General features: G+C 62.5%; 41 protein-coding genes and 1 pseudogene (1 of these 42 running past the window's edge). 12 read left to right on the top strand and 30 right to left on the bottom strand.

Going from position 1 to position 57,671, the window contains the following annotated elements; genetic code table 11:
- On the top strand, positions 1-541 hold the final stretch of the coding sequence (locus tag PH551_RS22360; protein ID WP_285195037.1) for an RHE_PE00001 family protein. It extends 593 nt beyond the left edge of the window; only the last 541 of its 1,134 coding nucleotides appear in the window; its start codon lies off the left edge, out of view; the stop codon is at positions 539-541.
- 123 nt (positions 542-664) lie between these two features.
- Here the strand turns inward: PH551_RS22360 and PH551_RS22355 are convergent, their stop codons facing one another.
- From PH551_RS22355 to PH551_RS22345, 3 genes are read right to left on the bottom strand one after another with little or no spacing between them, the layout of a single operon-like run.
- Positions 665-1,375 carry a Bax inhibitor-1/YccA family protein gene (locus tag PH551_RS22355; RefSeq protein ID WP_097598777.1) on the bottom strand — a complete coding sequence of 237 codons (711 nt, stop codon included), beginning with the start codon at positions 1,373-1,375 and terminating at the stop codon, positions 665-667.
- A gap of 20 nt (positions 1,376-1,395) precedes the next feature.
- Positions 1,396-2,163, bottom strand: a complete 768-nt coding sequence (locus tag PH551_RS22350) for an anti-sigma factor family protein (protein ID WP_285195036.1) — start codon at positions 2,161-2,163, stop codon at positions 1,396-1,398.
- Positions 2,150-2,689, bottom strand: a complete 540-nt coding sequence (locus tag PH551_RS22345) for a sigma-70 family RNA polymerase sigma factor (RefSeq protein WP_085780616.1) — start codon at positions 2,687-2,689, stop codon at positions 2,150-2,152. Before PH551_RS22345 ends, PH551_RS22350 begins: the two co-directional genes overlap by 14 nt.
- Positions 2,690-2,845: 156 nt before the next feature.
- Between PH551_RS22345 and PH551_RS22340 the strand changes: the two genes are divergently transcribed.
- Positions 2,846-3,127, top strand: coding sequence for a hypothetical protein (locus PH551_RS22340; protein WP_285195035.1), 282 nt, complete (start codon positions 2,846-2,848; stop codon positions 3,125-3,127).
- Positions 3,128-3,145: 18 nt separating this feature from the next.
- Here the strand turns inward: PH551_RS22340 and cueR are convergent, their stop codons facing one another.
- The 5 genes from cueR to PH551_RS22315 all read right to left on the bottom strand — a co-directional run bounded on the left by cueR (position 3,146) and on the right by PH551_RS22315 (position 16,443).
- On the bottom strand, positions 3,146-3,535 hold the full coding sequence (cueR, locus tag PH551_RS22335) for a Cu(I)-responsive transcriptional regulator (RefSeq protein WP_064808024.1): 390 nt from the start codon (positions 3,533-3,535) through the stop codon (positions 3,146-3,148).
- 9 nt (positions 3,536-3,544) lie between these two features.
- Positions 3,545-6,064, bottom strand: a complete 2,520-nt coding sequence (locus PH551_RS22330) for a heavy metal translocating P-type ATPase (protein ID WP_285195034.1) — start codon at positions 6,062-6,064, stop codon at positions 3,545-3,547.
- Between the two features lie 159 nt (positions 6,065-6,223).
- On the bottom strand, positions 6,224-8,833 hold the full coding sequence (gene treY, locus PH551_RS22325) for a malto-oligosyltrehalose synthase (RefSeq protein ID WP_285195031.1): 2,610 nt from the start codon (positions 8,831-8,833) through the stop codon (positions 6,224-6,226).
- Between the two features lie 60 nt (positions 8,834-8,893).
- Entirely contained in the window at positions 8,894-10,975 is a 2,082-nt protein-coding gene (pbpC, locus tag PH551_RS22320; RefSeq protein ID WP_285195029.1) for a penicillin-binding protein 1C, read from the bottom strand.
- Entirely contained in the window at positions 10,972-16,443 is a 5,472-nt protein-coding gene (locus PH551_RS22315; protein ID WP_285195028.1) for an alpha-2-macroglobulin family protein, read from the bottom strand. The genes pbpC and PH551_RS22315 overlap by 4 nt, the downstream gene beginning before the upstream one ends.
- A 198-nt stretch (positions 16,444-16,641) precedes the next feature.
- Here PH551_RS22315 and msrA point away from each other — a divergent pair, with 198 nt between their 5' ends.
- Positions 16,642-17,337 carry a peptide-methionine (S)-S-oxide reductase MsrA gene (gene msrA / locus PH551_RS22310; protein ID WP_097598785.1) on the top strand — a complete coding sequence of 232 codons (696 nt, stop codon included), beginning with the start codon at positions 16,642-16,644 and terminating at the stop codon, positions 17,335-17,337.
- A gap of 52 nt (positions 17,338-17,389) precedes the next feature.
- Here the strand turns inward: msrA and PH551_RS22305 are convergent.
- Positions 17,390-17,918, bottom strand: a pseudogene (locus tag PH551_RS22305) (L,D-transpeptidase family protein).
- 283 nt (positions 17,919-18,201) lie between these two features.
- Between PH551_RS22305 and PH551_RS22300 the strand changes: the two are divergent.
- Positions 18,202-18,642, top strand: a complete 441-nt coding sequence (locus PH551_RS22300; protein ID WP_183702176.1) for a response regulator — start codon at positions 18,202-18,204, stop codon at positions 18,640-18,642.
- Positions 18,643-18,655: 13 nt separating this feature from the next.
- Here the strand turns inward: PH551_RS22300 and PH551_RS22295 are convergent, their stop codons facing one another.
- Positions 18,656-19,360, bottom strand: coding sequence for a TetR/AcrR family transcriptional regulator (locus PH551_RS22295; RefSeq protein ID WP_285195025.1), 705 nt, complete (start codon positions 19,358-19,360; stop codon positions 18,656-18,658).
- Positions 19,361-19,610: 250 nt separating this feature from the next.
- Here PH551_RS22295 and PH551_RS22290 point away from each other — a divergent pair, with 250 nt between their 5' ends.
- Together PH551_RS22290 and PH551_RS22285 are read left to right on the top strand one after the other, a co-directional pair.
- Positions 19,611-20,810 (top strand): multidrug effflux MFS transporter, encoded by a 1,200-nt coding sequence (locus PH551_RS22290; RefSeq protein ID WP_285195024.1) that lies wholly within the window; start codon positions 19,611-19,613, stop codon positions 20,808-20,810.
- 130 nt (positions 20,811-20,940) lie between these two features.
- The gene (locus PH551_RS22285) at positions 20,941-22,230 is read left to right on the top strand and encodes an MFS transporter (protein WP_285195023.1); all 1,290 of its coding nucleotides are present in this window, start codon (positions 20,941-20,943) and stop codon (positions 22,228-22,230) included.
- A gap of 14 nt (positions 22,231-22,244) precedes the next feature.
- Here the strand turns inward: PH551_RS22285 and PH551_RS22280 are convergent, their stop codons facing one another.
- From PH551_RS22280 to PH551_RS22265, 4 genes are all read right to left on the bottom strand, one after another.
- A complete protein-coding gene (locus tag PH551_RS22280) occupies positions 22,245-23,282 on the bottom strand; it encodes a LacI family DNA-binding transcriptional regulator (RefSeq protein WP_097598791.1) in 1,038 nt (345 codons plus the stop codon).
- A gap of 298 nt (positions 23,283-23,580) precedes the next feature.
- The gene (locus tag PH551_RS22275; protein ID WP_285195021.1) at positions 23,581-23,895 is read right to left on the bottom strand and encodes a hypothetical protein; all 315 of its coding nucleotides are present in this window, start codon (positions 23,893-23,895) and stop codon (positions 23,581-23,583) included.
- Positions 23,896-23,999: 104 nt separating this feature from the next.
- The gene (locus PH551_RS22270) at positions 24,000-25,898 is read right to left on the bottom strand and encodes an ABC transporter ATP-binding protein (RefSeq protein WP_285195020.1); all 1,899 of its coding nucleotides are present in this window, start codon (positions 25,896-25,898) and stop codon (positions 24,000-24,002) included.
- A 214-nt stretch (positions 25,899-26,112) separates the two neighbouring features.
- Entirely contained in the window at positions 26,113-27,921 is a 1,809-nt protein-coding gene (locus PH551_RS22265; RefSeq protein WP_285195160.1) for an ABC transporter ATP-binding protein, read from the bottom strand.
- A gap of 276 nt (positions 27,922-28,197) precedes the next feature.
- Between PH551_RS22265 and PH551_RS22260 the strand changes: the two genes are divergently transcribed.
- The 3 genes from PH551_RS22260 to PH551_RS22250 all read left to right on the top strand — a co-directional run bounded on the left by PH551_RS22260 (position 28,198) and on the right by PH551_RS22250 (position 32,487).
- Positions 28,198-28,815: a flavodoxin family protein gene (locus PH551_RS22260; protein WP_285195019.1), complete on the top strand. Its 618-nt coding sequence runs from the start codon at positions 28,198-28,200 to the stop codon at positions 28,813-28,815.
- A gap of 268 nt (positions 28,816-29,083) precedes the next feature.
- Positions 29,084-30,490 carry an FAD/NAD(P)-binding protein gene (locus tag PH551_RS22255; RefSeq protein ID WP_285195018.1) on the top strand — a complete coding sequence of 469 codons (1,407 nt, stop codon included), beginning with the start codon at positions 29,084-29,086 and terminating at the stop codon, positions 30,488-30,490.
- Positions 30,491-30,558: 68 nt separating this feature from the next.
- Positions 30,559-32,487, top strand: a complete 1,929-nt coding sequence (locus tag PH551_RS22250; protein ID WP_285195016.1) for a hybrid sensor histidine kinase/response regulator — start codon at positions 30,559-30,561, stop codon at positions 32,485-32,487.
- Between the two features lie 18 nt (positions 32,488-32,505).
- Here PH551_RS22250 and PH551_RS22245 read toward each other — a convergent pair whose 3' ends face one another.
- The 6 genes from PH551_RS22245 to cyoA form a co-directional block, all read right to left on the bottom strand.
- The gene (locus PH551_RS22245; protein WP_285195015.1) at positions 32,506-33,699 is read right to left on the bottom strand and encodes an acyltransferase family protein; all 1,194 of its coding nucleotides are present in this window, start codon (positions 33,697-33,699) and stop codon (positions 32,506-32,508) included.
- A gap of 135 nt (positions 33,700-33,834) precedes the next feature.
- On the bottom strand, positions 33,835-34,593 hold the full coding sequence (locus PH551_RS22240; RefSeq protein WP_285195014.1) for an SURF1 family protein: 759 nt from the start codon (positions 34,591-34,593) through the stop codon (positions 33,835-33,837).
- A 39-nt stretch (positions 34,594-34,632) separates the two neighbouring features.
- Entirely contained in the window at positions 34,633-35,034 is a 402-nt protein-coding gene (gene cyoD, locus PH551_RS22235; RefSeq protein ID WP_085780640.1) for a cytochrome o ubiquinol oxidase subunit IV, read from the bottom strand.
- The gene (gene cyoC, locus PH551_RS22230) at positions 35,031-35,651 is read right to left on the bottom strand and encodes a cytochrome o ubiquinol oxidase subunit III (protein WP_285195013.1); all 621 of its coding nucleotides are present in this window, start codon (positions 35,649-35,651) and stop codon (positions 35,031-35,033) included. The genes cyoD and cyoC overlap by 4 nt, the downstream gene beginning before the upstream one ends.
- A 5-nt stretch (positions 35,652-35,656) precedes the next feature.
- The gene (gene cyoB, locus PH551_RS22225) at positions 35,657-37,660 is read right to left on the bottom strand and encodes a cytochrome o ubiquinol oxidase subunit I (protein WP_097598797.1); all 2,004 of its coding nucleotides are present in this window, start codon (positions 37,658-37,660) and stop codon (positions 35,657-35,659) included.
- Between the two features lie 42 nt (positions 37,661-37,702).
- Positions 37,703-38,884: a ubiquinol oxidase subunit II gene (cyoA, locus tag PH551_RS22220; protein ID WP_285195012.1), complete on the bottom strand. Its 1,182-nt coding sequence runs from the start codon at positions 38,882-38,884 to the stop codon at positions 37,703-37,705.
- 378 nt (positions 38,885-39,262) lie between these two features.
- Between cyoA and PH551_RS22215 the strand changes: the two genes are divergently transcribed.
- Together PH551_RS22215 and PH551_RS22210 are read left to right on the top strand one after the other, a co-directional pair.
- Positions 39,263-40,594: an MFS transporter gene (locus PH551_RS22215; protein WP_085780643.1), complete on the top strand. Its 1,332-nt coding sequence runs from the start codon at positions 39,263-39,265 to the stop codon at positions 40,592-40,594.
- Between the two features lie 71 nt (positions 40,595-40,665).
- Positions 40,666-41,196, top strand: a complete 531-nt coding sequence (locus PH551_RS22210) for a dienelactone hydrolase family protein (protein ID WP_285195010.1) — start codon at positions 40,666-40,668, stop codon at positions 41,194-41,196.
- Between the two features lie 435 nt (positions 41,197-41,631).
- Here PH551_RS22210 and PH551_RS22205 read toward each other — a convergent pair whose 3' ends face one another.
- The 10 genes from PH551_RS22205 to PH551_RS22160 all read right to left on the bottom strand — a co-directional run bounded on the left by PH551_RS22205 (position 41,632) and on the right by PH551_RS22160 (position 56,269).
- Positions 41,632-42,099, bottom strand: coding sequence for a cyclic nucleotide-binding domain-containing protein (locus PH551_RS22205; RefSeq protein WP_004679746.1), 468 nt, complete (start codon positions 42,097-42,099; stop codon positions 41,632-41,634).
- Between the two features lie 97 nt (positions 42,100-42,196).
- Entirely contained in the window at positions 42,197-44,911 is a 2,715-nt protein-coding gene (locus PH551_RS22200) for an ABC transporter ATP-binding protein (protein WP_285195007.1), read from the bottom strand.
- 182 nt (positions 44,912-45,093) lie between these two features.
- Positions 45,094-46,254, bottom strand: a complete 1,161-nt coding sequence (locus PH551_RS22195) for a glycosyltransferase family protein (RefSeq protein ID WP_285195006.1) — start codon at positions 46,252-46,254, stop codon at positions 45,094-45,096.
- A complete protein-coding gene (locus tag PH551_RS22190) occupies positions 46,236-47,483 on the bottom strand; it encodes a glycosyltransferase (protein ID WP_285195005.1) in 1,248 nt (415 codons plus the stop codon). The genes PH551_RS22195 and PH551_RS22190 overlap by 19 nt, the downstream gene beginning before the upstream one ends.
- A 9-nt stretch (positions 47,484-47,492) precedes the next feature.
- Positions 47,493-48,701, bottom strand: coding sequence for a glycosyltransferase family protein (locus PH551_RS22185; RefSeq protein WP_085780648.1), 1,209 nt, complete (start codon positions 48,699-48,701; stop codon positions 47,493-47,495).
- A 97-nt stretch (positions 48,702-48,798) separates the two neighbouring features.
- Positions 48,799-49,971, bottom strand: a complete 1,173-nt coding sequence (locus PH551_RS22180) for an ABC transporter permease (protein ID WP_285195004.1) — start codon at positions 49,969-49,971, stop codon at positions 48,799-48,801.
- The gene (locus PH551_RS22175; protein WP_085780650.1) at positions 49,971-50,969 is read right to left on the bottom strand and encodes an ABC transporter permease; all 999 of its coding nucleotides are present in this window, start codon (positions 50,967-50,969) and stop codon (positions 49,971-49,973) included. Before PH551_RS22175 ends, PH551_RS22180 begins: the two co-directional genes overlap by 1 nt.
- A 3-nt stretch (positions 50,970-50,972) precedes the next feature.
- Positions 50,973-52,880 (bottom strand): ABC transporter substrate-binding protein, encoded by a 1,908-nt coding sequence (locus tag PH551_RS22170; RefSeq protein WP_285195003.1) that lies wholly within the window; start codon positions 52,878-52,880, stop codon positions 50,973-50,975.
- Positions 52,880-54,769: an ABC transporter ATP-binding protein gene (locus PH551_RS22165; protein ID WP_285195002.1), complete on the bottom strand. Its 1,890-nt coding sequence runs from the start codon at positions 54,767-54,769 to the stop codon at positions 52,880-52,882. The genes PH551_RS22170 and PH551_RS22165 overlap by 1 nt, the downstream gene beginning before the upstream one ends.
- A gap of 156 nt (positions 54,770-54,925) precedes the next feature.
- Complete coding sequence (locus tag PH551_RS22160) at positions 54,926-56,269, bottom strand: adenylate/guanylate cyclase domain-containing protein (protein ID WP_285195001.1); 1,344 nt, start codon at positions 56,267-56,269, stop codon at positions 54,926-54,928.
- 967 nt (positions 56,270-57,236) lie between these two features.
- Between PH551_RS22160 and PH551_RS22155 the strand changes: the two genes are divergently transcribed.
- The gene (locus PH551_RS22155) at positions 57,237-57,560 is read left to right on the top strand and encodes a DUF736 domain-containing protein (RefSeq protein WP_085780892.1); all 324 of its coding nucleotides are present in this window, start codon (positions 57,237-57,239) and stop codon (positions 57,558-57,560) included.
- Positions 57,561-57,671 lie beyond the last annotated feature (111 nt).

The following is a 57,671-nucleotide window of genomic DNA, read 5'->3' as shown; positions in this document are numbered from 1 at the left end:
GGAGCAGCGGCTTTCGGAGTGGCGGTGCGTGCTGCCCCTGGCCGACAACCTGCCGCCGGTTCTAGGCGCCGTGATCCTGTTCGAAGCCTGGGACAGGATCGAGCCGTTGCGGCGTCAGCATTGGCTCGGCGGGCTTCTGGTCGAAAGCTACCTGCGCGCCCGCGGCAAGGTCGCTTCGCATCTCTTTTCCTTTTACGGCGGGTTGAAATTGGTGCGCCACGAGCGGCGTCGGGCCCGAGACCGGGTGACGCGGCTGCAAGCTTTTCTCGAAGCGATGCAGCTGGCTGCGGCGGCCGGCCTCAAGGAAATCGACCGGTTATCGCTGGCCCGCACGCAAATGGAGCTGCGCTTTCGCGGCCGTCGCTCGAACAGTAGCCTGCCGGAGCTTGCCGATTTCATCCTGTCGCGGCCGATGGTGTCGGCAGCGATGATCGCCCGTCAGCTGCGCATCACGCCGCGCGGCGCACTCAACCTCGTCAACGAGATCGGCATTCGTGAAATCACCGGCCGCGGCCGCTATCGCGCCTGGGGCATCATCTGAAATAAAAACACGGCCGGGTGGACCTCCGGTCCGTACCTTTGAGAGTGAGCGCCCGGTCTGCCATCCTGTCACAGATTGCAGACCGGACGCTCTTGCGCTTCCATTGCCCCCAGAAGCGCGGTCCTATTCCCGCTCGCCGGTGAAGTTGAGCAGAAGCTGGAAGATGTTGACGAAGTTCAGGTAGAGCGAGAGCGCACCGAAAACGGCAAGCTTCTGGTTCGATTCCTGATCGTAATTTTCCGAATATTGTTCCTTGATGTTCTGCGTGTCATAGGCGGTCAGGCCGACGAAGACGACGATGCCGATCACCGAGATGGCAAACTGCAGCGCGCTCGAACCCAGGAAGATGTTGACGATGGCGGCGATGATGATGCCGAACAGACCCATCATCAGGAACGAGCCCATCTTCGAGAGGTCACGCTTGGTGGTGTAGCCGTAAAGGCTGGTGGAGCCGAACATGGCCGCGGTGATGAAGAAGGTCTGGGCGATGCTCGTCTTGGTGAAGACCAGGAAGACGGAGGCAAGCGACAGGCCCATCACGGCGCAGAAGGCCCAGAAGGTGATCTGAGCGGTGCTCGCCGACATGGTCTGGATGCGGAAGGAGAAGAAGAAGACGAAGGCGAGGGGCGCGAGCATCACTACCCACTTCAGCGGTGAGCCGAAGATCGGGACATAAAGCGCCGGCGTCGAGCCGACGATGAAGGCAACGATGCCGGTGATGACGAGGCCAAGGCCCATATAGTTGTAGACGCGCAGCATATGCTGACGCAGACCCTCGTCGAAAAGGGCCTGTGAGCCGGCGACGGCTCCATAGCGGGGATTGATCGGGTTCATGCTGATCTCCTCGGTTTGAACTAGTAGAGCGAGCGGGCGAGCCGTTCGGCCGCCTGATCGAGATTGAGGCCGCTATCGTCGGCGATCAGCGCATAGGCGACGTCGCCGATCTGCCAATAGGCGGCTTCTGCTTTTTCGAGTGCGAGATGGCTGACCGGCCGGACTTCGAAGGCTCCCGGCCGGACGGCGAAAAGCGACAGCCGTTTTCCATCGGCCACCATGATCGCCATCTCGACGCTCGGTCCGAATTCGGACGGGAATATCTGCACGTCGGCGATCTTCCAGTCTTTCGGCAACTCAGGCATGACGATCGCGGTGGCGGCGCGGATGTCCTCGGCACTGTAGCTGGTCGGGGTCTGCGAAGGCATCGAGGCGCGAAGGGCCGCGGTCTGATAGGCGCGGACAGCATCCTCGACATAAGCAGGCGCCGGAACGGAAGCCGCCACCTCGGTCGCCGAAAAAGCGCCGAAGGAATTATGCGCCACCCAGCCGGCGGTGAGCAGAATGCCGACGGCGGCGATGCGCTGCATGGAATGAAGGATACGGCCATAGGAAAGGCCGCGCTCCAGCCGGCGGGCGGCATCGCGGGTCTCAGGACGGCCGAGGGCATTTTCGCCGGCAAGCGCCAAGCGCAGCTCACCTTTCATGCTGAGATCGGCCATGACCTTGGCGGCAATCGCCGGATTCTCCGAGAGATAGGACTCGACCTGAATACGGCGTGCGACATCGAGCTCGCCATCGACATAGGCATCGAGATCGGCATCGATGATCGGATCAACTGCTTTCATTGCCGCTCCCTCCGATTAATTTGAGATGCGAAACGCGCGGCGTCTTCTCCTCGAATTCGCGCAGTTGCGCCCGGGCACGGGAGATGCGCGACATCAGGGTGCCGATCGGAATACCGAGCGCATTGGCGGCTTCCTGATAGGAAAGGTCTTCGATGGCAACGAGATGCAGCGCCTCGCGCTGTTCCTCCGGCAGGTCGAAGAAGGCGTCGCGCACCTGCTGCAGGCGCACCGCATGTTCCTGGCCGGCCGGCAGCGACTGCTCGCCTTCGACAGCCGCTTCGTCGTGGCGACGCGTCAGCGACCGGTTCCGGCGAAGACGATCGATATGGGCATTGTGCAGGATGGAAAGCAGCCAGGTGCGCAGATTGCCACCGCTTCGGAAGCTTTTTCTCTTCTCTAAGGCGCGCACCAGAGCATCATGCACCAGGTCCTCCGCCTCGTCCGAGTTGCGCACCAGGGCGCGCGCATAGCGCCGCAGCGCTGCAAGCTGTCCGATGACATCGAAGGGGCGGTCTTTGCGTTCCATGCTTGAGTATACGCAACCGCTGCGGATTTTATTCCCGGCGGCATAAAAAATGATGCGGGGAAATACCACCCGTCAGCGCATGCCCTTAAATCGGCGATTGTTTATGACAATTACATGACAGATCGTCACCCCGCTGATTTGCAGGGACGATATAGGATGAAGGAAAAGAAGCGGGTCTACGAAGCTCTCGTGGACGGCGCCATGGAAGGGCTGACGGGTGAGGCACTCTATGATTTCGTCAAGGCGCGATGCCCGAAAGCCACCAGCAAGAAGATCGTCAGAGCTTCGCTTCTCGCTCTGACCGATCCTCATCTCAAAGACCGCAATATTCTCGACGTGATTTACGCGCTTGCGATCAAGCACCGCCTCGATGAGGGCGTGTTTGACGACGGCGACGATGAGCCCGCCGAACCGGCGCCGTTCCAGACGGTCAGCTAGAGCCTTCCGGCTTACCGGTCAGCGACCGTCCGAGAGCTCTTCGAGAATCGGGCAATCCGGTCGGTCGTTGCCATGGCAGGCATGCACGAGGTGCTCGAGGGTGCGGCGAAGTTCCGTCAGCTCGCGGATCTTGCGGTCGATTTCTCCGAGTTTCGTCTCGGCAATGTCCCTGACATCGGCGCTCGCCCGGGCTTTGTCCTCATAAAGCGCCAGCAACTGCCGGCATTCCTCGACGGAAAAGCCGAGGCCGCGCGAACGCTGCAGGAAGCGCAGCTTGTGAACATCGGCCGCAGCATAGTCGCGATAGCCGTTTCCGCCCCTTTCGGGGCGGATCAGGCCAATATCCTCGTAGTAGCGGATGGTCTTCGAAGGCAGGCCGGACCGCTCAGATGCTTCGCCGATATTCATGGCCGTCTCCTATAATTTTGCAAAGCGCAGTCTCAGCGCATTAGCGATCACCGATACGGACGAAAGGCTCATCGCCGCCGCCGCGATCATCGGTGAGAGCAGCAAGCCGAAAACGGGATAGAGGATCCCGGCAGCGACCGGAACGCCGAGCGCGTTATAGCCGAAGGCGAAGCCGAGATTCTGGCGGATATTGCGCATCGTCGCCTCCGCCAGCCGCCGCGCCCTGACGATCCCGTTGAGATCGCCTTTGACCAAGGTAATGCCCGCGCTTTCCATTGCAACATCGGCGCCGGTGCCCATGGCGATGCCGACATCGGCTGTCGCAAGAGCCGGGGCGTCGTTGACGCCGTCGCCTGCCATGGCGATCACCGCGCCCTTGGCGCGCAGTTCCTCGATCAGCGCCTTCTTGCCTTCCGGCAGCACGTCGGCGCGGACCTCGTCGATGCCAAGGCTTTTCGCGACTGCCCGCGCTGTGCGCTCGTTGTCGCCGGTCGCCATGATGATCTTCAGCCCGCTGTCGTGCAGCGCCTTGATGGCAGCTGATGTCGTCGGCTTGATCCGGTCGGCGACGGCGACGAGACCGGCGAGCTTGCCGTCGAGGGTCACGAACATCACCGTCTTGCCATCGCCGCGCAGGGCTTCGGTCTTCTCCGACAGCGCCGACGGATCGACGCCGAGATCGGTGAGCAGCGCCGCGTTGCCGAGTGCCACCTTTCTACCGTCGGCTATGCCTTGGACCCCCTTGCCGGTCTTCGCCTCGAACCCGCTCACCTCCACGAAGGCGGCACCGCGCTCTTCGGCGCCGGCAACGATCGCCTCGGCCAGCGGATGCTCCGAGCCGCGTTCAAGGCTTGCGGCCAGCGACAGCAGCCGGTTCGCCTCGACGCCGCCTGCGGCGACGATGTCGGTGAGCACGGGCTTGCCTTCGGTCAGCGTGCCGGTCTTGTCGACAATCAGCGTGTCGACTTTGGAAAAGCGCTCCAGCGCTTCGGCGTCCTTGATCAGCACGCCTTCGCCAGCGCCGCGCCCCGTTGCGATCATGATCGACATCGGCGTCGCAAGCCCGAGTGCGCAAGGGCAGGCGATGATCAGAACGGCGACGGCGGCAAGCAGCGCGTTTGCCAGGCTCGGCTCCGGTCCGATCGCGGCCCAGGCGACGAAGGCAAGCATGGCTACGGCGACGACAGCGGGCACGAAGAAGGCCGACACCCGGTCGACCGTGCCCTGAATCGGCGCCCGCGAACGCTGCGCCTTGGCGACCATGTCGACGATACGAGACAGCACCGTGTCTGCGCCGACTTTCTCGGCCGACATGACGAGAGAGCCGTTCTTGTTGATCGTGCCGCCGGTCAGCCCGTCGCCCGTCGTCTTCTCGACGGGCAGGGGCTCGCCCGATATCATCGATTCGTCGACCGTCGACTGGCCCTCCAGGACGGAACCGTCCACCGGTACGCGCTCGCCGGGGCGCACGCGCAGCCAGTCGCCGGTCTGGATCTCCTCTACCGGCACGTCCCTCTCGTTGCCATCGGCATCAATGCGCCGCGCCGTCTTCGGCGCGAGATCGAGCAGCGCGCGGATCGCCGAGCCGGTCCGCTCGCGGGCCTTCAATTCCAGCACCTGCCCAACGAAGACCAGTGCGACGATGACGGCGGCCGCCTCGAAATAGACGGGCACGGTAGCGCCATGGCCGCGAAAGCTCATCGGGAAAATTCCGGGGACAAGTGTGGCGACGACGCTGTAGACATAGGCGGTGCCGACGCCGAGGCCGATCAGCGTCCACATGTTCGGGCTGCGATTGACGAGAGAGGCCCATGCGCGGCGGAAAAAGGGCAGGGCGGCCCACAGCACGACCGGCGTTGCGAGGGCTAGCTCAATATAGGTTGCCCGTGGTTCGCCGATCGCTTCGCGAAGCGGCAGGCCGAGCATCGGCCCCATGCCGAGCGCCAGCAGCGGCAGGGCAAGGCCGGCGCTGACCCAAAGCCGCCTGATGAAGTCGACAAGCTCCGGATTCGGTCCTTCATCGGCCGGAGGAATGCCCATGGGCTCCAGCGCCATGCCGCATTTCGGGCAATCGCCGGGCCGGTCACTGACGACTTCCGGATGCATCGGGCAGGTATAGAGCGTACCCTTCGGCGCCGGCTTTGCTGCCGGACGGGCGCCGTCGCGATAGGCCGACGGGTCGGCCTCGAATTTGGTTTGGCAAGCGGCCGAGCAGAAGTAGAATTTCTCGCCCTCGAATTTGACGAAGTATTTTGCCGTTGAACGATCAACGGTCATGCCGCAGACGGGATCCTTCGCCGTCAGATAATCCTGCGGCTGAACCGCAAACTTCGTCCGGCAACTCTCGGAGCAGAAATGATAGACACGACCCATTTGGTCGAACGAGGGTTTGCCGGCTTGCGGATCGACCGTCATGCCGCAGACGGGATCGCGGATGACCACTTCGGTCGCCTTCTCCTGATGATCATGACCGCAATGGCAGTGACCGTCGCCGTGGCGGTGGTGATGGTGGTCGTGCTTGGTATCCATGACTATCTCCTATGCCCGAAGGACAGTTGGAGAGGCTTATCCACCTTCCAGCAACTGGAAGGTCAAGCACTAAATTTAACGACGTCGATTTTATCGAAATCTGCCGCTTCGCGTGTCGCTGTGGTGGCATTGCCCGATTTCTCAGGTCCCGCCCGATCCTCAAATCGGGCTGATCAGACCGAGCGGCTGGCTCCCGAGCAGTGCGGCCACCGAAATGCTGCCTCCCGGCTCGATCGTTTTTCCGGTCACGAGATCCGCCTTCAACCCATGAAGAGGGGAGGGGACCGCGATCGCTGTATCTTCCCAGAACTCCGGGCCGGCAAAAAGAACGCCGGGATCGAGCCAGCCGAACATCAGCCGCGGGGCGACGGTGATCGCGAATTCGCTGTTGTGCACGCGGGCAAAGGCCAGCACGTGATCACGGCGGCTGCCAGTCGTCTTCAACGGCAGATAGTCACCCCGGGCAAAGAGAACCGGGTGCCGCTGGCGCAGCTGCAGGCCGATTGCGATGATGCGCTGCTTCAAGGCCGCCGCCTGAAGCTTGGCGATCGGTCCGGCTTCATTAAGCCAGGCGGCCAGCTGTGCATGATCGACCGGCCGGCGATTGTCGGGATCGACAAGACTGAAATCGAAGCCTTCCGCGCCTTGGTAAATGTCGGGAATTCCCGGCGCGGTCAGCTTGAGCAGCGTCTGCGAAAGGCTATTGACGTAGCCGGCCGCAATGAAGGGCTGCAGCACCCTTTCGAAATCTTCCAGAAAGGCGTCATTGTCCGGCGACACCAGCGCCGCCGCATAGGCTGTGATCGCCTCCTCGTAAGCGTCATCCTGTTCGGTCCAGTCGCTTCGCAATTTCGCCTCGCGCACCGCCTTGACCGCGTAGTCGGTGAAGCGCGCGCGAATGTCTTCCCTTTGTGCTCTGTCGAATTCCTCCGGCCAGACGCCGACGAGCGCCTGATACAGCATCCATTCGGTGTTCGTCTCCGGCGCTGCACCATCCGGCAGATACTTCAGCCACGGCCGGTTCATGTCGCGCCACCGCCCTACCGCCTGAGCAAAAACATCCGCACCCTCGCTCAAGACGTAGAGCCGCGCGCGTGCATCCTCGCCGCGTTTGGTGTCGTGAGTGGAGCTTGCCGAAAGCCCGTGCGGCTGCAGCCGCGCCCGCTCGGCCATGCGACGATGGAATCCTTCCGGCCCTTCGGGTGCCTTTCCGGGTTCGCCGCCGACCTCGTTTGCGGCAAGCAGCCTGTTATAGCGGTAGAAGAGCGTATCCTCTGTCGCCTTCGCCATGACAGGCCCGCTCAGCTGCTGGAAGCGGATCCGGAATTCGTGGGCCGCGTCACCGTCAATCTTGCCTTCGAGAAGCTTCAGCACGTGATCGAGCGCGCGCCGGTCGTCGAGACGCGGCATGACCTGCGATGCGGTCGCGGCAAGGACGGCCGAATCCTGCCAGCTCAGTGGACCGCCGTCGCCATAGGTGCGGTAGACGGGGAATGCGATCAGCAGCTCGCGCACGGCGGTGGCGATTTCTTCCCGGTTTATCTCGGGAAAGATCCCCGCTGCCATCGCGACCAGCCTGCTGGTCTCGCCGGCAAAATTGCGCTCGACCATCTGTCGTTTGGCTAGCCGCCGGCCCTCCTCGAGATCGCCCGCCTGGCCGGCGAGGCCGCGATAGGCACCGTCCAGTATCCGCAGGCCGTCGGCGTCGATGTAGAGCTCGCCGAGGGCGGCGATGAATTCATATCCGGTGGTGCCGGCAACCGGCCAGCTTTCCGGCAGGACCTCGCCCGCGCCGAGGATCTTTTCGACGACGATGTAGGTGTCGGTCCCGACAGCTGCCCTCAGCCTGTCGAGATAGGCCTTGGGTTCGGCAAGCCCGTCAACATGGTCGATGCGCAGGCCCTGCACCTTGCCATGGCGCACGAGTTCGAGCACCAGCCGATGCATGTCCTCGAATACCTGGGGATCCTCGACGCGGGTCCCGACCAGTCCGGTCACCTCGAAAAAGCGGCGGTAACTCAGATGCCGCGCCGCTTCCTTCCAATGCATCAGCCGCCAATGCTGCTCGTCGTGCAGGCTTCTCACGAAATCGCGATCGGACGAGACATCCTCGAGTTTCTCCCGAAGGACTGCCTGATCGCCGCCCTCGAAGAGGATGTCGCGCAATGCGCGGGCGAAGTCCTCGCCTGACGTCACGGCCGCGGCCTCGGCCATTCGGGTTGCGACCGGATTGTCGAGCCGATTTGCGACCGCGCCGTAGCTGCCGGGTTTGACCGGCAATAGCGTCTGAAAATATGCCAAGGCGAAGTTGCCGTGCATCTCGTCGCGCACGAGGCGCAGTTCGCCTGAAGCCAGCGCCTCTTCGAAATCCTGGCCGAGTTGCGGCAGGGTCAGCGGCTCGCCCCAGTCGATGTCGAAATGGCTGGCATAGGCGCTCTGTGGGCCGAAGGTCAGCACGTCCCGCCACCAGGCGTTGTCAGGCGAAGCGGCCATATGGTTCGGAACGATGTCGAGAACCAATCCCATGCCCGCCGAGGCGAGGCGCTCCGTCAGCCGGTCGAACCCCGCGCGGCCGCCAAGCGCCGGATCGATCTCATTGGCGTCGATGACGTCATAGCCGTGAGTCGAGCCGCTGACGGCGGTGAAGATCGGTGAGGCATAGAGATGGCTGATGCCGAGCGTCTTGAGATAGGGAACGAGGTCGCAGGCACGATCGAAAGTCATGCCGTTGCGGAACTGTATCCGGTAGGTCGCTTTCGGAAGAGTCATGAGGCCGTCTGACGTTGGAGGGAGACCTTTTCCAACGGTTGTCGGACTAATTTGGTTCCTTCAGTCGATGAAAACGCCGACACTTGCGGCGCGTCCGGCTGAATCGATGACGGTCAGTTTCGAATAGCCGCCGCCGTCGGGCAGCCATTGCTGAGTGCGACGGCGCGAGAGATCGGGTAAGGGCTTGCCGTTGGCAAGCCAGCGGAAGGGCGCACGGCCGCCCTGCAGCTTCAACAGCAGCGGCGACAGATCGCCCCCCTTCGCGCCGAGATCGATATGGGCGCCCTCGGGCGGATAGACGATCAGCGGCGCTGGCTCGCGGCCGGAAGCGACGAGCAGGCCACTGGCATTCAGCGCAAAACGCCGCTGGCTGATCGGCAGCTCCGACTGAGCGATGCGCACGGCGCCTGCCGGCGGGCGGGGCAGGGGCGTGGTGGCGATGCCGGATTTGGCGAAAGCCTCGAACAGGATCGGCGCGGCGGTGCCATAGCCGGTCAGACCGGGCACGGCGCTGTTATCGGGCCGTCCGACCCAGACGCCGAGCACATACCGGCCGTCATAGCCGACGGACCAGGCGTCGCGATAGCCGTAGCTCGTCCCGGTTTTATAGGCGATGCCGCGCTGCGGCGCGCCGGCGGGGGGAATGACGCCGGAGAGGATATCGGCGACGTTCCAGACCGCGACCGGTTCCAGCAGCGGTTCGCCGTCGAGCTTGCCCGGTGTGCCGGTGACACCGTCGCCGAGCCGTGCCGGCTGGCCGCGGTTGGCGAGCGCCGTGTAAAGCTGCACCAGATCCTTCAGCGTGATGCCGACGCCGCCGAGACCGATCGCCAGTCCGGGCGTCTCGTTCGGCGGCAGGACCGGGCGAACCTCGGCGCGACGGAAGCGCACCAGCAGCCGCGACGGCCCGACGGCGTCGAGCAGCTTGACGGCCGGCACGTTCAAGGAGAGCTGCAAGGCCTCGCGCACGGTGACATCGCCCTGATAGCTCATGTCGAAATTGCGCGGCCGGTAGCCGAAGAAATCGGCGGGCCGGTCTTCGATGATCGTCTCCTGGGAAACGAGGCCCTGCTCGAAGGCGAGCCCGTAGATGAAAGGCTTCAGCGTCGAGCCGGGCGAACGGTTGACGCGCGTCATGTCGATCCAGCCGGAGCGGCTGGCGTCGAAATAATCGGCCGAGCCGACCTCGCCGACGATCGCACCGGTCTGCGCATCCGCCATCACCATGGCGAGCGAAAGCTTCGGGCCGAGTTTCGTCGTCGCGGCGCGCGCGACGGATTCCAGCCCCTGCTGCACCTGCTTCTTCAACGTCGTCTGATGCTCGAGGACCAGAGGCTCCTTGCGCAATGCGGCTTCGCCGACATGGGCGGCAAGGGCAGGCAGTTGCAGGCGCCGCGATGGAATGGTGACCGTTTCGGCCCGTTCCGCCTCGCCGTCGCCGATGGCCTCGGACACTGCGACGCGGTCGAGCACGCGCTTGCGCGCCTCCTGCGCGGCATTGAGATTGCGGTCCGGCCGACGCCGTTCCGGCAATTGCGGCAGGGCGACCAGCAGCGCCGCCTCGGCCACTGTCAGGCGGCGCGGCTCCTTGCCGAAATAGGCAAGGCTTGCGGCGCGCACGCCCTCGAGGTTGCCGCCATAGGGCGCATGCGTCAGATAGAGGTCGAGGATCTCCTCCTTCGACAGCCGCCGTTCGATCTGCACGGCGCGTGCGAGCTGCAGAAGCTTTGCTGAAAACGAGCGTTCGGCGCGCGGCTCGATCAGCCGGGCCACCTGCATCGAAAGCGTCGAGGCGCCGGAGACGATGTGGCCGTTGCGGACGAACTGCAGGCTGGCGCGCCCGAGCGCCCAGATATCGATGCCGCGGTGATCGTAGAAACGCTGATCCTCATAGGCAACAAGCATGCGCAGAAATTGGGGATCGACGTCGGCGACCACAGTCTTCAGCCGCCAACGACCCTCCGGCGTCGCGAAAGCGCGCAACAGCTGCCCATCGGCATCCAGCACCTCGGGTGAAACCACAGCCGCCTTGTCGAGCGGCGGCGGAAAGGCGCGGTCGGCGGCGTCGAGCACGAGGAGAGCCCCGCCGGCAAGAAGGATGCCGGCGGCGGAGCCGATCGCGAGCTTGTGCCACAGCCTCATTTTTGCGCTGCTACGACCTCCATCTTGCCGGTCGCCGTGCGGGCCGAAAGCTCCGGCCGGTACATGTCCTCGACGCTTGCCGCCGGATGGTCGTAGGTCCCGGGGGTGACGGCGCGCACGACATAGGCGACGTTGAATTCACGCTCGTCGCCCGGCGCGCGGTTGAAGGCGGCGACAAAGCGGTCATAACGGAACTCGGTATGGGCGGCTGATATTTCGCCGATCCAGTCGAAATTCGTCATCTGGGCGCTGTCGACGAGATTCGGATTGTCGATCTCGAAGCCGGCCGGCAGAAGGTCGGTGATGACGATGCGCGATTGCCAGTCATTGGTCTCGCGCACGTGGATTACGACCACGTAGCGCTCGTTCTGCTTCGCCTCGCTGATATTGGCCCCCTCGCCGTCGAGCGTGTAATAGCTGCGCTCGATGAGGAAGCCGTCGCCGCCGGCCGGCAGCGGCACGGTGGGGGCGGCGACTGTGGTGACGACAGCGGAGACGGAGTCGTTCGTTTGGTTGGTCAGCGTCAGCGGATGATCGGCGAGCGCATCGCCGGTCATGCGTGCCATATAGGCGCCGCTGTGGGCGGCGCCATTGACATCGATCTTCAGACCGTCATCACCGCCCTGGAGGGCGCGCGCGGCAAGCAGCATCCAGGCCTCTTCCTGGGTGCTCTTATATTTGCTGCGGCCCCATTCCTTGCCAACGGCCTTGGCGAGATCCGGGATGACAGGCGGTACCGGCCGGCTTTCGGCGGCGAGCGCCAGGATCGCCGCACCGTCGCGCAGGATCGTGCCGTAATCGGTGCGCGACAGGTTGACGCGCGACACCATCGATTGCTGCGACATCTGCAGCGCGTCGATGAAAATATTCTTCGAACGCTGGGCGTCGCCATAAAGCGCCAGTGCGGCGGCGATATGCGCCTTGGCAAGCGGCGTCGGGAAGTCGTTGATCATCGTATCGGCATAATAACGCAGATCGCTGATCGCGGCCTTCTTGTTGCGGGCAAGAACATAGATGGCATAGGCGATCTGGTCGCCCTGACCCTTGATGTCTGTCGTGTAGGACAGCGTGTTCTGCAGGTTTTCGAGCGCCTGCACGAAGGCCTTTTCCGGCACGTCATATTTCATTTCGCGGGCCCGCGTCAGGAAATCGGTGACGTAGGAATCGAGCCAGACGTCGCCGGAATCCGGACCCCAGAGGCCGAAGCTGCCGGCGGAGGCCTGGTAGGAGAGCACACGATAGATCGCATCCTGCACTCGGCTGTGTACGTCCTCGTCGTTTTCGATGCCCGCCTGCTTCGCCACCTCGGCGAAATAGAGCAGCGGCAGCGCCCGGCTGGTGGTCTGCTCGGCGCAGCCGAAGGGGTAGCGGTCGAGCGTCATCAGCAGCGCCGGAATGTCGAAGGCCGCCGAACGGGTGACGTTGACGCTGATCGAGGCGCCGGGCAGCACGCTGTCGGCCAACAGGTTCTTGTCCACCGTCAGCTTGGCGCCCGGCTTCAGCGCCAGCACCCTGCGTTGGGTGATCGGCAGGGATGAGGGGCGCACCGGCACGTCGATGACCTGGTCGAGTGAAAGGCCGGAGGCGTCCGAAAGGTTGATCGAGACGCTGCCGGCGCCCGGCTGATTGCCGATGAGCGAAAGCGTCAGTTCGGATTTCCCCCCGGCTTCGAGGCGGATCGTCTGCGCGGCGGATGCTGCTTCGATGCCGACTGCGTCGTTGCCGGTCAGCTGCAGCTTGTAGTCGCCGGCCGGCGCATCGGTATTAGCGATGTCGAGGCGCAGATTGGCCTTGTCGCCGGGAGCGAGGAATTGCGGCAGGCTCGCCGTCACCACCACGGGATCGCGGATGATGACGTCCTTGACGCCGTGGCCGACGCCAGTCTTCGACCAGGCGACTGCCATGACGCGCGCCGTGCCGTTGAACTGCGGAATGTCGAAGGAGACCTTCGCCTTGCCCTCGGAGTCGAGCTTGACCGGGCCGGAGAAGAAGGCGACGAGCTTCTGCGTCGGCGGGCTTGCCTGCAGCGCAATGGCGCCACCGTCGCCGCCGCTCCTGAGCTTGCCGGTCGCGCCCAGCGAGCCGTCGATCAGCCTGCCATAGAGATCGCGGATCTCGAGACCGAGCTGACGCTGGCCGAAGTACCAGTCTTCGGGGTTCGGCGGTTCATAACGCGTCAGGTTGAGAATGCCGACATCGACGGCGGCAACCGTCACATAGGCATCCTCGTTGGCGCCGGCGCTGGTTACCTGCAGGCCGATATCAAGCGGCCCGCGCGGCAGCATCTTTTCCGGCGTATCGATCTTTACCGCAAGTGCACGCTGTTCGGGATCGACCTTCAGCCATTTTATGCCGATCGAGCGCATCGGCATGTGGTTGTCCTGCGCGTCGCCTGGGCGAAAGAGCGTCGCCGTGACATAGGCGCCGGCGCCCCAGTCTGCCGTGACTGGGATGTCGATCTCGCCGCCGGTCTCGCCGATCGTGGCGTTCTCTACGGCCACGAGCTTTTCGGTTCCGGCCGTCACCATCAGTTCGCCGCCATAGCGCGACGTGATTTTCAGCTTGGCTGTTTCGCCGATCTTGTAGCTGTCCTTGTCGAGGGCGATTTCCAGGCCATCCGGCGTTTCGGTCGAGGTCGAGGCGACGAACCAGCCGGCGTCGAATTCGACGCTGGACGTAGGGCCGTCGGCATCAGGGCTTTCCACTTCGAGGCGGTAGCGGCCCCAGGTTACCGGCACGGAAATCTTGCCGCCATCCATCGTCGCGTCGACGCTGCCGTTGGAAACCTGCTCGGCGGTATAGACCGGCTCGTATTTCCAGGCCGTCCCTTCGCGGTACCATTGGTATTCGCGGTTGAGGCTGTAGAACTTCCAGCGCAGGTCCTTCATCTCCTGCTTCTGTCCGTTAGCATCGACTCCAATCACCGTGAAATTGGCGATGGAATTCTCGGGCAACTCGTCGGAAAATTCCGGCTTGATACCGATCGAGGCGCGCTCGTTCTTAACCGGAAGGACAAGCGAGCGCTCGATGGCACGCCCGCCTGCTTCCTGCATGCGTATATAGACGGTGGCGTTGAGCAGCTGCGTCGTTGCCGGCAGGTCGCCGACGGTGAGGTCCGTCGAAGCTTCGCCGTTTTCGTCGAGTTCCGGCAGTCCTTCGATCGGTAGACGCGAATCCTCGTTCGCCTCCTCGTCGGCAAGCCCGAAGAGGTAGCCCTTATAGGCGGCGCTCTCACGCGTGGGCTTGACGACGACGTCGCCCTCGAGCGTCAGGCCGACGGCCGGCGCGCCATAGAGATACTTGCCTGAGATGGTGATGTTGGCCGGCGTATCCGGGCCGATCTCCTTGGCTTCGGTCTTGATCTCCATGTCGGTGCGATCGGGCACGAAGTCGTCGACGAGGAAACTTTTGCTGGCGATCGCGCTGCCCTTCGGATCGGTGTAGATGTTCATCGTCCAAGTGCCGCGCATGGCGTTTGCCTGGGTGGTGAAATCGACGGAATAACCGCCGAGATTGCTGGTCTGGCTGACGATCCGGCGGTCTTCGACGCCATCAGGGCGGCTGAAGATGAAGGTCAGCGGCAGGTTCTCGATGGCGTTGCCGTCGGTGTCGCGGGCAAGCGCCTGAGCGTGGACCGTTTCGCCGGCGCGGTAGATGCCGCGTTCGGTAAAGGTCAGCACGTCGATCGCGCCGGGTGAGGCGCGGCCGGTGACGCCGCGGTCGGAGAGATCGAAGCCGGCGCGCGTCATGTCGAGGAAGACGTAGTCCGAGGCGCCGTTTTTCGCGGTGATGACGGCGGGCGTCAGGGCCGCCGTGCCGCGGATGAGGCCGGCAGTGAAGGTGGCGCGGCCGTTTTCGTCGGTGGTGGCGGTGCCGAGCACTTCATTGTTCTTGGCAAGCAGCTGCAATTCGACGCCCGATATCGGCTTGGCCGAGGCGAGCGAACGGGTAAAGACATTGAGCCCGTCGGTGCCGGCATAGGTGGTGACGCCGATGTCGGAGACGAGGAACCATTGCGTCGCCTGCGAATCCCACTCCTGCGTCGGTCCATTCGGCGCCGTCGCCGTCATCACGTAGATGCCGGGCTTGCGCTCGGGCAGCGCCTCGTCGACGGGGAAGCTGGTGATGATGTCCTTGTTGAGCTCGTTGGCGATGTCGATCGAACCCTGCCAGACGAGTTCGCCGCTTTGATCCTCGATATTCTGGGCGCTGTAGCCGTCGAGCTGGCTCAGGAACTGCGAGTTGGTCAAGAGCGGCGCGATGGCGCGATCGCCGATACGGTAGAGCTTGAGATTGGCGGAAGTCAGGTTGACCGAAACGATCGGGATGCCGCGGCGCGCCGTCGAGGGCAGCACGAAGCTGTCGCCGGTGAAGCGCACCATCTGGCTGCGGTCCTTGATATAGACGTCGATGGTAACAGGTGCATCGAGCGTCTCGTCGACCGATGACGGCAGGCCGGTGCGGAAGGCGATCTTGTAGGTCTGGCCGTGCGTCAGGCCCTCGACGCAGATCTGCTTATCCTTGGTTTCGACCGCCTTTGGCGCCTCGCCGTTCAGCGTCACGAAGGGCGTGTAGTCGGTGGTCTTGATCAGCGCCTCCGAGAAGGTGACGCAGGCCCGCGGCGTGGCGCTGTCGGCGTCGACCGTGTGTTCGGTGATGCGGAAGCCCTGCGTCGATTTCAACTGCAGGTAAGCAGCCTGCACATCCTCGGAGGCAACCAGCGCCAGACTCGCTTTGTAGGCATCGAGCGCCGCGCGGTAATTTGCGTTTCGATCCAGGGCGTCGGCGAGGACGGCGAGCGCCTCCGCGCGCTTGGGCTTGGTGCGCGTCAGCTCGTAGCCGTTCAGCGCGTCGAGCACGGCCTGGCCTGATGTGTTGGTCTCGGCGCTACCGAGCGAAGCGGCGGCGCGGGCGGTTTCCAGCCAGAGATCGGCGTCGTCAGGGGTGATCGACAGCGCGCCATGGAAGGACTTCAGCGCGTCGGCCAGATTGTTGCCGGTGAGATCGATGCGGGCATTGGCCGTCAGGCTGTCGACGCCCTGGCCCTGCTGGTCGTCGGCAAGCGCGAGATTGTCCTTGAAGTCGTGAGCCTGCTGAATGAGGTCGTTGCTCAGGAAGGTCAGACGCGGCGCGGCGCCGAGATCCGGCTCCTGCTTGGCTGATGTCTCGACGATCTTGCCGGCGACGGCGCCGGGGAAGGCGTTCATCGTCTTGAAATCGGACTTCAGGAAGCACCATTTCACCTTGGGATTGTAGGTGAAGGCCTTGCAGCTCTTGTCGCCGATGCAGGAGGTCTTGCATTGATCGAGCGAGACGTTCTGTTCGGTGCGAAGATCGAAGCCGAAGAAATCGGCATCCTTGATCGTCTGGATGTCACGCTTGGTCTCCGCAGCGGCGGCTGGAAGACCGACGGCGATCGCGGAAAAAAATGCGATGGTGGCGAAAGCAAAGAACGAGCGCACGGACATAGGTTCCCCCCGGAATGCTGGCTCAGATCGGCGGCACTCTCCTCACTCCTCACGAGATTGTCAACTCAACTTGAGCGCTGTTTCGCCTTCAAGCACACGCTTTCATTTAGTTGTCACATCGGCGTGAGTGAACGTCTTGTGATTTGCCGCTTTTACAAGGATGAGCAAGGATTTGAGCGACCCTCAGGAGGTAGCGCGATGCCCATCTCTTCCAACCTTACCTCGCTCCTCGTCACTGTCGTCGTCTCGCTCGGCGCGGGCATGGCATGTGCCGCTGAGGAAGCGGTCGTCATTCCGCCGCCGACCATTGACGAAACCGCCGGGTCCGGTACCGAAACTGCCATTTTCGCCGGGGGATGTTTCTGGGGCGTCCAGGGCGTCTTTCAGCATGTGAAGGGCGTCGAGAGCGCCGTTTCCGGTTATGCCGGCGGCGAGGCTAAAACGGCACAGTACGAAACCGTCAGTACAGGTTCGACCGGTCACGCAGAGGCCGTCGAGGTGAGGTTCGATCCGAAGAAGGTGAGCTACGGCAGGTTGCTGCAGATCTTCTTCTCGGTGGCCCACAACCCGACGCAGCTGAATTTCCAGGGACCGGACCGGGGCACCCAATATCGCTCGGCGCTGTTCGTCACCGCTTCCGAGCAGCGAGAGGTGGCCGAGCGCTATATCGATCAGCTCGACAAGGCGCACGTCTTCCCGCAGCCGATCGTGACCAAGGTGTCCGAGGCCGCCGGCTTCTATCCCGCCGAGGCCTATCACCAGGATTTCCTGACGCGCAATCCGACCTATCCCTATATCGTCTACAACGACCTGCCGAAGATCGAGAATTTGAAGTCGCTGTTTCCCACCGACTACCGCAGCCAGCCGGTGCTCGTCGGGAAGACCAAGGGCTGATCTGAGCCTGCTCGGTTTCGGGGTCGATGCCGGTGAACCGGATCGCAGCCGCTTAAGGCATGATGTCGATGGGCGTATGATCGGGAACGCGAGCCCAAATATCGCGCATCTCCGCATCGGTCACCGCAATGCAGCCATCCGTCCAGTCCCACAGGAAATGGATCCCTCCGAGCATTGGGCAGCCCGTGGATCATGATGCTGCCGCCGGGCGGATAGCCATTGACTTCAGCCTCATGCTGCTCATTCGGATTCGGATAGGAAATGTGCAGGCTGAGATGCGCCACGGATTTCGGATTGCGCCAGTCTATCTCGTAGCGCCCTTCCGGTGTTTTCTCGTCGCCTTCGCGTTGCTTGGGACCCGCATCGGCAGCACTTCCAAGGGAAATCTGATAGGCCGAGATTGCAGCGTCGCCTCTGAAAAGGACCATGCGGCGTTCGGACTTGTAAACGCGAATGAGGTCGGCGCGTTGCTCCGGAGGTGCATCCGCGGGCGGCAAGCCCCAGCCGATCCTGACCATCACTTTGGTATAGGCGAACAGGCTGACGGCCACGATGAAAAGGACGATAAGTTTGGTTCGCAACGTGATCCTCAATCGCCCAAGCCGATGGAATAATCTGATCGCATCATTGCCCGCTCTCATCCAGAAGTAGGCAGGTAAAATTCAAATGATTAAGCGGCGGGTTTTGTTTTCGCGGCTTTCCTGTTAAGAATTTATAAACGTTAACAATATGTTAAGTGGCGAAAATCGCGTTCCACCACGGAACATATCGCCAGGTTCCCCGTTACGACAATGAGTTTCGGCAGGGACAGACTGCCGAAGCGGCTCCTTCTTTCGAAGTATATGCGTAACAAGAGGACGGATCATGGCCACCAATGTCGTGCGGCGCTACCAACAAGATGATCTCATGAAGCAGAGAGTGTTGATCGTCGAAGATGAATTCCTGATCGCGCTCGATCTCGGCGCGACGGTGGAAGGCATTGGCATGCAGGTTGCCGGCCTTGCGAATGACCGCGAACAGGCGCTGCGGCTGGCGCCGTCCTCCGATATCGCCTTCGTCGACGTCAATCTCGCCGATGGCCCGACCGGGCCTGAGCTTGGCAGGCGGCTGGCGGAAGAGCATGGTATCGCCGTCGTCTTCATGACGGGCAATCCCGAGACCGTCGCCGACGGCGTCAAGGGAGCGGTCGGCGTCGTCCAGAAGCCGGTGATGCCTTCGCTTGTCGAACAGCTGTTGAAATATCTTGCGGCGCGCCGTGTCGGCATGTTTGCGGTCGTGCCGGCGCAGATGACGGTTTTTAGCTGATCACAGGGTGTGATCAGCCTGGTATGGCCGCGAGCTGCGGCTCTCCGCCGGCTTTTTCGGCTTTCGGCCTGCCATAGGCCTTCAGAAAGGTCCGCACCGCATTGCGTGCCGCCTTTTCCAGTTCTTCGTTGCTGGGTGTGCCGCCGAACAGCGTCATCATCTGCAGGTCTGCATTGGCGAGCGCCACGAACTGCCGGGCGGCGACGTCGAAATCATCGATAGCCAGCGCCTGTTTGTGGGCAAGCCGGGCGAGAAGCGCGGCAAGCGCAGTAGTCAGTTTGCCCGGCCCCTGTTGGCGCCAGCTTTCGAAGAGGTGCGGATATCGCTCGCCTTCCGTCTGGACCAGTTTGCGCAGGAATTTTCCGTCATGATTGCAAATGCAATTTTTGTTGAGGCGCACGGCAAACGCCGTCAGACCGTCCTCCAGATTGTCGGCGCTGTCAGGAAAGGTCGACAGCACGGAAAAGAGCATGGCGTTGGCGCGGTTCATCACCTCTTCGACGACGGCGACGAAGAGCGTCTCCTTTTCACGGTAGTGATTGTAGATCGTCTGGCGGGACACACAAGCGACGGCGGCGATCTCGTCGATGCTGGCGGCTGCAAAACCCTGGCGGCAGAAGACATCGGCGGCGGCGTCGAGGATCGACATACGCTTGGCGCATTGTCCACGCTGCGTATGCCCCATCATCCGGACTGCCGATGTCATGCTATCTTTCATCGCGCGAAGATAAGACGTCTTGACGATTTAGACAATGGCGCCTAGTTTTACAGGCGTGTCCAAATTTATTGACACTCTTGAGTCCGCTGCTGGAGATCTCCCAACTTCATCTTCGCGCGAACGATCTCATTGACCACATCGCATCAGCGCGAAAATCGCACTGATTTTCGGAGAGCAGGATGCGTCGATTCCAAAGAGTGCGGAGCGACGAACCGGCGCCTCCGCTGTGCTTTTACGAAAGATCACCATTATGACGGCTTCCTTCTTTCGCATTGCCCTCATTCTCGGCCTGTTGTCGGCCATCGGTCCCTTTGCCATCGACATGTATCTGCCTGCGCTGCCCTCCATCGGCCAGGACCTGCATGCCGATAACAGCGTCACCCAGCTGACCCTGCTCGCTTTCTTCATCTCCTTTGCGCTTGCCCAGCTCGTCTACGGGCCGCTGTCGGACATGTGGGGCCGCAAGCTGCCGCTCTATCTCGGTATCGGTCTCTTCGCCGTCGCGTCGATCGGCTGCGCATTTGCGACCGATATCGAAACGCTGATCGCCTTCCGTTTCGTCCAGGGCATCGGCGGTGCCGCCGGCATGGTCATTCCGCGCGCCATCGTCCGCGACATGCACACCGGCGTCCAGGCCGCGCGGCTGATGTCGCTGCTGATGCTGGTCTTCTCGATCTCGCCGATCCTGGCGCCGCTGACCGGTAGCGCCGTCATCGAGCTCTCCGGCTGGCGCGGCGTATTCTGGGCCGTGACGGGTGCGGCGGTGATCGGCCTCCTCCTGCTTTCCACCCAGCTTGAGGAAACACGCCCGGGCGAGGAGCGAAACGGCAGCGGCCTCGGCAGCGCCATGAAGGCCTATCGCCTGCTGCTCGCCGATCGCAATTTCCTGACGCTGACCTTCATCGGCGGCCTCGGCATTTCGAGCTTCCTCGTTTATCTCGCCAACTCGCCCTTCGTGCTGATCCAGCATTACGGGCTGACGCCGACCGAGTACAGCTTCGCCTTCTCGATCAATGCCGTGTCCTTCTTCGCGGTATCGCAGGCGACGGGCTGGCTCGGGGAGCGTTTCGGCCTGGTGCGCGTCATGCGGATTGCCGTCAGCGCCTTTGCGCTGGCCATGATCGTCATGGCTGTGGTGATGGCTGCAGGCTTCAACCAGCTGCCTGTTATGGCGACCTTCCTGTTCATCGGCTACGGCTTCCTTGGCCTCGTCATTCCGACGAGTGCGGTGCTTGCGCTGGAGGATCACGGCGCGATCGCCGGCACTGCCTCGTCGCTGATGGGCACGCTGCATTTCGTCATCGCCGCCGTCGCCATGGTTATTTCGAGCCTGTTCTTCGACGGCACCGCCGTTCCGATGGCTGGCGGCATCGCGCTTTGCGCCTTCGCGGCCTTCGTGCTGACGCAGGCGACGATCGGCCGCCGCGCCGCCGTCGCCGCGGCCGAATAGCCGGAAAATGGCCCGCACCCGGCAGCGGGTGCGGCCCCCCCATCTTCCGGGAAAGTACAACGAGCGGTTGATTATCGGCGATCTGCGCTATCTACGCCTGACGATGCATTTGTGATACCGGAGGATGAGGATGGTCGACGAGAAGCGGCTGATTTCGAAAATCACCTGGAAGCTGATGCCGTTTCTCGGCATCCTCTATCTGATCGCCTATATCGACCGGCAGAACGTCAGCTTCGCCAAGTTGCAGATGGTCGATGCGCTCGGGCTGAGCGAATATGCCTATGGCCTTGGCGCTTCGCTCTTCTTCATCGGCTATTTTCTCTTCGAGGTCCCGAGCAATCTCTTCCTCGACAGGCTCGGCGCGCGGGTCTGGTTCGCGCGCATCCTGGTCTCCTGGGGGCTTGTCACCGTGGCGCTCGCCTTCACGCAGAACGCGACGATGTTTTATATCCTGCGGTTCCTGCTCGGTGTCTGCGAAGCCGGTTTCTTCCCTGGCGTCCTCTACCTCCTGACGCTCTGGTTCCCTTCGGCCTATCGCGGGCGGATGGTCGGGCTGTTCATGATCTTCAGCGCCATCGCCAATGCCGTCGGCGCACCGCTCGGCGGCGTGCTGCTTGATCTCGATGGCCTTTATGGCTTTGCGGGCTGGAAATGGGTCTTCCTGGCAACTGGCGTGCCGGCCGTCATTGCCGGCGTCGTCACCTTCTTCTATCTTCCCGGCCGGCCGGAGAGCGCAGGGTTTCTCAGCCGTGAGGAGAAGGAGTGGCTGCAACGCCGGCTCACTGCGGAAAATGCCGGCATGGGCGAAAATGCCGGAAACGGTTTCAAGGCGCTCGTCGATCCGCGCGTCCTGCTGATGGCGCTCTGCTATATCGCCTTTCCGCTGTCGGCCTATGGCCTCAGCTATTGGCTGCCGACCATCGTCCACGTTTTCGGCGTCAGCAACACGGTCAACGGCTTCCTCAACATCATCCCCTGGCTGCTGGTCGCCGTCTCGCTCTATGCCATTCCCGCCATGGCCGACAAGGCGCAATCGAAAACGCCCTATATCGTCATCCCGGCCTTCATCGGCGCTGCCTGCCTGCTGCTGTCGGCGCTGATCCCGAACCATACGGTGCAGTTCGCCTTCCTCTGCGTCGCCGCCGCCGGGATTTTCGCGCCCCAGCCGGTGTTCTGGAGCCTGCCCTCGCGTTTCCTGAAAGGGGCGGGTGCGGCGGCCGGCCTTGCCGCCATTAACTCGGTCGGAAACCTCGGCGGCTTTGTCGCCCAGAACGTCGTGCCCTGGATCAAGGACGAGAGCGGCAGCACGATCGCGCCAATGTTCTTCCTGGCCGGCTGCCTTGCTGTCGGCGCCCTGATGGTCTTCGTCGTCGCACATCAGCTGGCGAACCGGGAACAGTCGGTGCCGAGCCGGGCCTGAAATCGGCCTTGGTCTCAGCCCGCCAGCGTGAAAGCGTCGCTTTCGCCTGGAACAAGCTCCATCGGCCAGATCCTGTTGCGGGCTCCCTGGGGATAATGCTCGGCATAGGCCGGCATGGTGGCGAGCAGGGTTTCGCCGAGTTGGGCGCCGAGATCACGCAGCGACATGCGGAAGGAGGTCAGCGTCGGCTGCAGGAAATGGGTGCGCGGCTCTTCGCGGAAGCCGACGACAGCGAGGTCGCGACCCGGCACGATGCCGGCCTCGGCCAGCCGCCGGTACAGCCCGATCGCCATCAGTTCGTGGATCAGGATGATCGCGGTCGGCCGCTCTTCCAGCATCAGCAGTTCGTGGCCGGCCTGGTAGCCGCCTTGCTCGCTCGACTTTACACGGATGATGAGGGCGGGGTCGAAGGGAATGCCGTGGCGTTTCAACGCCTGACGGTAACTGTCGATAAAGATATAGCCGAGATTGATGTCGGAGGAGGGGGCAGCCACGGCAATCCGCCGGTGGCCCTTCGCAACGAGCCGGTCGACGCCGCGTGCCGCTACGCCCTCGAAATCCAGATCCATCCAGGTATAACTGCCGCCCGACGCGCTGCGGCCGAGCGCCACGAAGGGGATGCGGGCTTTTTCCAGAAGCTCGATGCGCCGGTCGGTGCGCCGCGTCGCCGAAATGATCAGCGCGTCGACCAGCCGGCGGGCCACCATGCGTTTCAGATATTCATGCGGATCCTCGTCGTCGGGACAGGGCAGCATGACCAGATCGAGCTTGTGGCGGGAAAAGACGCTCTGCAGCCCATCGGTAACGCCGAGGAAGAAGTCGTCGCTGTTTTCGACCGTCTCGCGACTCACCTCGAGCATCAGCCCGATGACATTGGTCATGCCCTGGCGCAGGCTGCGGCCCGACTGGTTGGCGACATAACCGAGCTCTTCGGCGGCGGCGAGCACGCGCCGGCGCGTGTCTTCATTAACGTCCGGCTTGCCGTTCAGCGCCCGGGACACCGTCCCGATCGAAATGTCGAGATGCTCGGCGAGCTGGCGAATTCCTTTCATCTGCAGCGATCTTCCTCCCTGACAACGCCGCGCGATCGAAACGCGCAAAGAACGAAACACCTCGATTGCCAAATCCTTCTTGCCACAGGACGGCGCCTGCGAAAAGCTAAGGCTTGAGGCTCTGTTGATGCTGGCTAAAGCGGGCGGTTGGGGAAGGGTGAGCGGCAGCCGGAAGACCGGGCTGATTCCCTGCCCGGATGTGGCCGATGTTGAGCAAAAAAATACCGAGGCTGCGGGACGCAACCTCGGCTGAAAGCAAACCGGCGGCGCTAACCGGCACCGTCGCAACAATTGGGGACTACTCGCAGACCCGCACGGTCTCGGTGTGGTAATAGCCGTCATAGCGGTTGCGCACATCGCGGTCCTCATACCAGCATCTCGGTTCGACATAGCGGGGGCTCTCGACATAACGCGGGCCCTCATCGACGTAGCGCGGGCTGCCATTGGCGAGTGCGCCGCCGATCAGGCCTCCGACGACACCTGCTGCGACGCCGCCGGCGATGATGCGGCCGGTGTTATCGTGATGGTGATGGTGATCGCGTGCGGCAGCAGGCTGAATAGCCGATCCAACAAGGGCCGTCGCGATCAACAAGCTGCTAATAATTCTCTTCATGACATTCTCCTCAGTGGCACTTGCCCCGGATAAGAGGGAAATGCGGCAGGAACGCGTTTGTTCGTTCAATCTTTACGACACGCGTTAATGCAAGTCATCCCCCGTCAGGTCGCCGATCCTTGAGCCGTCGTCTCTTCCAGCACGTCCTCGGGAATATCGTCGAACGAGGCGTAGTTAAGGTTATAGAGCCTGGAATAGAGCTTGCCGTTCTTCATCAGCTGGCGGTGGTCGCCGCTTTCGATGATTTCGCCGTTCTGCAACACAATGATGCGGTCGGCTTCGCGGATCGTCGCCAGGCGGTGGGCGATGACGAGCCCGGTGCGGTTTTCGAGCAGCTTCACCAGCGCCTTCTGGATCAGCATCTCGGTATAGCTGTCGATATTGGCCGTCGCCTCGTCGAGCACCAGGATCTTCGCATCCGCCACAAGGGCGCGGGCAAAGCTCAAAAGCTGGCGCTGGCCGAGGGAGAGATTGCCACCGCGCTCGCCGAGAACGCTGTTGTAGCCATCGGCCAGACGCATGATGAAATCATGCGCGCCGACAGCCCTGGCAGCCTCGATCACCTGCTCGTGGGTCGCATCTACCTTGTGATAGCGGATGTTTTCAAAGACGGTGCCGGTAAAGAGGAAGGGCTCCTGCAGCACCATGGCGATCTGTGCCCCGAGCGAATCCTGCGTCAGGTCACGCACATCGTGGCCGCCGACCAGCACCTGGCCCTGCTGCACGTCGTAGAAGCGATGGATCAGCGACATGCAGCTCGATTTGCCCGATCCCGTCGGACCCACAAGCGCCACCGTCTCGCCGGGATTGACCTTGAAGCTCACATGTTTCAGCACCGGATGCTTCGGATTGTAGCCGAAGACGACATCCTTGAATTCCACCGAACCGTCCATGTCGCGCGACAATGCCTTGGCGTCGGGTGCGTCCTTGATGTCAACAGGCACGTCGAGCACTTCGGTCAGGCGCTGGCCCGAGGCCATGGCGCGCTGCATCACCGAATATTGCAACGTCAGCGAACGGATGGGGTCGAAGAAGCGCTGGATATAAAACAGAAAGGCGACGAGCACGCCGACATCGAGCGCTTGGTTGAGAACGCGGGCGCCGCCGACGACGATGACGAGTGCCATCGCCACGCCGGTCAGGCTGTCGACGATCGGCACCATGACCTGGGCATAACGCGCCGCGGTCAGATGCGTCTTGAGATTGGCATGCGCCTTGTCGTCGTAGAGCATGAAGTTGACGCCCTGCCGGTCCATGCTCTGGACGGCGCGCACGCCGTGGATGGCTTCGGCGAGCGCGCCATTCGCAACCGAATTGGTCTCATGCGCGGCCATGAAGGACTTGCGGGCGAGCGGCAGCCAGAATAGCCGGACGATGAACAGCACCGGCAGCACGGAGAGGGTCAGCAGCCCCAGCTTGAAATCGAGATAGAGCATCACGAAGATGATGCCGAAGAGCAGCACGATGTCGCCGACTGACAGCACCGAGGTTTCGAGGAATTCCTGCATCGAGTTGACGTCGCCCTGCAGGCGCGACATCAGCCGACCTACCTCGGTCTTGTCCATGAAGGAGAGCGAGACGCGCTGGAGATGCGAAAACATCGCCTTGCGGATGTCGAAGAGCACCTCTTCCGCGACATTGCCGACCAGCGTCTCCTGGGCGTAGCTTGCCGCATAGTTGATCAGGATGGCGATGGCAAAGGCGGCGATCGCCCAGATCAGCGCCGCATGATTGCCGCCCGGCGACATGCCGTGGTCGATGGCGTAGCGGATGATCAGCGGAATCAGCAATTGCATCGTCGTGAAAGTCAACACCGCGACAACAGCCCAGAGGACCTGGGTACGGTAAGGGCGAACGAAAGCCCAGATCCGCTTGATGATATTGCCGTCGAAGGCCTTGCCGAACATTTCCTCCTCGACACGATGCGATCCGACAACCGCCCGCGGCGGGCGGCGTCCATCCTCGCGAACGTCAGGACGCTCAGTTTCCAGTTCCTCGGCCATGCCATTCCTCCCGCGGCCACCCGATCAGGTGGCCTGCACATTCACTGCGTGTTCCCTTCTCACCAGCGGGGAGAAGGTGCCCGAAGGGCGGATGAGGGGGCCGCACGGCACACCCTATTTGCCCTTCGCTTCCGCTCAGGCACTCGTCGCTGTTGCTCCTCCCTCATTTCCTCGCTTTGCTCGGCGATCCTTGCCGGTGGAGAGAATAAGGGATTTATGCGCTCATCGCTTCATCGCCCGGCCGCACCTGCAGATCGTAAAGCGCCTTGTAGCGGCCGCCGAACAAAAGCAGTGTCTGATGAGTGCCGCGCTCGACGATCCTTCCGTCTTCGACGAACAGGATCAGGTCGGCATGCATCAGCGAGCTCAGGCGATGAGCGACGATGATCGTCACGCGGTCGGCGGCATAGCGACGCATGGCGCTGCGGATGCGCTGCTCGGTGGCCGCATCGATCGCCGCCGTCGAATCGTCGAACACCATGACAGCCGGCTTCAGCATCAGCGCGCGGGCGATCGACAGCCGCTGCCGCTGACCGCCGGACAGCGACACGCCGCGCTCGCCGACGACGGTGCTGTAGCCTGTCGGCAAGCCGAGCACGTAATTGTGCAGCTGAGCGCTTTCGCTGGCGCGTTCGATGCGGCTTTCCTTCGCCCAGGGATCGCCATAGGCGATGTTGTTCTCGATCGTCGTCGTGAACAGGAAGGAATCCTGCTGGACGACCGCAACGGAACGGCGCAGCGACTGCAGCGTCGCCTTGCGGATGTCCTGGCCGTCGATGGTGATCCTGCCGCGGCTGGCATCGTAGAAGCGCGGAATAAGATGGGCGATGGTCGACTTGCCGCTGCCGGGAGGGCCGACGATGCCGATGGTCTGGCCGCGCCTGGCGTCAAAGGAGACATCGTGAAGCACGGTGCGCTTTTCCGCGCCGGGATAGGCGAAGCTGACATTTTCGAAGCGCAGCACGCCATCCGTCACCGCCAATTCTCTGGCATCCGGCGCGTCCTTGATCGCGATGTCAAGGTCGAGAAGGTTGAAGAGGCGCGACCCGCAGGTGGAGGCGCGGGCAAAGGCGTTGACCATCAGGCCGAGCTGGCGCACCGGCATCTGCAGGATGGTCATGAAGGTCAGAAACGAGGCGAGCGTGCCGACGGTGATCTCGCCCGACATCACCTTGCCGCCGCCGACCCAGAGGACAAGGCCCATGGCGGCGAAGAAGGAGAAGGTCATGGCGCTGGTATTGACGACACGGATGCCGACGCGTTGATGGGCGAGCGCCAGCGCGTTCTTCGAGGCCGCCTCGAATTTCGACAATTCGTGCTCCTGTGCGGCAAAGGCGCGCACGACGCGGATGCCGCCGAGATTCTCCTCCATGATCCGGGTCAGCACCGAAAGCCGCTCCTGCAGGTCGAGCCAGGTGGCGCGCAGCCTGAGCTGCGTCACCGAGGAGCGCCAGCCGACAAAAGGCACGAAGGACAGCGCCAGCAGGCCGAGCACGACGTCGGTCGACAGCAGCATATAGGCACCGATGCCGATCAGGATCGACAGCAGGATCATGCGGACCAGCGCCGTCGAAAAATACATGCGCACGCCTTCGAGATCGAGCAGGCCGACGGTGATCAGGTCGCCGGAATGGACCGTGTCATGGAAGCTGAAGGAGAGGCGCTGGATCTTTTCGTAGCAGGCCAGCCGCAGCTCGTAGCCCATGTGATGGCCGACGGATTCGCTGAAATAGTTCTGCACCATGGTGAACAGACCGCGCAGCACGCTGGCGCCGAGCAGCAGCAGCGACGTGGTCAGAAGCGCATCCTGCGCCGCCTGACCGGCCGCGCCGCCGCCCATCGCCGTCTGCGTGTGGTCGACGGCCTGGCCGAGAAGGCGGGGAATCATCAGCTGGAAGGTCGAGGCGATGAGGGTGGCGCCGATCGCAAAGCCGGCCTGCCAGGGATGGCGGAAGGCCATCACGGTGATTCGCACCAGCGTATAGAGGCCTCTGCCCCAGCCTGCCGCAGTTGCAAGCGCCATCGAAGCCGAAGGCTTCGTCGCGCGTGTTGACGCATCGCTGCTCACGGTATTTTTCCAATAGATGTGGTGCTCGGACGCTGGCCCGAAAAAACGGCAAATCCATGAAGGGATTGATAGCACCGTCATGTTTGCCGATTCCAACCGGGCGTTCAAGTAAAGAATTCACCAACTGGTTATTTTTACGTGAGGTTCCCCCCGCGTCCCCGCGGGAACAATCGGCGCTCGGATGGGTTGCAGCAGCAAACCCCTGTCAGGCAACCGTTTAAGGAGAGACCGATGCCGCTGAAAGCCCTTGCTCTCAACGCGACGCTGAAGGCCAGCGATGCCAAGGATCCGTCGTCGACCGAGCGGATGATCGCTCTCGTCGACAAGGCGATGGCTGAATACGGCGTTACGACCGAAGTGCTGCGGCTTGCCGATTTCAACATCAAGCCGGGCGTCACCTCGGACGAAGGCGCTGATGACGACTGGCCCGATATTCGCGCCAAGGTCCTCGCCGCGGATATCCTGTTAATGGCGACGCCGATCTGGCTCGGCCAGCCATCCAGCGTCTGCAAGCGGGTGCTCGAGCGCATGGATGCCTTCCTCGACGAGACGGACGATCAGGGCCGCATGGTGTCCTACGGCAGGGTCGCGGCCGTTGCCGTCGTAGGCAACGAGGACGGTGCCCATCACGTGTCGGCCGAACTCTACCAGGCGCTGAACGATGTCGGCTTCACCATTCCGGCGAATGCCGTCGCCTATTGGGTCGGAGAGGCGATGGGCTCCACCAATTTCGTCGATCTCGACAAGGTGCCGAAGGTCGTGACGAAAGCCGTCGATATGCTGGCGCGCAACACGGCGCATCTGGCGGGTCTCCTGAAGGCGAAGCAATATCCGGGCGAGGGCGGCTGAGGGCTTCACACAAAACTTGCAATTATATCAGTGATTTATGGTAAGAAATAATAAAGCCCTTGCCAGGGGTGCCGTTTAGCGCTTTCATACACGACTAGTTTAATAGACTATCGGCGAGGGGATCCCTCGTTTTCTTGGCGGGGTTCCCCGGTTGGACCCCGAGCTGCGGCGTCAATGGCCGCGTGACCCTCATCAACGCGTGATCCGCTGTTTACGCGTTGAAACCTCGATCGACCCCAGGCTGCGAATGAAGCGCAAAGGAGTTGCGATGACGGTTCAGGGACTTTTTTCCGGAAGAGCCAAGGCGGCAGCGCAGATCTCGGCCGTGCGGCGCATAGCGATCGTCGGGCGCGGCTTCTCCGGAATGATGACGGCCATTGCGCTGATGAAGACGGTGCGCGCACCCTTCCATCTGCAACTGTTCGATCCGAATTCGTCGGTCAGCGGCGGCCAGGCGCTGGTCTCGGCCCGCGCCTCGACGATCCTCAACACCCGCGTGCGTGATCTCTCTGTTTCGGTCGGCGACAGCGACGATTTCAACGACTGGCTTTGTAGCAACGCCGCTTTCCGCGCCGCCGTGCCGGCCGCCATTCCCGGTTTCCGGCAGATCTTCGTGCCGAAGGAGATCTTCAGCGATTATGTCTACCAGCGCTTTTCGGAAGCGCTCGCCGCGCGCCGGGACATCACCGTCCAGGTCTGCAACGATCCCGTGGTGGCGATCCGCCGCAGCCACGGCAACCGCTTCCTGCTCGAAAGCGCCAATCCAGCCAATCCGCTGTTCGATACGGTGATTCTCGCCACCGGCTACGGCCTGGGCGATCCGGATGCTGAGGAGCCGGGCGCGTCGCCGGTCAGGGCCCAGCGCCTCGTCGCGCGGCCGCATACCGTTTTGCTCGGCAGCGGCATTCGCGTCGTCGATCAGCTGCTGCAGCTGCGCGATTCCGGTTATGCCGGCCAGGTGACGATCATTTCCCGGCGCGGCTTCCTGCCCCAGAGCCATACGCCGAATTCCGCCGATCCAATGTTTCCGGCCGAAGCGCTGCCGGAGAGCCTGCCCGACATTGTGCGTTTCATCCGTCAGGCCTGTCGCGAGGCGGAAGAAGAGGGGCGAAGCTGGCAATCGGTGATGAACGGTCTGAGGAAACATGCCCGCTCTCTGTGGAGATCGCTGCCGGCCCGCGACAAACATCAGTTCAACCGTCATTTGCGGGCGATCTACGACAGCCACCGTAATCGCCTCCCGGAGGCCATGCACCTGCGCCTGAAACGCGAGCTTGCCGAAGGCCGCACGGTGCTGCGCCGCGGCCGGGCCGGCCGCCGGGGGCTGAGCGGCCTGTTCTTCACGCCGGCCGGCTCCTCTGTCGAAGAGGTCATCCATGCCGAGCGCATCATCGATTGCCGCTGCCGGGCGCCGGATCTTTCCGCGCCGCTGATGCAGAGCCTGTTTTCCGCCGGTCTCGCCATGCCGGACGAACTTTCTCTCGGGCTGGCGGTCAATGCGCGCGGCGAGCCCTTCCTGGCGGACGGTTCGACGGTCGCTGGGCTTTTTGCCGTCGGCCCGCTCGGCCTCGGCAGTCTTCCCGATATCGATCTCGTGCCGGAGATCGTCTCGCAGGCCTATGCCGCTGCCGAGCACATCGGTGAGCGGTTCCATCCACAGGTCAGGGCCATGTGAAAAGTGTGATATTTTCGGAACCTTCTGCCGGGTGTAGCGTTAACAGCGCTGGTAACCGAGAGGGGCAGATGGAAGTGCTGGATCGACATGATACGTCTCTTGATGAAGAGGGACGCTTTCGCCTTCTAGTCGATGCCATCACCGACTATGCCATCTACATGCTGAGCCCGGAAGGCATCGTCACCAGCTGGAATACCGGCGCTCAACGGTTCAAGGGCTACAAACCTTCGGAAATTCTCGGCGAGCACTTTTCCCGTTTCTATGTGGAAGAGGATCGAGCCGCGGGCATCCCCGAGCGCGCGCTCACCACGGCGGTGGAGGAGGGCCGGTACGAGGGGGAGGGCTGGCGCCGGCGCAAGGACGGCAGCCGCTTCTGGGCGCACGTGGTCATCGATCCCATCCGCCACCCCTCCGGCGAACTGGTCGGCTTTGCCAAGATCACCCGCGACCTGACCGAACGCAGGGCTGCCGAACACGCGATCCGCCAGAGCGAGGAGCAATTTCGCCGTCTGGTTCAGGGTGTTTCGGACTATGCGATCTACATGCTCGATCCTGACGGCAATGTCAGCAGCTGGAATTTCGGCGCCGAGCGCATCAAGGGCTATCGGCCTGATGAAATCATCGGCCGGCATTTCTCGACCTTCTATACGCCCGAGGATCGCGCGGCCGGCCTGCCGGAGAAGGCGCTGCGGGTCGCGCGCGCCGAAGGCCGATTCGAAAGGGAGGGCTGGCGTGTCCGCAAGGATGGCAGCCGTTTCTGGGCGAGCGTCGTCGTCGACGCTATTCGCGACGAAGACGGTGAAGTGCTAGGTTTCGCCAAGATTACCCGCGACATCACCGAAAAGATGGAAACGCAGCGGGCGTTGGAGCAGGCGCGCGAAGAGCTTTTCCAATCGCAAAAGATGGAGGCGATCGGCCAATTGACCGGCGGTATCGCCCATGATTTTAACAATCTGCTGATGGCCGTGCTCGGCAGTCTCGAACTCCTGAAGAAGCGCATGCCGCAGGACCGCTCGCTGACGTCGCTGGTCGACAATGCCATGCAGGGCGCTCAGCGGGGTGCTGCCTTGACGCAGCGCATGCTTGCCTTTTCCCGCCGGCAGGAGCTGCACATGGAGCCGATCGACGTCTCGGGCCTGGTGCGCGGCATGATGGAAATTCTGAGCCGGTCGCTCGGCCCCCTCACCACGATCGAGACTTCCTTCCCAGTCAGGCTGCCGACAATCCTCACCGACCCCAACCAGCTGGAGATGGCGATCCTCAATCTTGTCGTCAACGCGCGAGACGCCATGCCTTCCGGCGGCCGCATCATGCTTCGCGCATCCGAGGAAACGATAGCCGCAGGCAAGGGGCCGCTGCCGGCCGGCCGCTATATAAGAATCGCGGTGATCGATGAAGGCGAGGGCATGGATGCGAAGACGCTGGAGCAGGCGGTCACACCGTTCTTCACCACCAAGGGTGTCGGCAAGGGCACCGGCCTCGGCCTTTCCATGGTGCAGGGTCTCGCGAGCCAGTCCGGCGGCCGGCTCATCCTGAAGAGCACGCTGGGCGAAGGCACGACGGCCGAGCTATGGTTTCCTGTCGTCACTGCCGAACAGACTGCCGAAGCACCGGCCGACATCCCGCAAAAACCGGATACCCCGCAGCAGGGGCTGCGCATCGTCGCCGTGGATGACGACGGCCTGGTCCTGATGAATACGACGCTGATGCTGGAGGATCTCGGACACACCGTTTTCGAGGCGATGGCCGGTCCGGAGGCGCTCGATATTCTGCGCAAGGAGCCTGTCGATTTGGTCATCTGCGATCACGCCATGCCGCGAATGACGGGGGCGCAGCTCGCCGAGGCGATCCGCAGCGAGTGGCCTGAGATGCCGATCATTCTCGCCACCGGTTACGCCGATCTGCCCGACGGCGACGGCGCCGCCAATCTGCCCCGCCTGGGCAAGCCCTTCTCGCAGGCGCAGCTTGCCGAAGCGATCAGCCGGATTGCGGTTTAGCCGTAAGCTGACCGGCGCTTAGGCGCGAAGCTTCTCGTCGCCATTATCCTGAATGACAGTGCGGCCGGGTCCGAGTTCTGAGGTCGTCGGAATTTGCTGTTTACCCGTCGTGGCCGCAGTTGCGCCGTCCAGCAAGCGCTTTTCGGTCTCTTGCAGGTCGAAGATCGCCTGTTCGATCGTCTCAGCCGGAGTTTCGCGCGAGGCTGCGCGCCGCCGATGATGCCGCCACCACGCGACGAGCAGGCGTCGGCTCGGGACTTCTATCGTCTCGTGAATGAACCATGCTCCTGCCGCCGCAACGCCAAGCGCCACCAGGACGAGTACCGGTTCCGGAATCAGACCGTCGAAAGCCCGGCGTACAAGGAACGTGATGGGGACGTGGAAAAGATAGAGCGAAAAGCTGATCGCGCCGAAGAACCGCATGGGTGCCGCTGCCAGGACATGGGCTGCGATCGGAGGCTGTCGAGCGGCGAGCGCCACGATGACGGCTGCCGCGAGCGCACTTTGAAGCCCCCAGAATTCATGGGAGAAACCGGGCAAGACATGCCTGTACGTGAAGAACACCGCCAGAAGGAACAGCGTGAAAGCGCCGGTGGAGGCGGATGGCCTCCACCTGTCCCAGCAGGAATGCATCGCCCCGGCAAGCGCGCCGAACAGAAAATAGGGGAGCTTGGAAAGAAGCAGTATACCTGGTCCCGGCAGCTCGAGCAGGCCATCCACCACGACCAGCACCGCCAAACCTGCGATCACACCGCTATAGCGCTGCGGGCGGGTCAAGCAGAGCCAAAGGATCGGGAAGAACAGATAGAATTGAATTTCGGGTGGAATTGACCAGAAAACCCCGCTCGAGCCCATAAGAAAGACATGGCGGAGAAACTCCGTGCCGCCGATGATCGGCTGAACGAAGTTTAGACTTTGCATGCCGGACAGCGCCGCCACGAGCAGGACTGCAGCCAGATAGACCGGATAGATGCGGGCAAAGCGGCTGACAAGAAAATCCAGGACTGTTTCCTTGGTGACCGGTCGTGAGCCGTAGAGATGGGCCATCAGAAAGCCGCTGAGGGCGAAGAACAGGCCGACGGCTTCGCTGCCCATTGTGATGAAATGCAAACCTGTGTTTGGAAAGACAAGCCCGATATGCGCTTGCACGACCAGAAGCGCGGCGAGACCGCGCAGACCATCGAGACTGGGGATGTAATCCGGCCGGCTCATGTGCAGCTTTATATGTTCTGTTCAGGCAAGCAGTATCGGACATCGCTTTACAAGAGATTAATCCGAAGCGCGGAGACGACCGCTGTGCAACTGTTGCTTGCCGGAGCGCTTGCACCGCTGCAAAGCGGCAGCGACTTACGTCGGGCGGCCTCTTCCGATCTCGCCGCGAACAACAAACACCAGCAATACCAGCACCATCACCGCCAGCCCGTACCAGGTGATCGCATAGACGAGATGGTTGTTGGGGAAATGAATGATCGTCAGGCCGCCGACCGGCAGACCGCCGGGATTGGCAGCGGCGTCGGCATCGATGAAATAGGGCGCGACCGCGCCGAGGCCGCGCTTTTGGGCGATCGCAGCGACATCGCGCGAATACCAGCGGTCGGCGGCGACGTCGTTTGATTGGAGCAGCGATCCCTTCGGCTCGGTCATCCGCAGCAGCCCGGTGATCTCGATGACATCAGACAGCTGACCCTCGCGGCGCGAGGCGGGGTCGCGCCTCTCCGTCGGCACGAAGCCGCGATTGACGAGGATGGCGGTGCCGTCGGCGAGCATCAGCGGCGTCATCACCCAATAACCCGGACCGAGAACGGTCGAGGCGTAGACCAGCGTTTCCTTGTCGTTTGCCAGCATTCCCTCGACGGTCACACGGCGATATTCGTCGCTGCCGGCATTGACCTTGTCCCAGTCGGCGCGCCCCGGGGCCGGCACGGTGGCTGCGTGCACGCGCTGGTCGACGCGGGCGATGAGGTCGCGCTTCCAGCCCAGGCGTTGAACCTGCCAAGCGCCGAGACCAAACAGGATGGCGGCGAGCAGTGCCAGGCAGACGGCGAAGAGCGCGCGTTTTGCCCGGAAATGCGGTCTTTCCGATTTTTGCGTGGAGGCTTCGCTCATTGGTCTCAGGGCGGCGCTGCCGCCGCCCTTCGTTTGCCGTTACGGCATGTTCTTCATCATCTCGGGGCTCATCGGCATCATATTGGAGTTGAGATGATGCATGACCCAGAGTGAACCGGAGAGCGCGATGGCGACGATGATGAGGGTAAAGATCAGCGCCATCATCGTCCAGCCGCCTTCGCTCCTGGGATTCATGTGCAGGAAGAAGACCATATGGACGACGATCTGGATGGCGCCGATACCCATCACCAGCACCGCCGTCAGCGCCGGGCTGGCGAACACGCCGGCCATAACAAGCCAGAAGGGGATGGCGGTCAGGACGACGGAGAGCGCAAAGCCCACCATATAGCTGCGGAACGTGCCATGGCCCGCCTGGTGGCCGTGGCTGTGGCCGTGATGCGCCTCGTGGGCATCCTCATGGGTGGGTGCTTGCGAACTCATCCGAGAACTCCGAGCAGATAGACGAAGGAAAAGACGCCGATCCAGACGACGTCGAGGAAGTGCCAGAACATCGAAAGGCACATCAGGCGGCGGCGGTTGGCCTCGATCAACCCATGCATCGACACCTGGACCATCAGCGTGATCAGCCAGATGATGCCGAAGGTGACGTGCAGCCCGTGGGTGCCGACGAGCGTGAAGAAGGAGGAGAGGAAGGCGCTGCGGGTCGGCCCGGCTCCCTCGTGGATCAGGTGGATGAACTCGTAAAGTTCCAACCCGATAAAGGTCGCGCCGAACAGGCCGGTCACGGCGAGCCAGAACAGTGTTTCCGCCTTGGCGTTCCGCTCCATCTGCAGCATGGCGAAGCCGTAGGTAATCGAGGAGAAGAGCAGCATCGAGGTGTTGAGGGCGACGATCGGCAGATCGAAGAGATCGGCCGGCGACGGGCCGGCGGCATAGTTGCGGCCGAGCACGCCGTGCGTCGCAAACAGCACCGCAAAGATCAGGCAGTCGCTCATCAGGTAGAGCCAGAAGCCGAGATTGGTGCTCCCCTCCGGATGATGGTCTTCCGTCAGGTAGAATTCAGGCTTTTCGGCCGTATCGATGGTTTGATCGCTCATGGTCATTACACCTGCTCGGCAAGCAGCGCCGTGCGCTTGCCTTCCGTTTCGGTCACCTTGCCGGCGGGAATGTAGAAGTCGCGTTTGTAGTTGAAGGTATGGCCGATCGCCACGGCAAGCAGCGCGATGGCGGAAACGATCACCAGCCACCACATGTACCAGATCAGGCCGAAGGCAAGCGCGACGCTGATTGCCGACAGGATGGCGCCGGTGCCGGTATTCTTCGGCATGTGGATCGGCTTGAAGCCGCCGAGCGGGCGCTCGTAGCCGCGCCTTTTCATGTCGTACCAGCTGTCATGGTCGTGGACGACGGGCGTGAAGGCGAAGTTGTAGTCCGGCGGCGGCGAGGAGGTCGACCATTCCAGCGTACGGCCGTCCCAGGGATCGCCGCTGTCGTCACGCAGTTCCTCGCGTTTCATGAAGCTGACGACGATCTGGATCAGGAAAGCGGCGATGCCGAGCGCAATCAGTCCGACGCCGAAGGCGGCGATGATGAACCAGATCTGCAGTGACGGGTCCTCGAACTGGCTCATGCGGCGGGTGACGCCCATCAGGCCGAGCACGTAGAGCGGCATGAAGGCGAACCAGAAGCCGATCTGCCAGAACCAGAAGCTCATCTTGCCCCAGAACGGATCGAGCTTGAAGCCGAAGGCCTTCGGAAACCAGTAGTTCACGCCGGCGAACATGCCGAACAGAACGCCGCCGATGATGACGTTGTGGAAATGGGCGATGAGGAACAGCGAATTGTGCAGCACGAAGTCCGCCGGCGGCACCGCCAGCATGACGCCGGTCATGCCGCCGATGACGAAGGTCACCATGAAGCCGACCGTCCACAGCATCGGCACCTCGTAGCGGATACGGCCGCGATACATGGTGAAGAGCCAGTTGAAGATCTTCGCTCCCGTGGGGATCGAGATGATCATCGTGGTGATGCCGAAGAAGGAGTTGACGCTGGCGCCCGAGCCCATCGTGAAGAAATGGTGCAGCCAGACGATGTAGGACAGGATCATGATCACGCAGGTGGCGTAGACCATCGAGGCATAGCCGAACAGGCGTTTGCCGGAGAAGGTGGCGACGACTTCCGAGAAGATGCCGAAGGCCGGCAGCACCAGGATGTAGACCTCGGGATGGCCCCAGATCCAGATGAGGTTGATGTACATCATCGGATTGCCGCCGAGGTCGTTGGTGAAGAAGTTCGTCCCGGCATAGCGGTCGAGCGACAGCAGCGCGAGCGTTGCCGTCAGGATCGGGAAGGAGGCGACGATCAGCACGTTGGTGCAGAGCGCTGTCCAGGTGAAGACCGGCATTTTCATGAAGGTCATGCCGGGCGCGCGCATCTTGACGATGGTGGCGATCAGGTTGATTCCCGACAGCGTCGTTCCGACACCCGCCACCTGCAGGCCCCAGATATAATAGTCGACGCCGACGCCCGGACTGTAGGCGGCGCCCGACAGCGGCGGATAGGCGAGCCAGCCGGTCTGGGCAAATTCGCCGATGAACAGCGACAGCATGATGATGATCGCGCCGGCGGTGGTCATCCAGAAGGAGAAGTTATTGAGGAAGGGGAAGGAGACGTCGCGCGCGCCGATCTGCAGCGGCACCACGAAGTTCATCAGACCGGTGACGAAGGGCATCGCCACGAAGAAGATCATGATGACGCCGTGGGCGGTGAAGATCTGGTCGTAGTGGTGCGGCGGCAGGTAGCCCTCCGAACCGTTGAAGGCGATCGCCTGCTGGACTCGCATCAGGATCGCGTCGGAAAAGCCGCGTAGCAGCATGATCACTGCGAGGATCACATACATGATGCCGATCTTCTTGTGATCGACGCTGCAGATCCAGTCGTGCCAGAGCGGACCCCAGAATTTGAAATAGGTGATGGCGCCGAGCACGGCGAGACCGCCGATGACGACGCCGATGAAGGTCACGACCAGAATCGGCTCGTGATAGGGGATGGCGTCGAGGGTCAACCGGCCGAAGATCAACTTCAGGAGGTCAGGATTGGAAAACATGGAACAACCCGTTCATTATGTCTTGCGACGCAAAGCGCCAGGTTAATTGTTGTTGTTGAGCTGCGTCGGCGCCGGATCGGCGCCGTTGCCCGAGCCGGGCATGGAATGGCCGTCATGCTGCATATCCATCCCGGGCATGCCCTTCATGCCGGGCATGTCGTGCTGCATGCTGCCTCCGGGATTACGCGGCGGCTCTGCCTTTGCCGGGACGCCTGTTGCCGGCACGGTGGCCCCAGGCTCGACGACGCCTTCGCCGGCATGGCGGTTGTCGTATTGCAGCTTCTCGCGGTTTTCAGCACTTTCCTTGCCGCCGCCACCCATCATATCGATGTGCATCATCTCGTTCATGCACATCTTGCCTGGCGTGGCGCACATGTTGAGGATGGCGTCGTAGAGATCGGCGTCGGCGCCTGCATAGTAGCGCACCGGCTCCTTCTCGCTCGGCTTCTCAAGCGTCAGATAGGCGTCGCGGTTGAGCATCGTGCCCTGCTGCTTGACCTTGGCCATCCAGGCGTCGAAGCCTTCGCGGGTTAGGCCATGGAACTTGAAACGCATGTGCGAGAAGCCGGCGCCGCTGTAATTGGCGGAGAAGCCTTCATATTCGCCCTCCCGGTTGATGACGGCGTGCAGCTTCGTCTCCATGCCGGGCATGGCGTAGATCTGGCCGGCAAGAGCCGGGATGTAGAAGGAGTTCATCACCGAGGAGGCGGTGATCTTGAAATTGATCGGCGTGTCGACAGGGGCGGCCATCTCGTTGACTGTGGCGATGCCGAGTTCGGGATAGAAGAACAGCCATTTCCAGTCGAGCGCCACGACCTCGACGGTCAGCGGCTTGGTATCGGCCGGGATGGCGCGCTCGGCATCGAGGCGGTCGAGCGGTCGGTAGGGATCGAGCTTATGCGTGGAAATCCAGGTGACGGCCCCGAGCGCAATGATGATCGCCAGGGGGGCCGCCCAGATGACGATTTCGAGGCGGGTCGAATGATGCCATTCCGGCGCGTAAGCGGCGGCCGTGTTGGAGCGGCGGTAGCGCCAGGCGAAGAGCAGCGTCAGGAAGATCACCGGGACGATGATCAAAAGCATCAGCACCGTCGAGATGACGATGAGATCGCGCTGTTGCACGGCGATGTCGCCTGAGGGCGCCATGACCACCATGTTGCATCCTGCCAGGAAAAGCAGCGGCAAGACGGATAGAAGGCGGGAAAACTTCACGAGTTTTTGCACGTCTCTAAGCTCTTGTTGTTTCGTTTTGACCGCGACTAAAGCACTGAACCCGATAGCGACATGAGGCGGAAAGTCGCAGTGCAGCAAAGATGCCGCAGTGCGGCAGAAATCATGTTGCGCTATTGCTTTGAAATCCTGATAAAATTGAGAAGGATTTTTTGCGCGCGCATGTCCCCTCAATATATCCGCAAGAGCCGGCCAGGCCAGCTTTTGCACCGGAAAAATAGCGGCTGGGGCAACGCAATTTTTCCTGACACGGCTCGATTTGCGCCGCGATGATGAACTATTTCCATATTGCGGACTTGATAAGCCTGCGGGTTTGATCAAGATCAGCCTGGGGCGCCTTGCCGGAAGCGCCTTAACGAGGAGGCGTTTTTCATGGCTACAACATCGCATTACGGACCGTCATCGTCGTCGCTCGAACGCGACGCGCGGCGCATTCACGACGACAAGCCGGTTTCGCCGGGCAGTATCGCCATCGGCGTGGTGATCGGCCGCATGTCGGAATTCTTTGATTTCTTCGTCTATGGCCTCGCCTCGGTCCTCGTTTTTCCGCAGCTCGTCTTTCCCTTCGCACCGGACAGGCTGACGGCGACGCTCTATTCCTTCGCCATCTTCTCGCTCGCCTTCCTCGCCCGCCCCGTCGGGTCCGTGGTCTTCATGACCATCGACCGGATGTACGGGCGCGGCACAAAGCTCACGATTGCACTCTTCCTGCTCGGCGGTTCCACGGCCTCGATCGCTTTCCTGCCCGGATATGCTGAGATCGGCGTCTGGTCGATCGCCCTGCTGGCGCTCTTCCGTCTCGGCCAGGGCTTCGCGCTCGGCGGCGCCTGGGACGGTCTGGCATCGCTGCTCGCGCTCAACGCGCCGCCCAATCACCGCGGCTGGTACGCGATGATCCCGCAGCTCGGCGCACCGATCGGCTTTGCACTGGCAAGCACGCTCTTCGGTTATTTCGTCGCCAACCTGTCCAGCGAGGATTTCCTCTCCTGGGGCTGGCGTTATCCCTTCTTCGTCGCCTTCGCGATCAACGTCGTGGCGCTGTTTGCGCGTCTGCGCCTGGTCATGACCAAGGAATTCGGCACGCTTTTGGAGCAGCATGAGCTGGAGGCCGCACCGATCCTCCAGGTGCTGCGCGTTCACGGCCGCGACATCCTGATCGGCGCCTTCGTGCCGCTCGCCAGTTTCGCCATGTTCCACCTAGTCACCATCTTCCCTCTCGGCTGGATGAGCCTTTACGGCAACCAGCCGATCGGCACTTTCATGGTGGTGCAGGTGATCGGCGCCATGGTCGGCGTCATCGCCATCATCGCCTCGGGCCTGATCGCCGACCGCATCGGGCGCCGCGCCCAGCTTGCCATCTGCGCCGTCATCATCGCCGTCTTCAGCTTTATCGGGCCGATCCTGATCGCCTCCGGCAATAATGGCCACGACGCTTTTGTCATCATCGGCTTCGGCGTGCTCGGCCTGTCCTTCGGCCAGGCGACAGGCTCGATCTCGTCGCGCTTCGGCCGCGGCTATCGCTATACCGGTGCAGCCTTCACCTCGGATCTCGCCTGGCTGGTCGGCGCAGGCTTTGCGCCGCTGGTGGCGCTCAGCCTCTCCAGCCGTTTCGGCCTGACCTTCGTCGGTTACTACCTTCTCTCCGGCGCCATCTGCACGCTGGCCGCGCTGGCCTTCAGCAAGGCGCTGGAACAGCGGGAATAGGATCGAGACAGTCCGCCGGGAAACCGGCGGCTGCCTTAGCATCTATCGCAGAGAAGAGCGGCATCGTCGAAATGCAACATTTGGTCGTTGGCGATATCCACGGCTTTCCCGAAACCTTTGTCGAGCTGCTGGATGCTGGCAGCTTTCAGCGCCATGGTTTGCAACTGGCCGACCTGAGTGGGCGTCCTGATCTACGTGGGAACGCGCTTCACGACCATCTCTTCAACCAGGAAGGCATGCGGCATGCGATCCGGGCACTTCGTGAGATCGACGGACGCGGGTGCTTGGGGATCGGTTTTAGCGCCGGTGGAACGGCTCTGTGGAATGCGGTCAGAGAGGGTCTTGAACTCCAGGCGCTGATCTGCGTGTCATCAACCAGGTTGCGCTTCGAAACGTCTCCCCTCGATATACCCACCATGGTCTTCTGGGGAGAGCTCGATCCATACCGGCCAACTGAAAGCTGGAACAACGCTGTTCCCCAGTGCTGGAAAATCTACGCCGGCAAGCAGCATGATTTTTATCGGCTCGATGCGCTTACAGCGCGATCTCCGTTGAGGTCGGATATTGCCGCCTTCGTCGAAGGCCGAGGCCCGTTTGAATAGGCGTATTCTGAGTCGCTTGGCCGCTTCGGCCTGAATTTCGTCGATTACTACTGTCCGGCGCCATCTGCCCGCGGCAGCACTCGCCTTTCAGCAGGGCACTGGAGCAGCGTGAATAGGCGAATTTGGACACGGGCTCGCGCCTCGGACACCAGCCCCTCATCCGCCTGCCAGCACCTGCTCCCCGCCTGCGGGGCGAAGGGGGCAAGCCGCGAGCCCTCTGTTCCCCGCCAGCCTCTCGCTGTGCACGTCCCCTCGCCCCGTTTACGGGGAGAGGGTTAGGGTGAGGGGCAGCCACGCGGCACAAAGGCTGCAGCAGCGGTGGCCTGCCGCCTGCATCTGCTGGCCATTGCAAATACAACACGTCAGGACATCAAACGGAAATGCTGCGCCTCGTCCATGGCGCGCAGAAATGGCCGCCGAAATCTTGATTTGATCTTACTGCGCCATCTGCGGCTGCTTTGCCGCCCGCGCTGCGGTCAATTCCGCCGTCGTGTGATTAAGGCGGTCGGCGAGCACGCGCATGATTTCCACGGCCATTTCGGGGAAGTCGCTGAGCAGCTTTAAAAAGTGCTCTTTGCTGATGCGCAATACTTCGAGGGGCGAGGTGGCCCGCACTGTCGCCGTGCGTGAGACATCGCAGAGAATGGCGATTTCGCCGACGATGGAATTGAGCTCTACGTCGGCGACCTTGATCTCGCCTGCCGGCGAGGAGACGATGATATCGGCGCTGCCGGAGAGGATGACATAGGCGGCGTCGCCGACATCGCCCTGGTGGAAGAGATCCTGACCGGCTTTGTAGGTCATGCGGTCGGAGGTGAAGGCCAAAAGCTTGAGTTTCGCTGGTGCAATCCTGGAAAAGATCGGCACCCGGCGCAGCATTTCGACTTCGTCTCTCAACAGCATGAGCGTTTCAATCCCCTGACGCAGGGTTCTTGGAACCAGGCGTCTCAATTCCGGGCGTTCCCCCGGGAACGCCTACCATCGCCGCCCCCATAGAATATTACGATAACAGTTCCTTGAACATACCGTTTTTCTCGGAAAGTTCCGGATAGTTTCCAGCTTCCGCCAGCCCGCCGCGGTCGAAGAGCAAGATCCGGTCGAACATTTCGGCAAGCCGCGCATTCGAAAGCACCCAGATGATCGCCGGGCGCTCACCTTCCTTATGCAGGTCTTCGATGATGTTGCGGGTGATCTGATCCTGAACGCGCTGGTCGAGTGCCGACAGCGGCCGGTTGAAGACGAAATAGTCCGAGCGCTTCAGAAGCGCGCGGGCCAGGTTCAGCTTCTGGCGCTGCACCATGGTCAGCCGCTTGCCGCCGGAGCCGACGTCGAATTCGAGGCCGATCGACAGAACATCGTCATAAAGGTCGAGTGCGTCGAAGAGCTCGCCCATGATGGCGCGGATGCGGTCGGAGGCGTCGGCCTGCTGATAGGCGATACGGCCGAAGAGCACATTGTCCATCAGGCTTGCCGACGGGGTGAAACGCTCGGCGTCGTAGCGCTCTATCAGCTCGGCGAGATCGGCCGGAATATGCGCATGGAACTGCTTGCGGGCGCTGACGATCTTGTCCATCAGCTCGTTGGTCAAAAGGCCGAAGCGATGGCGCGGCTCAATATAGGCGAAGCTCAGCCGGATGATGGCGGAGCGCTCCTCAGGTGTCGCATCCTCGAAGCGGCGGCTTTGCAGCTTCTGCAGCAGCGCCTGATAGGTCGGAATGTCGTCCGCCGTCATGAAGGTCAGCTGCTGAAAGAAAGGATGATCCGGCGGCAGGTCATGGAAGAGTTCGACGGCGTTTTCGGCGATCTCGAGGCCCATGGCGTAGAGATCGGTGCTTAGGCCCGTCTCGCGGAACAGCTGCTGGAAATAGGGATGGGCGGCAAGCCGGCGATTGGTCATCAGCGGCCGCTTCATCGTGCCGAAGAGCAGGTTCTCACCGACCGTCGCCTGGGCGTTGTAGGCGTCAAAATCGAAAGGCACGACGATGCCATCAAGACCTTCGTCGCGCAGCCGGTCGCGCAGCGACGCGCGCAGCGCCACGACATGGTCGCTGACCGCCACATGCACCTCGGTATTGACGTTCGAGCGCAGCGCCAGATCGAGGATGTCCTGCGAAATCTGCACGGCGTCGAGCACCGGCCGGATAGCTTTCAGGAGATCTTCCGGTCCATTGGCGCCGGCCGCCTGGTAATCCACCCAATCGCTGTTGAGGTCGAGCGTCGGGTTGCCGGCCTTCACCGCCTCGATGGAATGCCATTTATACTCCTGCGCTTCCTTCTCGTCGTAGACGGCGTCGATCATCGGCGCGTGCTTGAGGCCGTAGAGCAGATTGCTGGCGAGCGTGCCATGGAAGAAGAAGGTGTCGGCCGAGGCATAGGAGATGCGGCGGCCGGTGATCGATTCCGGCAGCTCGAGCAGGTCGCGTCCGTCGATGGTGATGCGGCCGGAGTCGGGCCAGATCATCCGGCCGAGCGCTTCGGCGAAGGCTTCGGCGCCGCTGCCGTTCGGACCGACGATCGCAACCGTCTCGTTCGGCTTGATTTCGACCGAGACGTGGTCGACGAGGCGGGCGCCGCTGTCGTCGGAGAGCGTCAGATTGGTGACGACGAGTGCGCTGGTCAGTGGGCCCACGGGTGCGGTCGCCAATTCCTGGATGTGGCTCTCGATCAAGGGCTCGACGTTGAACTGCTCGTAGACCTGCTGATATTTCACCTGCACGTCCTGGCGCATCTGGTCCCAGTCGATCAGTTCCTTCAGCGGCCCGGGCAGGTCTTTGTAGGCTGATATGACGGCGACGAGCTGGCCGATGTCGAGCCGGCCCTGCAGCGCGAGATAACCGCCGATCGCGTAGAACAGGAAAGGCGTGACCTGGGCGAGAAAGTTATTGATGAACTTCACCAGGAACTTCCACTGGTAAAGGTCGTAGCGGATCGAGAAGATGCGGCCGAGCCGCCAGGCGATATCGGCGCGTTCGAGGTTAGATGTGTCGTTGCCGTGGATCGTGCCGATGCCCTCGACGATTTCGCCAACGCGGCCGGAAAGCTCGCGCGCCGTCAGCTGCCGCTGGCGGCCGAGATCCAGCAGGCGCTTGCGCATGCGCGGGATGACGACCGCCTGGACGCCGACGATGGCGGCGGCGATCATGCCGAGCCAGAAATTCTGCACGATGATGAAGGCGAGCGCGGTGATCGCCTGGCCGCCGAGCAGGGCAGGCGAGACGAAGGCGTCGCCGGTGAAGCCGCCCATCGGCTCCACCTCGTCCTTGATCATCGTGGCGATCTCGGCCGATTTCACCCGCTTGAAATGGGCCGGCGGAAACCGCAGCACCCGGTCGATCAGTTCGAAGCGGATGCGCCGCAGCATGCGTTCGCCGAGCCGGCCCTTATAGGTGTTGATGTAGAACTTGAAGAGCCCGTTCAGCACCACCAGCGCCAGGAATACCAGACTGAGAGCCATCAGCATCTGGAAACGGTCGAGCTGCACGCCCTTGAAGAATTCGACATGGCCGATCAGCGGAATGTCATAGGCGATATGCATGAAGGTCTGGGTTGCGCCGGGGCCTTCAAAGCCGTCGCCCTGGATCGGTCCGTTGACGATCTGCTTCGGCAGATCGAAGGACAGGAAATAGGGGAGCATTGAGGCCGCGACGACAGCCAGGATCCACAGCTGCTGCAGCCGCGTGTTCTTCCAGATATAGCGGGCGAGGCTCTTTTCCATGGCTAACCGTCAGCGTGCTGGGAAATTCCGAAGGCGCGATCCGGGCGCGGGGAGGGCAGGAATTGTCGAGAACAGGACCATGCAGCCGGACCGCCGATATCGCAATGAAAACAAGGCGAAGGGACCGGCTGCAGAAAGGCCGATTCTCGCCGGAACTCTGCTTATATCACAGGACTTTTAAATTAGGCGAGCGATTCGGCAATCAGGGAGCGAATGATGGCAGCCGTCTTCTCCGCCCCGTCGAGATCGAGCGAGACCGGCTCCTGCCGAGGCGCTGCCAGCGCCTTTTCGACAGCCTCTTTCATATGGGCCGAGGTCAGCCCCTGTTCCGGCAGGACATCGGCAAGACCCAGCGCCTGCAGCCGTTCGGCGCGCACCGTCTGCTCGGTCTCGCCGCCGGCGACGAAAGGGATGAGGATCGGCCGGCACTCGGTGCGCAAGAGGTCGCCGACGGTGTTGTAGCCGGCCTGCGAGATCGATACCCTGGCACCGCGCAAGAGCGAAGGAAAATCCCTGCGGAAGCGCACCAGCGTCACATTCGGGGCTGCGTCCCGCGACAGTCTGGCGAAATCGGCCTCCGGCAGGTTGGGACCCGAGATCAGCAGCCAGCGAAGATCGACCGGCAGCAGCGCCGCCGCCTCCTTCGCCGCGCCGATCAGCTCGGCGCCGACCGCGCCGCCGCCGGCCGATGCGATGATGTCGAAGGTTTCCGTCGGTTCGGGCGCCGGCGGCGGCGCGACGAGGCCGGTATAACGCAGCCTGTCGGCGATCTCAGGCGTCAGCGGGAAGGTATCCTCGAGCCTGACGAAGCCGGGATCGCCATGGACAAGCACGGCGTCGAAGTGATCCTTGACCAGGGCGACCGTCTCGGCGTCGCGGCCGGCCTTGCGGTTTTCCTGCAGGATGTCGCGCACCGAGCTGACGAGTTTTGGCCGCGGTTCGGCCTGTTCGATCGCTTGAAGCAGGGGCAGGAGTTCGAAGCGCATCTGCCGCCGGCCGAAGGGGAAGGCCTCGATGATGACGACATCGGGCCTTGCGGCATGGAAGGCGTCGAGCAGCAAGTTCCGGCGAGCGGCCAGGAATTCTTCGCCGGCCGGCCGGCCATCAGCATCGGCAAGGCCAGAGAAACCGGCATTGCTGGCGACGACCGCCGGCAGGGCGACGGTCTTCACACCCTCGCCGGGAAAACCCGGCACCGGCAGGCCGCCGGTCACGACGGTGACGTCGAAGCCGTCCCTGACGAGTGCATTGGCGATGCGGCTGGCGCGGGCGATGTGGCCGATGCCGAGCAGATGCTGGACATAGAAAAAGATGCGCGGTGCCATCATGACGCCTTCTGCCATTCGGCCTCGAACAGGCCGGCGAGCTGCCTGATGCTGGAATGATAATCGAACTCCTCGCGCACCCGCCTTTCCGCGGCGTCGCCAAGGCGCTGGCGCAGCGCCGGATCACGGATCGCCGCCTCCAGCGCGCTGGCGAGCAGCGCCGGATTCTCCGGCGGCACGACGAGGCCATTCTCGCCGTCCGTCAGCAGCTCCGGCACGCCGGATACCGTCGTGGAGATGCAGACGAGGCGCTGGCTCGAGGCCTCGACCAGCACGTTCGGCAAACCGTCGCGGTCGCCGTTGGCGGCGATGCGGCAGGCGAGCGCAAAGAGATCGGCGCGGCGGTAGTGATCGAGCACGTCTTCCTGTGCCATGGCGCCCTTCCAGACGATGCGGCGGGAGAGGCCGAGCTCGGCTGCGAGCGCCTTCAGCCGGGCAAGCTCGTCGCCGCCGCCAATATGCTCCATGCGCCAATGGAGATCAGCCGGCAGCAGCGCCAGCGCCCGCAGCAACACGTCGTAGCCTTTCTTCTCGACCGCGCGGCCGACGCTGAGAATGAAGGCCGGATCGGCCGGGTCGTTGCCGGTTCTCTCAGAATGCGCGCCGGAAAAATGGCCGAAGCGGGCGAGATCGAGGCCGTGATAGCTCAAATGTATGGCCTGCTTGCGCGATGTCAGCATGCGCATGTGTTCGTAGCCGGTCCGGGTGCAGGTGACGGTCCAGCGGGCGCTCTTCAGCTTTTCCTTCAATTCCCAGTCGGGCGAGGTCCATATGTCCTTGGCATGGGCCGAACAGGTCCAGGGCGTGCCCGTCAGGATGCTCGTATATTCCGTCACCGAGGCCGGCGTATGGATGAAATGGGCATGCAGCCACTCGCCTCCATCCGGCCATTCGCGCGCCAGCACCAGCGCTTGACCAAGGCGGCGGAAGCGGTTGCGGGAGAGATCGCGCTTGAGGTCGGCAAAGAAGCGTTTGATCAGCGCTTTGAAGCGGGGTTTGCCGTAGGCGGCGGCGAGGCCTTTCAGTACGCGGATCGGCTCATCGTGCAGATATTCGGGCAGATAGAGGACAGGCGCCTTGATCTCGTCATGCACCGGATGGCGCTTCTTGTCGGTCGGTCGGCGCATGGAAATCAGCGTCAGGTCGAAGCTGGCCCGTTCGAGGCCGAGCAGTTCCTGGGCGATGAAGGTCTCGGAAAGGCGGGGATAGCCTTTCAGCACGACGAGGATCTTGCGGCGTGGCGGCAAGGCTGTGCCCTATTCTGCGCCGACGACGGCAAGGTGGGTGGCGCGGCCGTCGAGCCATCGGCCGACAGTCTGCGAGATGTGGTCCAGCCCTTCGAGATGCATATTGCTGCCGCTTTTCGACGGCGGCAGCCGGGAGGGCAGGCGCTTCAGCGCCGCGGCCATGATGGCCGGATCGGCCGATTGTTCCGGCAGCAGCATGTCGACGAGGCCTAGCTCACTTGCCCGCTTTGCGCGCAGCAGCTGTTCCTCGCGCGGCTTGACGCGCGGCACGATAAGGGCCGGCTTGTCGAAGGAGAGGATCTCGCAATAGGTGTTGTAGCCGCCCATGGCGACGACGCCGGTGGCGCCGGCGATCAACTCTTCCATATGATTGTCGAACTCGATCACCTCTATATAGGGAATGGCTTCGCCCTTCTGCACCAGCTTGGCGCGCTCGGCGGCCGGCATATAGGGCCCGAGCACGACGAGCGCCTTCTGCGTCAGCGTCGGATCGGCCTCGTAGGCGTTCATGACGTCGTGGACGAGATCGGAGCCGTCGCCGCCGCCGCCTGTGGTGACGAGCAGGTAATTGTCCTTGCGTGCGTTGATCGAGCTCTTGCCCTTGGAAACGCTGCGCTGCAGGAAGCCGACAAAATCCATTTTCCGGCGCAGGCTGGCCGGCACGTCGAGACCAACGAGCGGATCGTAGAAGTCAGGCGGGCCGTAGACCCAGACGCTGTCGTAATATTGGTCGATCTTCTGCATGATGCTGTTTTTCTTCCACTCGGCCTCGAGCAGATGCGGCGCGTCCATGATCTCGCGCAGGCCGAGCACCAGCACGGTGCCGCGGGCCTTGAGATAGGCGAGCGTATCCTCGACCTCGCCCTTCAATCCCATCGGCTCCTTGTCGACGATGAAGATATCCGGCTGGAAGGTCTCGGCCGTATGGCGGATGCTCGATTCGCGCATCTTCAGCGTCTCGTGGAGATCGATATGGCTGGCGAGTGACGTATATTCGCCGTTGCGCAGCTTGATGACGCTCGGGATCTTCACGAAGTCGACGCGGGCGCGGTAATCGAAGGCGCCGGCGATCGTCGCCCCCGAAATGATCAGGATGTTGAGGCCGCGATAGTCTTCGACCAGCGCATGGGCGATGGTGCGACAGCGCCTAAGGTGGCCGAGGCCGAAGGTGTCGTGGCTGTACATGAGGATGCGAGCATCTTCGAGACGTCTGGCCATGGGTGTTCCCTCCGGGGTGAACAACATGAATTAGTACCCCCACCGTCCGGAGGCCAAGAGGCGGGCGCGGTGCCGGAAGGCGCCGCCGAGCTTCCCGCTATTTGTAGGGATCTGCCGCATCGCGCAAGCCGTCTCCCAGAAAGTTGAACGCCAAAATGACAAGAACAACAGGAATGATCGGAAAGAGCAGCCAAGGATAGAAGGCGATGACGCTGACGCTTTTTGCCTCGGTCAGCAGAATGCCCCAGCTGGTGATCGGCGGCCGAAGACCGAGGCCGAGGAAGGAGAGCGCCGTCTCGCCGAGGATCATGCCGGGGATCGAAATTGTCGCCGAAGCGATGAGATGCGACATGAAGCCCGGCACCAGATGCCGGCCGATGATGCGCGGCGTGCTGGCGCCCATCAGCTGCGCGGCCTGTACGTAATCCTCCTCACGCAGCGCGAGAAGCTTGGAGCGCACGGCCCGCGCCAGTCCGGTCCAGTCGATGATGCCGAGGATGACGGTGATGCCGAAATAGATGACGATCGGACTCCAGGTCACAGGCATGATGGCGGCGAGCGCCATCCACAGCGGCAGGCTCGGCAGCGATTGCAGCACCTCGATCAGGCGCTGGACGATGAGGTCGAAGACGCCGCCCCAGTAGCCGGCAAGGCCGCCGATGACGATGCCGAGGACGAAGCTGATCGAAATGCCGATCAGGCCGATCGTCAGCGATATGCGCGCGCCGTAGAGGATGCGCGACAGCACGTCGCGGCCGAGCCGGTCGGTGCCGAGCAGGAACATCTGGCCGCCGATCGCCGGGCACACGAGATGGTAGTCCGAGGCGACGAGACCCCAGAATTTGTAGGAGTCGCCGCGGCAGAAGAAGCGGATCGGCTGCACGTCGTTCGGCCTGTCGGTATAGACGCGGTGCAGTGTGTCGAGATCGAGCGTCATGCTGCGGCCGTAGACGAAGGGACCGACGAACTCACCCTTGTCGAAGAAATGGACGGGCTGGGGTGGCGCGTGGATGAAATCGACATTGCGCGTGTGCAGGCCGTAGGGCGCCAGGAACTCGACGATCAGGATCATCAGGTAGATGGCGGCAAGGAAGATGCCGGAGATCAAGGCGAGCCTGTGCTGCTTGAACTTCCACCACATCAGCTGTTTCTGCGAGGCGAGATGGATGCGCGATTGCGCCGCCGTCATGCTCTCGGTCCCGTGCGGATCGAAGGGCGCGGTGGAGACGTAATGCGGCAGCGGCGCGCCGGGTGCGGGAAGGGGCGACATTATTTGGTGCTCCTGCCTTGCAGTCGGATGCGGGGATCGAGGAAGCCGAGGGCGATATCGGAGATCAGCACGCCGATGACGTTGAGGAAAGCGAGGAACATCAGGAAGGAGCCGGCCAGATACATGTCCTGGCTCTGCAGCGCCTTGATCAGCATCGGCCCGGTCGTCTCCAGCGACAGGACGATGGCGACGATCTCGGCGCCCGAGATGATCGACGGCAGAATCGAGCCGATGTCGGCGATGAAGAAATTGAGCGCCATGCGCAGCGGATATTTGACCAGGGCCCGCATCGGATGCAGGCCCTTGGCGCGGGCCGTCGTCACATATTGCTTCTGCATCTCGTCGAGAAGATTGGCGCGCAGCCGCCGGATCATGCCGGCCGTGCCGGCCGTGCCGACGATGATGACGGGGATCCAAAGATGCGCAAGGATCGACTTCGCCTTTTCCCAGCTCATCGGCGCGTTGAGATATTGCTGGTCCATCAGGTGGCCGATCGACAGCCCGAACCAGACATTGGCGAAATACATCAGGATCAGGGCCAGCATGAAGTTCGGAACGGCGATGCCGAGCAGGCCGAGAAAGGTCAGCCCGTAATCGCCCCAGCTATACTGATGCGTCGCCGAATAGATGCCGATCGGAAAAGCGATCAGCCAGGTGAGCAGGATCGTCGTGAAGGAGACGAGGATCGTCAGCCACAGCCGTTCGCCGACGACGTCCGAGACCGGCAGCTGGTATTCGAAGGAATAGCCGAAATCGCCGTGCAGCATTCCGGCGACCCAGTAAAAATAGCGCACGATTTCCGGCTTGTCGAAGCCGTATTGCTCCCGCATTTCCTCGATTTCCTGGAGGTTGGCGGTCTCGCCGGAGGCGCGCAGCTCGGCGATCTGGCTCTCGAAGAAGTCGCCGGGCGGCAGCTCGATGATCGTGAAGACAAGCGCCGAAATGACGAAGAGTGTCGGCACCATGGCGGCGATGCGCCAGAGAATATATCTGAGCACGCCTCAGGCCTCCTTGTACCAGAAAACATCCGGCATGTAGACGCCGAGATAGGAGGTGGGATCGAAGCCGTAGAGCGCTCTCTCCGGCAGGTTCTGCAGCTTGGCGGCGCGAAGGATCGGCTGCAGCGTGCTGTTGATGAGGCCGATCGAGAAGACCTGCTGCGTATAGAGCGACAGCATTTTGTGCCAGATCGCCTGACGCTCCTCGAACTTCGCCGTCGAGCCCCATTGGCCGAGCAGGTCCACCAGCTCTGCAGCTTCCGGCAGGTCTGGTGCGACGCCTTCCTGGCCGGCGGAGAGATAATGCATGCCCCAGAGCGGCCATTGCAGCTGATCGTCGAGCGTCGGCGCAAGACCGGACGGCGACATGTCGGCCGTCGGCACGCCGTTGTCGAGACCATACCAGATCGACATCATGATCGTGCCGCTCATGGCGCGGTTGCGGAAGACGTCGCGCTGCGAGGTGCGGGTATAAAGCGCAAGGCCGATATCGGCCCAGTGATCGTGCACCAGTTCCAGCACGTCGGTATCGAGATTGCTTTCGCCGGCGGTCTCGACGGTGATCTCGGCGCGCCGTCCGTCCGGCAGCAGCCTTATGCCGTCGTCGCCGCGCGTGGTTAGGCCAAGCTCGTCGAGCAGGCGGTTGGCCTCATCGGGATCGAACTTCACGAAGGCGTCGGCATATTCCTGCTTGAAGAGCGGGCTGTCGGGCAGCACGGTATCGGCGCTCGGCGTGCCCAAGCCATAGAAGGCGACCATGTTGATCTCGTGCCGGTTGATCGCCAGCGACAGCGCCCGGCGCAGCCGCGCGTCGCGGAAAAGGCCGCGCCACACCTCGTCGGCGCAGTTGAGATTCGGCAAGAGCGTGATGCGCGAGCCGCGCGCGACCTTCCAGAGATTGACCTTTACGGGAAAGCGCTTCTCCGCCTCTTTAAGGAAGGTGTAGTCGTTGAAATCGATGCCGGTCGCCTGCAGGTCGGCCTCGCCCGCACCCGCTTTGGCGGCGATGATCGACGAGGAAGAGACGTTGAGGACGAAACGGTCGAGATAGGGAAGCTGCCTGCCGTTTTCGTCGACGCGATGAAAGAACGGGTTGCGCTCGAAGACGAATTGTTCGGCTGGCAGCGCCGTCGTATTGTGCCAGGGATCCAGCGTCGGCAGGTTGGGATTCTCGGGCCGGTAGGAGCGCGCCATCTTGATGTGCAGGTCCTGCCATTTCTTGGCGCGGTTGGCCTGCATCATCTGTTCCATCTTCGCCTGGTCGGGCTGATACTTCTTGTGGAACTGCTTGAGGTAATGCGCCGGCCCGAAGATGACGAGGGGTTGCGGGCCTGCCAAGCTCGGCAGGAACATCGGGTTGGGTTTTTCCCAGGTATAACGCACCGTCAGCGGATCGAGCATCTCGAAGCGCGGCAGGCTGCCGTGTGGACGAAGCTCGAGCGCACCGCCGCCCGGCGTCAGCTTGTCGTTGAGGATGACGTCTTCCCACCAGTAGCGGAAATCATCGGCGGTGAACGGCGCCCCGTCCGACCATTTATGGCCCTCGCGCAGCCTGAAGGTGAAGATCGTGTCTTCCTCGGAACGGAAATCAGCCAGAATGTCGGGCTGGAACTGCAGGTGCTTGTCGTAGCCGATCAGGCGGGCATAGCCGTAAATCGTCATGAAGCGGATGTCGCGCTGGCTGCCGATGATGGTGCGCACCGTGCCGCCATAGGCGCCGGGTTCGAGCCCCATCTCCTTCAGGTTGAAGATGCGCGGGCGCAGCGGAATGCGCTCTGCCATCGGCGGCAGGCTGCCTGATGCCAGCCGCTCCTTGAGGAATTCCGGCTCGCCGGCCTGCTCGGCCCGCAGCACTGCGGGCGCGATCGCAGCACCGACGAGGCCGCCCAGAAAGGTGCGACGCGTCACCATCAGCGCAACTCCCGGATATCGGCGCCCTTGCGGGCGCGCACCAGATGGCCGTCGCCGAGATCGGCATAGGCAAGCTCGGCCGCGTCGTCATGCTCGGCGGTGAAGGTCTTGCCCCAGTTCTGCTTGTCGGCGGCGCCGTTTTCCCGGAGCGCCCTGAAGTCGAGCGGCCGGTCGAGATCGGGGAAGGGGACGGCGGCGAGCAGCGATTTCGTATAGGGGTGCACCGGATCGCGCAGAATGATCTCGCGTGGCGCGATCTCGACGATACGGCCCTTGCACATGACGGCGATGCGGTCGGCCATGTAGTCGACGACGGCGAGATTGTGCGAGATGAAGAGATAGGTCAGCCCCAGTTCCTTCTGCAGGTCCTTCAAGAGGTTGAGGATCTGCGCCTGAACGGAGACGTCGAGCGCCGAGACCGGCTCGTCGAGGATGACAAGCTTCGGGCCGAGCGCCAGCGCGCGGGCAATGCCGATGCGCTGGCGCTGGCCGCCGGAAAAGCTGTGCGGGTACCGGCTGAGGTAACGCTTGTCGAGGCCGATCGCACCCATCAGCCCCTCGACCTTGCGCTTGCGCTCGGCACTGTCGCCGCGGTCGTGAATCTCGAGCGGCTCGCTCAGAATGTTGCGCACCGTCATGCGCGGCGAGAGTGAGGAGACCGGATCCTGGAACACCATCTGGATCTTGGTGCGCAGGTCCTGCAGCTCGGCGCCCTTGACGGTGAGCACGTCGATGACGTCCTTGCCGTCGTTGAACACCACAGAGCCGCCATCGGGGGTGACGGCGCGCATCAAAATCTTGCTGAGTGTCGTCTTGCCGCAGCCGGATTCGCCGACCAGGCCGAGGCATTCGCCGCGGCGGATGTCGAAGCTGACATCGTCGACCGCATGCACGACGGCGGCCTCGTGCTTGCCGAACAGGCTGCGCCTACGGGTCCTGAAGGTCTTCGACAGATTGGCGACGGAAAGCAGCGTGCCCGGGGTTTCGGCCTGCAGCGGCTTTTTCTTGCCGACCAGCGTCTCGAGATTGACCGGCACGTCGCGCAGTGCCTTCAGCCGCTCGCCGGGCTTCATGTCGAAATGCGGCACGGCGGCCATCAGGGCCTTGAGATAGGGATGCTGCGGGTTACGGAAGATCGCTTCGACCGGCCCGGCTTCCATGATCTCGCCGTGATAAATGACGACCACCTCGTCGGCCATATTGGCGACGATGCCGAGGTCGTGAGTGATGAGCAGCATCGCCATGCCGAGCTTGGCCTGCAGATCGCGCAGCAATTCCAGGATCTGCGCCTGGATCGTTACGTCGAGCGCCGTCGTCGGCTCGTCGGCGATCAGCAGCGCCGGCTTGCAGATCAGCGCCATGGCGATCATCGCGCGCTGGCGCATGCCGCCCGACAGTTCGAAGGGATACATGTCGTAGGTGCGGTGCGGATTGGAGAAGCCGACGAGGCCGAGCATCTCCTCAGTCCTGGCGCGCGCCTCCTGCTTGTCGACGTCGGTATGGATCAGGAGCACTTCGCTGATCTGGTTGCCGACGGTGTGCAGCGGCGACAGCGAGGTCATCGGCTCCTGGAAGATCGTTGCCATGCGCTTGCCGCGCAGATCGCGCATCTCTTCACTGTCGCGCGGCAACGATAGGATATCGGTCGTGCTGCCGTCGAGCGGGTCAGTGAAGAGGATGCTGCCCGACGCCTTGGCCGGATTGGGCAGAATGCCCATGATGGCTTGGCTGATCACCGATTTGCCGGAACCGGACTCACCGACGAGAGCGGTGACCTTGCCCGGAAGAATGCGGAGATTGGCTTCCTTTACGACACGCAGACGGTCGCCGAAAACCGAGAAGGAGACGTCGAGATTCTCAATACGCAACAGATCGGCAGCGGACGCCATACCAACGAAATTCCCCAGTCTTCTATGTTCCCGTTAAGGCAACACTATCGTACCGCAAACGGGGTGTCTAGCTGATGACAATCAAGGGGAAATTGCCGCGTTTCACCGCCTCTGTCCGGAAGAAACACGCCATTTCAGCGGCCGCAATCTGGCGTTTTACTGGACGAACTTCTCCATACTTGTGCGCTTGACCTGTTTCTTGGCGTCGCGGTGCAGGAGAATGACCTGTTCGGCTTCGGAAAGTCCGTTCTGCACGGCCTCGCGGAAATGTTCGTCGACATGGACCTCCGGGGCCGGGGCACGTGGCTGTAGCACCGTCACCTTCTGGCGGATGCCGCGCAGCTTCTCCTCGCCGAGGGTCGTCCATTCGCCGCCGCAATAGCCGGCGAAGGCCTGGCTGGCGACGACCTCTCGGCCGTATTTCTTGGTCAGGATCTGCAGACGCTGCACCTCGTTGACCGCCGATCCGAAGGCGGAGAAGGTCAACCGGTCCTTGAGGCCGACATTGCCGAACATGACGTTGCCGACATGCAGGCCGATACCGTAACCGATCCTGGCCAGACCCTTTTCCTCGCGGTCGCGGTTGAGTTCGGCCACCCGCGCCTGCGCCTGGTAGACGGCCGAAAGTGCTGACTCGCAGGCGATTTTGGACGGGTCTTTGTGACGCCCGCAGGGATAGACGGCCAGAAAGCCGTCGCCGAGGAAGCTCAGAATCTCGCCGCCATTGCGGTTGAAGGGGGCGGCGATCGCGTCGAAGAACTGGTTCAGCGTATCGATATAGGCCTGCCTTCCTTCCTTTTCGGCATACATGGTGGATTCGCGCATGTCGCCCATGACGAGGGCCGCACGGATCGTTTCGCCGTCTCCGCGGCGGATCTGGCCGTTCAGCACCCGCTTGCCGGCGTCGCCGCCGAGATAGGTGGTCAGCATGTTGTTGGCGAGCTTGCCGAGCACCGCCATCTTGGCGGCGACCGCCAGATGGTTCTGCATCCGGAGCAGCGCGTCGATCATGTCGTCGGTAAAACCGTTATGATGGTCGGTCGACCAGGAGCCCATCATGCCTTGCACCGAATCGTCGCCGAAGGGCTGCACGAAGGCGAGATAATCGGTCATCCTGTCCTTGCGCAGATCCTCGAAGATCGGGAATTCGGCCGGCCCTTCCTGCATCAGCCGCCGGCGGATGTGCTGCAGGTTGTTGTCGAGCAGGTAATAATAGGGGCTCTGCAGGAAGCGGTCTGGCTTCTGGCCGGCGGGCATTCGGAAGCCCTCGATGGTGACGCCGCTGGCGCGCCGCCAGGTGAAGCTCAGCGCATCATAGAGCGGATGCAGCATCGAAAAGGTCAGGTGCACGCGCGCGATGGGCAGGCCGGCGGCGGCAAGTCTTTCGCAGAAGCCGCGCACGATGTTTTCGAGGTCGTCGCCGGCCAGCGAGGAATGCGTCAGCCATTCGGCGACCCGGTCCAACAGGATGGAGGACACGCTGGATTCGATCGTGCTCATTCTCGGTATGATCCTCATAAGGCACGCCATCCCCAAGAGCCAAAAATCCCCTGGCCGACGCATTTTCATGCGCAGGTCCACAAGGAAATCAGGATGTACGAGCGGTAATAATTGTCAACGATCTGCCGAAAGCCCGGCAGCAGCGCCCCCCGGCTGGGGGATCGGACGGGAGGTCCTTTCTCGGTGGTTCAATATCCAACTCAGATAGGGATGCTGCATATGCGAAACAATGGGACCCGGACTCTTTTGTGCGTCGAAGTTGCAGCAAAAGCTGCCGCCGGGGCATTTCGGCCACACCCCCCGGAGGAGGGGTCTAAATACCGCCCGAGGCCGCCAAGAATGCCCGGGGACGGGAGCGCCGGTTGGCCGCCAAGGCACAATAGCAGCCCAGCCAGGCTGGCATCGAGATGGCGGGCTGGCTGTTGCTGCTGACGTCGCTCACAGCCGACGACTGGCCGCCGAACGGCTCGCCTCGGCCGATCGGCTGCGATGGCAGATCGAGCTGAGCTTCAAACGCATGAAGTCGCCGATCGCTTGGAAGACCTTCGCGCAAGGGATGCCGACCTGGTCCGCCTGTGGATTAACACCGCCCTGCTCGCCGCGCTGCTGGCGAAAGACGACCTGCCGACGCTCGATTCGAGGCGCCGGACACTCTCCCCTTTTGCTCGAGCCGATCGAGCTTGCCGATCCGGGGTCTCGTCGGCATCTCTATCGCCGTCTTGCACCGCGCCACTGATCCTCGCCCTCTTGCTCAGCGCAGAATTGGGCTGCCGTGATGGTTGTCACCGGCTTCGGTCGCCGTTCAGGACCATTCCCGTTCTCTTGTGTCGCCTTTCTAAGGGACCGGCCGCCGTCAGCGTCAACCCGCAAGGGGTTCCCCTGCGCTGGCGCTCCGGTGACGCCTGCGGCTCGGTCCCTTCTTCGGGCGCCATCGGGAATGGTCCCGAGCAACCGAAGGAGACATACAATGGCAACCACGATCGCAACGCTTACGCAAAAGACCGACGGCAGCCTTGAAGGCATCTTTGCCACCATCCGGGTCAACGCCCCGATCGCCATCGTTCCCAACGCCAGCAAGGCGAGCGACGATGCACCCGACTACCGCATCATCCACCGCAAGACCGGCTTCGAAATCGGGGCGGCGTGGAACCGCATTGCCCGCCAGACCGGCGAGGAATATCTCTCCGTCAAGCTGGAGGCCCCTGAGATCGGCGTGATCTTCGGCAACGTCGCCCAGGCTCCTGGCGGTGATCCCGGCAAGAAAGTCATCCTCTGGAACAGCCCGAACTGAAGAGCGACTCGAGCGGCCCCGAGCGATCGGGGCCGCCTTCGCCGTTTCGCGATTTGTTACGGGCGGTATCGGGAGTGAACGCGGGCGTCGAGCCCGCATTCACTCCTACTG

It is taken from the genome of Rhizobium atlanticum, assembly GCF_030182485.1.
In the GTDB taxonomy this organism is placed as follows: Bacteria; Pseudomonadota; Alphaproteobacteria; order Rhizobiales; family Rhizobiaceae; genus Rhizobium.
The sequence above is the reverse complement of the archived record's forward strand: the minus strand, read 5'-3'. Positions and strand labels throughout refer to the sequence as shown.

Coding starts and splice junctions, on each gene's coding strand:
- PH551_RS22355 (WP_097598777.1), bottom strand. CDS start 1,375: ATGAACCCGATCAATCCCCGCTATGGAGCCGTCGCCGGCTCACAGGCC.
- PH551_RS22350 (WP_285195036.1), bottom strand. CDS start 2,163: ATGAAAGCAGTTGATCCGATCATCGATGCCGATCTCGATGCCTATGTC.
- PH551_RS22345 (WP_085780616.1), bottom strand. CDS start 2,689: ATGGAACGCAAAGACCGCCCCTTCGATGTCATCGGACAGCTTGCAGCG.
- PH551_RS22340 (WP_285195035.1), top strand. CDS start 2,846: ATGAAGGAAAAGAAGCGGGTCTACGAAGCTCTCGTGGACGGCGCCATG.
- cueR (WP_064808024.1), bottom strand. CDS start 3,535: ATGAATATCGGCGAAGCATCTGAGCGGTCCGGCCTGCCTTCGAAGACC.
- PH551_RS22330 (WP_285195034.1), bottom strand. CDS start 6,064: ATGGATACCAAGCACGACCACCATCACCACCGCCACGGCGACGGTCAC.
- treY (WP_285195031.1), bottom strand. CDS start 8,833: ATGACTCTTCCGAAAGCGACCTACCGGATACAGTTCCGCAACGGCATG.
- pbpC (WP_285195029.1), bottom strand. CDS start 10,975: ATGAGGCTGTGGCACAAGCTCGCGATCGGCTCCGCCGCCGGCATCCTT.
- PH551_RS22315 (WP_285195028.1), bottom strand. CDS start 16,443: ATGTCCGTGCGCTCGTTCTTTGCTTTCGCCACCATCGCATTTTTTTCC.
- msrA (WP_097598785.1), top strand. CDS start 16,642: ATGCCCATCTCTTCCAACCTTACCTCGCTCCTCGTCACTGTCGTCGTC.
- PH551_RS22300 (WP_183702176.1), top strand. CDS start 18,202: ATGGCCACCAATGTCGTGCGGCGCTACCAACAAGATGATCTCATGAAG.
- PH551_RS22295 (WP_285195025.1), bottom strand. CDS start 19,360: ATGAAAGATAGCATGACATCGGCAGTCCGGATGATGGGGCATACGCAG.
- PH551_RS22290 (WP_285195024.1), top strand. CDS start 19,611: ATGACGGCTTCCTTCTTTCGCATTGCCCTCATTCTCGGCCTGTTGTCG.
- PH551_RS22285 (WP_285195023.1), top strand. CDS start 20,941: ATGGTCGACGAGAAGCGGCTGATTTCGAAAATCACCTGGAAGCTGATG.
- PH551_RS22280 (WP_097598791.1), bottom strand. CDS start 23,282: ATGAAAGGAATTCGCCAGCTCGCCGAGCATCTCGACATTTCGATCGGG.
- PH551_RS22275 (WP_285195021.1), bottom strand. CDS start 23,895: ATGAAGAGAATTATTAGCAGCTTGTTGATCGCGACGGCCCTTGTTGGA.
- PH551_RS22270 (WP_285195020.1), bottom strand. CDS start 25,898: ATGGCCGAGGAACTGGAAACTGAGCGTCCTGACGTTCGCGAGGATGGA.
- PH551_RS22265 (WP_285195160.1), bottom strand. CDS start 27,921: ATGGCGCTTGCAACTGCGGCAGGCTGGGGCAGAGGCCTCTATACGCTG.
- PH551_RS22260 (WP_285195019.1), top strand. CDS start 28,198: ATGCCGCTGAAAGCCCTTGCTCTCAACGCGACGCTGAAGGCCAGCGAT.
- PH551_RS22255 (WP_285195018.1), top strand. CDS start 29,084: ATGACGGTTCAGGGACTTTTTTCCGGAAGAGCCAAGGCGGCAGCGCAG.
- PH551_RS22250 (WP_285195016.1), top strand. CDS start 30,559: ATGGAAGTGCTGGATCGACATGATACGTCTCTTGATGAAGAGGGACGC.
- PH551_RS22245 (WP_285195015.1), bottom strand. CDS start 33,699: ATGAGCCGGCCGGATTACATCCCCAGTCTCGATGGTCTGCGCGGTCTC.
- PH551_RS22240 (WP_285195014.1), bottom strand. CDS start 34,593: ATGAGCGAAGCCTCCACGCAAAAATCGGAAAGACCGCATTTCCGGGCA.
- cyoD (WP_085780640.1), bottom strand. CDS start 35,034: ATGAGTTCGCAAGCACCCACCCATGAGGATGCCCACGAGGCGCATCAC.
- cyoC (WP_285195013.1), bottom strand. CDS start 35,651: ATGAGCGATCAAACCATCGATACGGCCGAAAAGCCTGAATTCTACCTG.
- cyoB (WP_097598797.1), bottom strand. CDS start 37,660: ATGTTTTCCAATCCTGACCTCCTGAAGTTGATCTTCGGCCGGTTGACC.
- PH551_RS22215 (WP_085780643.1), top strand. CDS start 39,263: ATGGCTACAACATCGCATTACGGACCGTCATCGTCGTCGCTCGAACGC.
- PH551_RS22210 (WP_285195010.1), top strand. CDS start 40,666: ATGCAACATTTGGTCGTTGGCGATATCCACGGCTTTCCCGAAACCTTT.
- PH551_RS22205 (WP_004679746.1), bottom strand. CDS start 42,099: ATGCTGTTGAGAGACGAAGTCGAAATGCTGCGCCGGGTGCCGATCTTT.
- PH551_RS22200 (WP_285195007.1), bottom strand. CDS start 44,911: ATGGAAAAGAGCCTCGCCCGCTATATCTGGAAGAACACGCGGCTGCAG.
- PH551_RS22195 (WP_285195006.1), bottom strand. CDS start 46,254: ATGGCAGAAGGCGTCATGATGGCACCGCGCATCTTTTTCTATGTCCAG.
- PH551_RS22185 (WP_085780648.1), bottom strand. CDS start 48,701: ATGGCCAGACGTCTCGAAGATGCTCGCATCCTCATGTACAGCCACGAC.
- PH551_RS22180 (WP_285195004.1), bottom strand. CDS start 49,971: ATGTCGCCCCTTCCCGCACCCGGCGCGCCGCTGCCGCATTACGTCTCC.
- PH551_RS22170 (WP_285195003.1), bottom strand. CDS start 52,880: ATGGTGACGCGTCGCACCTTTCTGGGCGGCCTCGTCGGTGCTGCGATC.
- PH551_RS22165 (WP_285195002.1), bottom strand. CDS start 54,769: ATGGCGTCCGCTGCCGATCTGTTGCGTATTGAGAATCTCGACGTCTCC.
- PH551_RS22160 (WP_285195001.1), bottom strand. CDS start 56,269: ATGAGCACGATCGAATCCAGCGTGTCCTCCATCCTGTTGGACCGGGTC.
- PH551_RS22155 (WP_085780892.1), top strand. CDS start 57,237: ATGGCAACCACGATCGCAACGCTTACGCAAAAGACCGACGGCAGCCTT.